This is a genomic window from Bacteroidales bacterium (genome assembly GCA_035342335.1).
GTDB lineage: Bacteria > Bacteroidota > Bacteroidia > Bacteroidales > JAGONC01 > JAGONC01.
In genome coordinates this window covers 1-57671 of record DAOQWY010000006.1, presented here as the reverse complement: position 1 = coordinate 57671, position 57671 = coordinate 1, and the positions used below count along the sequence as shown (strand labels likewise).

Genomic DNA, 57671 nt, shown 5'->3' with positions numbered 1-57671 from the left:
TGAAAAGGATGACAAAAACAGTGACATCTCCAAAAATTAACGATCCATTCGGGAACAGTAATAAAATATAAAAACTATCAGGGTTTTTAAGTTTCCACCTGATATTAACGAAGGAATTAATGAGCCGTTTGCACGATAAATTAATCTTTTTCATGTTGTTGGGTGTGGTTTTGATCAGCTTTGCCCGGCCTGTTCGTTCAGCAGGAGCATCATCCCTGAACCTTTTGCCGGATACCTTGCTGCAGGCCGACTCCCTGCCGGATACCCTGGTGTACGACCCATCCATCCTGAGAAATGATTCACTGAAATTCACCCTGACGGAAGATTCCCCGATCGTAAGGGCACTGGATAGCCTGGCCGACATCATCTACTTCAGGGATTATTATTTCACTACGGATACGGCATTTCTTAATGTTTACAGGGACCCTTTCGAAACGATCCCTGAATTTTCCGATTCGGTTTACAGGGAGCGGATTCATCAGCTTGATCGGATGACCCCGATCGATTTGGCCTACAATGAAGATGTCAGACGGTGGATACTTCTGTATGCAAACCAGAGACGGGCGCTTACCTCCCGGGTATTGGGCCTGGCGCAGATCTATTTTCCGTTGTTTGAAGAGTACCTCGACAAGTACAATCTTCCCCTGGAGCTGAAATACCTGGCCATCGTCGAATCGGCGCTGAATCCAACCGCCAACTCAAGGGCGGGGGCAAAGGGCTTATGGCAGTTTATGTACACCACCGGAAGGTCGTACGGGTTAAAAGTCACCTCTTACGTTGATGACCGGTTTGATCCGTATAAGGCTACGGATGCCGCCTGCCGGCACATGAAAGACCTGTACGGGATTTACGGTGATTGGCTGCTGGCCCTTGCAGCCTATAATTCCGGCTCCGGAAATGTGAACAAAGCCATACGCCGGGCCGGAAACATCAAAAATTTCTGGGCCATCCAGCCATTTCTGCCCAGGGAGACCCAGGGGTATGTCCCTGCGTTCATTTCGGTCTGTTATATCATGAACTATAACCAGGAACACAATCTGTATCCCACTCATCCCGGCATCCTGTACAATGGCATCGATACCGTCGTTGTGAACAATCTTCTTTCCTTTTCCCAGCTGAATGAAATGCTGGGCATTCCGATGGAAGACCTTGTTTTTCTGAACCCGGCCTACAAACTGGGTGTGCTTCCCTCCGTCCCGGGTGAACCCTATGTGCTCAGGCTTCCCAAGGAGTACATCGGACCTTTCATTGCGAATGAACAGGACCTGTATCAGTTTAAGACTCAGAAAGGCATCGAGCACGAACAAATGATGGCCGAGGTAAGCAAAGTGAAAGAGACCCGTTATCATAAGGTGCGACGGGGAGAAAACCTGGGGCTGATCGCCAGTAAGTACAACGTTAAAATTTCAGATCTGAAAAAATGGAACCACATCCGGGGTTCCACCATCTATCCGGGCCAGAAACTGATCGTTTACCAATCGAGCAGCTCGTCCCAGGTTACTGCCCCGGTGACAACGACCAACGACTCCTCTCCGCCTGCCGAAAGTTCTCCTTCGGAAAGCCAAACCACCACGCATGTTGTCAAATCCGGGGAAAATCTGGCGTCGATCGCCTCCCGGTATGGATGCACGGTTGACCAGCTCAAACACTGGAATAACCTGAGGTCAACAACGATCTATCCCAAGCAGAAACTTACGGTTTATGATCCTGTTTTTCAGGGCGATAACAGCGGCACAGGTTCGACCAATGCACCGCAACAGACAGAAACATACGCTTATCATACCGTCAAGGCAGGACAGACGTTGTGGGACATTGCCAACATGTACCCGGGTGCAACCGTTGAAAAAATCAAGACATGGAATCACATCACCAATGCCAAGACCATTCAGCCCGGACAGAAACTGAAAATCAGGGTAAAAGAATAATGCGCCGGGCAAGAAGGCCGCCCGGATCCGGGTGGCAACATCAGGCACCCATCCTGTCTCATTTCCACACCTGTTTTCTTTTTGGAATCATTTGCCTGGTTTTCTTCCTGGGTGCCTGCAAGCAAAAGTCGGCACCTCCGCGAAAAGAGGATTCCAGCGGGGCTACCCTTGAGATTCTTACCGTAACCGATAATAAAGAACAATGGGAAGGCTCCCTCGGCGATACCGTCCGGAATTTTTTCGGACAGATACAATCCACCCTGCCACAGCCTGAGCCGCTTTTCGCGCTGGCCAACCTGGAGGTGACCGGCTTCAGCAAAATGTTCCAGCATCATCACAACATTCTCATTTTATCCGTCGATCAGCGGATACAGGAATCCCTGATCGAAACACGCAAGGATTTATGGGCTGAGCCACAGCGGGTGATCAAAGTCACCGCCCCAGCCTATCAGCAACTGATTGCGGTGGTTGACAGCCATAAGGTGGTCTTCAGGGATCTCTTCCTGGAAACAGAGTATACCCGTACCACAAAAACGGACAAAATACTCCCTGAAACAAAACTGATCAGACAACTGGAGGAGGAATACAAACTATCCCTGATGATCCCGGTGGGATATCATCTGGCTGTTAAAACCAACGAATTTGCCTGGATCCGGAAAGAAACCCTGAGGGAGAGCCAGGGATTGCTGATCTATATCGAATCCTACCGGGATACAGCTCAGTTCAGCAATGACAATATCATCCGGCGCAGGAATCTGTATACCATGAACTGGATACCGGGACCCAGTCATGGCTCGTTTATGACCACCGATGTGGTCAATGTTAAGCCAACCTTCCGGCGGATCGTTCTGGATGACCGGTTTGCCGTGGAAACAAGGGGTGTGTGGGAGACCATGGGTGATTACATGGGCGGACCATTTGTCAGCTATACCATGGTGGATGAGAAACATAACCGCCTGGTAACCCTGGAAGGGTTTGTATACGCTCCCAATGCCCCAAAGACAGTCTTGCTGCATCACGTAGATGCAATTTGCCGCACGGTGAAGTTTCTGGATTAAAATGACCTGATGCATTATCAGGGTCCAACCTAAAACATAACATGATGAAAACTTATCTGTCCGTTGTCCGGTTCACCCTTGTTGTTTTATGCTGTATTATCCTGGCCAGCAATGCATGTGCAGCTTCGAAATCCAAAAAGGATGGATCAACGGAGTGGCCCTACCGGATTGAAACCGATAAAGGAAAGGTATTGATCTATCAGCCCCAGGTTGAATCCTATGACGGAGACAGGCTTGAGGCCATGGCCGCCATCTCTGTTTCCACCGAAGAGGTGAAAGAGCCGGTATATGGTGCCATGTGGTTTGATTGCAGGGTGGTTACCGATAAGGAAGTACGAACGGTCACGCTGACTGAAGTGAATGTGACCAACGCAAAGTTTCCTGATATGAAGCAGGAGAATGTCGAAAAGCTGAGGGATTTTGTCAGGGAAGAACTTAATAAAAGTCAGCTGGTGGCCTCACTCGACCGGATCCTGGCGGGAATGGAAGCAATGGAGAAGGAAGATGCCGCTGCCGAAAAATTCAATAATGCGCCTCCGGAGATCATCTATGCCAGCACGGCCTCCGTGCTGATAAGCATTGACGGGGATCCTGTGTTCAAAGACATCGAAAATTCACCCTATCAATATGTGGTGAATACACCTTTCTTCCTGGTCAGGGATGAAAAGAAATCCCTGTGTTACCTCAAGGGCGCAGACTGGTGGTACTCTGCAAAGGATCCCCTGGGTCCGTGGACGTCGGTCAGCAATCCCCCGCAGGAAATTGTCAAGCTGGCAGAGCAGGCCATGAAGACAGACGATACCGGAAGTAAAGCCGCCACGGAAACTGAAAAAGCTAAAAACCAGGTCATTCCAAGGGTTTTGGTCAGGACACACCCGGCTGAGCTCATCCAGTCGAATGGTGATGCTTCCTTTGCACCCCTGCAGGGAACTTCATTGCTGTATGTGACCAATTCAGACGAATTCATTCTGATGGATATCAAAACCCAGGACTATTATGTGCTGATATCCGGTCGCTGGTTCAGTGCGAAATCTTTACAGGATGGTAGCTGGAATTTTGTTCAGCCCGAGGATCTGCCGGCAGATTTTGCCAATATCCCTGCTGATTCCGAAATGGGGGGCCTGCGCACAAGTGTTCCCGGGACCGCGGAGTCACAGGATGCCTTGCTTGAAAATGTCGTTCCGCAGACGGCCACTGTTGACCGTAAAACGGCCACCCTGAAGATGGACTATGACGGAAGGCCTAAATTTGATGAGATTCCGGGCACTTCCATGCAGTATGCGGTGAATTGTGACAAATCCGTTTTACTCATCGACAAAAGGTATTATTGTGTCGACAATGCCATCTGGTTCATGTCCGACAGCCCGACAGGACCCTGGGAAGTCTGTGTTGTTGTTCCGGAGGGTGTTCAGGACATTCCCCCGGAGTCCCCGGTATATAACGTCAAATATGTGTATGTATATGATTATACGCCCGAGGTGGTCTATGTCGGTTACACGCCGGGCTATTGCTATTCTTATGTCTATCATGGCTGCATTGTTTATGGCACGGGATGGTATTACCGGCCGTGGTGGGGCATTTATTACTATCCTCATCCGGTGACCTATGGTTTCAATGCCTGCTGGAATCCCTATGCAGGCTGGTGTTTCTCCTATGGTGTCTGTTTTGGGAATCCCTACGCCTGGTTTGGGTGGGGATGGCACAGTCCCTATTACGGCTGGTGGGGTCCGGCCGGTTACCGCCACGGGTATTACCACGGCTATCACCAGGGTTACGCCCAGGGTTACTACAGGGGATATGCCCGGGGTTACTGGGAGGGCAGCCATGCCGGATCGTGGAACCAGGGTTACTACAATCAGCCGCGAACATCCCCTTATGCCTCCAACAATGTTTACAGGAACAGGACCGACGGGGTAAGACAGACCGGAGGGTATCAGTATGATCCCAGGACTGGTAAACAACATTCGGCCACACGGCCTTCCGCAGCAGTCAATCAAACTTCCCGGCAAAAAAGAAATGCAAACAATGTTTACACCAGTCCAAACGGGGAGGTGTACAGGCAAAAGGGCGACACCTGGCAGCAGCGTGACGAGGGTAAATGGAATAAAACGCCCGGAAGGGTATCCACTGAAACAAAACCCACGCAGAGAACAAAGGACCAGACTCAGCCTGCTCCGCAACGGCAACCCTCGCAGACCACCCCTTCTCAGCAGCGGACCGGCCAGACGGATTATAACCAGCTGAACCGGACCTATCAGGAGCGGACCACAGGAACGCAACGGACACAGCAATATCAAAACTATAAGCGCAACGTATCCGGTTCCGGCGGCAGTTCGGTTCCGGCAGGCGGTGCCCGCACCGGTGGCTTGCGCAGGTAAGCGGACACTGAATCATCGGATTCAGAAGTTTATCTCAGGGTGAATCCTGCTCTCTGATACCCTATTTGAATCTCAAATTCACCGGGTTCTGTCACCCATTTTGAATCTGCATTGACGAAAGCCAGTTCGGCCGGATGAACGCTGAAGGTTACCGTGGTGGTCTGGCCGGGGGCAAGGTCAACTTTTTCAAAACCACGCAGACGTTTGACCGGCGGCGTGATCGAAGCATACCGATCCGAAATGTAGAGCTGAACCACTTCCTTGCCCTGACGTGACCCTGTGTTGGTTACATCAACGCTGATCTTCAGGGGTGTATCCTGGCTTATTTCATTGGCCGACACGACAAGGTTGGAATAGCCGAAGGTGGTATAGCTCAGCCCAAAACCGAATTCAAACTGGGGGACGGAAATGACCTCCGGAACCAGTTCGGTGTATTTGTGGTCGTAGTTGATCAGTGCATTGGGTGAACGGGGATAGGTATAGGGCAGTTTCCCCGAGGGGTTTACATCGCCGAACAGCACATCGGCTATGGCGATACCGCCTTCATTGCCGGGCAGGTAACCTGTCAGGATCGCTTTCATCTGATCAGCAAAAGCAGAGATAAGGCGTGGTCTCCCCTGTGTCAGCACCAGGATCACGGGTTTACCGGTAGCTGCCAGACGGGATGCCAGTTCCGCCTGGGCACCGGGCAGGGAAATGTCGCCGATGCTTCCGGGCTGCTCGCAATAGGCCATTTCTCCAAGGCAAAGAATGACATAATCCACCGACCGCGCAAGCTGTACAGCCCTGCCTATATCCGACAGCGTATCGAACTGTGCACCTTCAGCCCAGGCGACGTTGGTTTCACCGATGGCGGCCTGGATGGCCTCCAGGATGGTCAGCTTATCCGAAGCATAAAGATCAGCCAGATCGCCCTGCCAGGTATGTGACCAGCCGCCGTTTAGGCAAGCCATCGTATTGGCCGCAAAACCAGTGACCAGTACCCGGGCGTATTTAGGCAGGGGAAGGACGTTATCCGTATTTTTAAGCAGTGTGATGCATTCCCTTGCTGCTTCCAGGCTGGCAAGGCGGTGTTTTTCGGATGCAAAATCGGGATAATCGGACGCCGGGTAGTACAGGTTTTCGAAAAGGCCCAGTTTGACCTTCAGGGTCAGAATGCGCCTGACGGCCTCATCAATGCGGGCCACGGGTACTTCACCGTCCCTGGCCAGTTCCAGCAGATAATCGTAGAAGGAGTAATCATAGGGTACCATGCTCATGTCCACCCCTGCCATCACCGCCATCTTCACCGCTTCTTTTGGGGTGGCTGCCACGTGGTGCTTGGTGTGCAGGCGGATGATGTCTTCCCAGTCACTGACGGCCAGTCCTACGAAATGCAGCTCATCCCTTAGGATATCGGTAAGGATGTAATGGCTGGCATGAACCGGGACGCCGTTGATCTCTCCCGAGTTGAGCATGATGGTGTGCGCACCGCAGGCCACAGCCTGTGCAAAGGGAGGCAGGAAGTATTCCCTCAGGTAGTGATCCGGGATCCAGGCGGGGGTCCGGTCTTTTCCCGACACCGGGAACCCGTACCCCATATAATGCTTCATGCAGGAGGCCACCTTGTATTTGTTTCCGATGTCGTCGCCCTCATATCCCCTGACAATGGCACAGGTCATCTTTTTGGCCAGAAAAACATCTTCTCCGAACGTTTCCCACAGGCGGGGCCAGGCTGCATGGCGTCCGATGTCAAGCACGGGAGAAAAATTCCACGGGATGGCAGCGGCCCGGGTCTCATAGGCCGTGATGGAGGCCGCCTGCTCCAGGATTGCAGGATTCCACGTGGCTGCCATCGCGATCTGCTGCGGGAACAATGTGGCCTTTTCACAGTAGTTGTTTCCGTGAATGGCATCAATGCCATACAATACCGGAACCTTGCACTGGTTCTGTTCCGACATATCCCGGATGGCCGACAAGATCTCGTACCAGTGCTCACGGGTATAGCAGTGGTTCGCCACATTCAGAATGGAGCCGACGTGATGGTCAACGATGGCATTACGCAGCTTGTCCGTGTCGATCCTGTGAGGCTCCGCAATGGCTCCGTTTTCTGTTACCGATACTACGTCGATGCAGACCTGCGTCATTTGTCCGACTTTTTCTTCAAGGGTCAGCCCCGATAAAAGCTCTGTCACTGTTACCTCTATCCCGTTTGATCCGGCATTACCCGGCGGTGTGGATTTCTGCTCACAACCCTGCAGGATCATCAGGATGGGAAATGCCCTGAATAAAAACAGGTACATCTTCGTTGTCATTTTTTTAAACGCATTGATTATTAATATATTATAATAAATATTTTAATATTTCAAGACACATCCGCTATTTTATCCAGCAAAAATACGGATCAGGTTCTTTAACCGTTCAGCAGGCAGTTCATCGTTCCATATCCTGCACAGATTGTTGCATGCTTCCAGAATGTGGAGATGAGTGTTCATGGTCTTTTTTTCATTTTTGTACGTTGTTGATCATTTGAATGATGCACTCCGCGGGCTGCAGTCCGTCGGCCGAGGCTTTCACCGTAAGGTTGCCCGGATTCATTCCGCTGCGGATCACTACCAGGCACATTCCATGAAAGGCCTTTCTTTCATGGGCCTTGAACGACTCCATGCTCACCTGGCTCCCATTGTCAACCGCCTGGATCTTTCCATCACCCTCCACCGAAAAGTAGATGCGGTTGTCGGCATACGGTACCACTACGTTGTTCCTGTCCGCCACCGTAACCGTCACATACGACAGGTCGTCTCCGTCGGCGTGGATCACATCACGGTCGGGTGAGAGAAGGATTTTGAAGGGCTCTCCGGCTGTCCGGACTTCTTTTGTCAGGATCACCCTGCCATTTTGCTTTCCAGTGGCCAAAAGTGTTCCGGGTTCAAAGGGCACCTTCCAGCTGAAATGAAGCATATCGCCTGTTTTACGCTGTGTTCCGAGCGTTTTGCCGTTGAGGCTCAGTTCAACCTCGTCACAATTGGAGTAAGCCCACACATCGATGGTCTGTCCCGGTGTCCAGTTCCAGTGGGGGAACAGGTGGAGGACAGGTTCAGTGGTCCATTCGCTTTTATAGAGATAATAGGCATCTTTCGGGAATCCGCAGATATCCATTATTCCAAAGTAGGAGCTTCGTGCCGGCCACGGATAGGGTGTGGGTTCGCCGATATAGTCGAATCCGGTCCAGATGAACAATCCCGACATGAAATCGTACTTTTTCACGACTTTCCAGGTTTCTTCGTGGGTGGAGCCCCAGGGTGCCGAGCAGTTGTCGTACGATGAACAGCTCAGGTCGGCATTGCCTTCCAGAAAGGGGACATCCCACTTTAGCGGCCAGCGGCGGATGCTGTCGGCCGGCATGTCATAGCTGCCTCGGGTGGCAAGTGCAGAGGTGGTTTCAGAAGCGATGAACTTTTTTCCGGGAAAGGTTTCCGGGAACCGGGAAAAGGTTTCCTGGTGATAGTTGTACCCGATCAGATCCAAAGCTTTGGATTGGATAAGATAATTTTCCGGTACAGGGTGATTGCATCCTGCCGTAATGGGCCGGGTATCGTCCAGTTTTTTTACGATGGAGGCAAGTTCCCGTGCGATCCTGATTCCCGATGTGTCCCATTGTTCAGGGATCTCATTGCCGATGCTCCAGATGAAAACGCTGGGATGGTTACGGTCGCGCAGCACCAGATCTTCCAGGTCGCGCTTGTGCCATTCATCGAAGTCGGCACCGTAGTCGAATGGCGTCTTATTGATTTTCCACATGTCGAACGCCTCGTCCATTACGATGAATCCCATCCTGTCGCACAGCTCCAGCAATTCCGGGGCCGGGGGATTGTGCGAGGTCCTGATGCCGTTGCAGCCCATCCCTTTCAGGATTTCCAGCTGGCGTTCAATTCCGCGGGTAGTGATGGCTGCACCCAGGCATCCAAGGTCGTGGTGATTGCAAACCCCTTTGATCTTAACTTGTTTCCCATTCAGTAGAAAACCCCTTTCGGCATTGAATTCAAACGTCCTGATCCCGAAAGGCGTAACGTATTCATCCAGGACCTGCTGACCGGAAAGGAGGGTGGTGACCACACGGTAGAGAACAGGATTTTCCACTGACCAGAGGATGGGATTGTTCACGGTAAGGGTCTGTTTGATCTCCGTACCTGACGGTTTGACCAGAATCCCGGGAGAGATCATCTCTGCAAGCAGCTGATCATCCCGACCAAAGATGCTGGATTTGACAGAAATCCTGACCGGGGTTCCGGTTGTGTTGCTGATCCTGGTCAAAATCCTGACCTCTGCGCCGGCATCTTTCACCACGGGCGTGGAGACAAAGGTTCCCCAGTGGGCTACGGCAAGGGCTCCCGTTTTGACGAGCCAGACATTCCGGTAAATCCCCGAGCCGGAGTACCAGCGTGAATTCGGCTGCAGGGAATTATCAACCCTGACACTGATCACATTCGGCGTATCGCCAAAATGCAGGTACCGGGTCAGCTCGTGCCGGAAAGAGGAGTATCCGTAGGGTCGTTTTCCGAGGTAATTGCCATTGATCCACACCTCTCCCATACGGTATATTCCGTCAAACTCGATGTAGATATTTTGTCCCCTGTCGGAGGCCGGCAGCCGGAAAGTTTTGCGATACCATCCTATACCGCCGGGCAGGGCACCCCCGCCTGGCGTAGCAGGATTTTTGACATCAAAATCCCCTTCAATGCTCCAGTCGTGGGGCAGATCCAGCTGCCGCCAGCCGGAATCGTCAAACAGGCCGGCAGAGGCTGAAGGATGGTCTCCCAGCATGAATTTCCATTCATCATTGAAATTTTCCCGGGTGCGCACGCCGGATCCGGTTGCGGGCCTGGTCTGGGGGGAAAATACGCTCCGTATGAATGCCATTTTCCGGATGTAAAAATCTTCCGGAAGACCGTGCCCGCTCGTTGGATACACGATATAGGTTTTTTCCGAACGAACCTGGTTGTATGCAGCGAAGTTGATGTGGGGCGGACAGACATCATCCACCAGGCCCACACCCATGATCATGGGTGCGGTGATCCACGGGGCCAGGTTTTTTATGTCAATATAGCTGAGGGTGTTGTATACTTCATCCCAGGTGTATTTCTTTTCCTCCTCGACCAGGCTGAAAAATTCATTTCCAGGCCATCTTGCCACTTTGAAATAATCCTCGAAATCGGATAAAAAGGGTACCTGGGGAGCACAAACCCGGATTCTGTCGTTGCACAATGCGGCGGTGGCGAAGGTCAGGGCCCCGCCCTGGCTGGCGCCTTCCACGGCAACGCGGGTGGTATCCACTTCCGGACGGGAGAACAGGAAGTCCACGCCGCGAACGCAGTCCATATAGCCCCCGCGGTAAATGTACATTTCCTTATCGTTCAGGAAATGCTGCATGAAACCCGGGAACCCGGGATTGATATGATCTGAGCTGTTGCCGTGGCCACGGATGTGAAGCCCGAATCCGATGAGATCATCGCCATAATCCACGTATTCAGGAAGTATGACGCTTTGGTATCCGTGCACCTGCATTATCGCGGGGTATTTCCCGGGGGTGGTGGGCACCGAATACCAGCCCCGGATCAGGATATTGCCCAGTGAACGCATTTCAACCAGGTAAACATTGCGCCTTTGAGTGCACAGCGAGTCAATCCTGATTAATTTGAACTGCGGATCAACAGCCTCCAGCTCCCTTTTGGCGCGGATCCAGTAGTCGTCGAAATCCGGACGTGCATCCCGTGGGCTGACGATCTTTTCAGGCTCATAGCCGAACTGGAAAGAGGTGTTTTTGGTGGCGGCATCACCGGTAAGGGTAATGGTAGCCTTGTAGAAACCGGGCTGCAATCCCGGAATGTTGAAATTGACCGTGGAGGGCCTGTTTGGTTTGAGCATCAGGATCTCCTCCTGGCGGAAGATGTCCTCCCCAAAGTCTGACACGACCCGGATTTCAATCGTACCATCGAACGTATGGTTGAACGTATTGTTCAGCGATATCGGGACGGTCACATCCGGAGCGCCTTTCAGGACGCGGTCGGTTTGTTTGAAAGCCGGCTCAATGACGATATGGTCAGCGGGTCCCTGAACACAAAACAGAATGGGTTCACCGTAAATTCCGCCGTCGCCCGTCAGATCAAAGACCCTGACGGCCAGGGTATTGGGCTGGTCCCACAGGATCCTGCCGGATGAGATGGTGTAATTGCGGATGACATCCCATTGCGTAACGTAATTGGGAGGGAGCTCGCCGGAACTTGCCAGAAGTTTGCCGTTCAGGTATGTAAAATCCACATCGTCAATTTTCCCCAGCTGGAGCCTAAACCCGCCGTATTCTTCGGCATCGTCCCTGAATTTTGAAGGAACAACGAACGTTACCCGGTACCAGGCAAAGCCGTCATACCCCTGGTGTCCCTGTCGTTCCCAGGTCTCCCCGGGCGTAATGTCGCTCCATCCCGAATCATCATAGGAGGGGGAGGCCCATTCCTGCTGGTCCCCCTTGTGAAATTTCCATTGTGCAGGCAACAGGCCCTGGGCAAGTCCCTGGAGGCCAAAGCCCACCATCAGCAACGCATACAGAAAAATTTTCATCTGATGTACTTTAATGTTATCCTTTGATATTACCGTTCAGAAAGATCAATGACCTGTTCTGTGCCATCGTACACACCGCGTACAAGGTTGACCTGGAATTCCCGGTGAAGGTTTTCCCCATTTTTACAAAGATAAGCATATACCTGTTTTCCGCTCATGTCAACGATGGTCAGTTTGTTGAGTTCCTCCGGCGCTCCGCAGATTGTGAACCGGTCGCGGGTGGCGTCGGGTGAGATCACAATCTGGTCATTGATGGGCACCGGTTGCAGAAAAATTCATCTAATTCCGGGAGAAGGTCCGTGACGGTTTTATAAACGTGCTTCAGGTTGATCCCGGATTTTTCCATTTTTAACGAAATCTTCTTGATAAAAACAGTTAAAATTTTTATTTTTTTAAAACTTCGCAACTTTATTCGATGGGGATTGTTTACTGTACCCTACCCTGCGCAGGGGAGGGGTAAATGGGTAAAATCTCCGGGGCTTGCCTTGGGGTTCATACGAGTGATTTTGTAAAAATAAAAAAATGGAAAAGATAGATAATTTGCGTCCGCTGGGGCGCACGGATCTGCGTGTAACCCCCATCGGGCTGGGGACGTGGCAGTTCAGCAAACAAAAGAACCTGGCCGGGAAATTCTGGCCCACCCTCGACGATAACCTGATTGACCGGATCGTATCCCTTTCCATTGAAGGGGGCATCAACTGGTTTGATACGGCGGAAGCCTATGGCAATGGCGCTTCGGAAGCAGCCCTGTCAAAAGCGCTGGCAGCATCGGGCAAAAAACCGGGTGAGGTCCTCATCGCCACCAAATGGTGGCCCATCCTCCGCTCTGCCGGCAACATCACCAAAAGCATCGACAGGCGTATCAGCGCCCTGACCCCCTTTCCCATTGACCTTTATCAGGTTCATCAGCCCTGGAGCTTTTCCAGTGAGAAAAAAGAGATGAAGGCCATGGCTGTGCTGTGGGAACAGAAGCTCATCAAAAACATTGGCGTGAGCAATTTCAATGCGCGGAAGATGCAGAATGCCTGGGAAACCCTGGATAAAAAAGGAATTCCGCTGGCCTCGAACCAGGTGGTCTACAGCCTGCTCAACCGCAGGATCGAGTCCAATGGAGTGATGGACCTGGCAAAAAAACTGGGCATGGCCATCATAGCCTATTCCCCTTTGGCCCAGGGACTTGTCACCGGGAAGTTTCATGATCAGCCTGAATTGCTGAAGAATGTCGGGATGCGAAAATTCACACCGCTTTTCAAGCCTTCAGGTCTTGAGAAAAGCCGGCCTGTGATCATGCTCCTGAAGGAACTTGCCCTAAAGTACAATGTCACCCCCTCACAGGTGGCCCTGAACTGGCTGATCCATTTTCACAACGGTACCGTGGTCGCCATTCCGGGTGCAACCAAAGAGATCCACGCAAAGGAGAATACCGGAACCCTGAGATTCAGGCTTTCGGATGTGGATATGGACAGGCTCGACAGGGTAAGCGCTTCATTCAAATAAGATCCTTCATTCTACGAATTTTGATACCCGGGGTGACCTGCTCATCAGAAGATCATTCCGGCAAAACCGTTCACGGATGTCACACATACAGGTGCCGCCGGATCGTACGCTTGGGTGTTTTGGTGAATTCTTCGGTCTGGATTTCAAACCGGGTGACGTGCATATACGAAGGCACGGATTCATTGATTTCTTTCAGGTAGTGTCTGAACATGGCCTGAAGGTCATCCTTAGATAGTTTGTTCTTTTCAACAACTTCGCTGTCGGGATGAATAAGCGCGACCAGCCTGTCATCACGCTGAACGACCAGCGATTCCCCAACGGCATATTTATTGTCAAGGAGTGCTTCCAGCTCTTCGGGATGGATGTTTTTACCGCTGGAGCCGGGGATCATGTTGTCGGCTCGGCCCTTAATGAAAAGATAACCGTCCCCGTCAATCAGGCCCAGGTCGCCCGAATGGAGCCAGCCTTCCGAATCGAGTATGTCAGCGGTAGCTTTTTCATTCTTGTAATAGCCCTGCATGACATTTTCGCCGCGGATCAGGATTTCTCCGATGGTTTGCAGTGGATCCGGCGAGTCAATTTTAACCTCCAGGGTATCAATGGGTTTACCACAGGATCCCACCTTGCTTTCCGTTGCGGCTATATAGCTGATCAGCGGCCCGCACTCGGTCATGCCGTAGCCGACCGTATAGGGGAATGTGATTTTTCGGAAGAACAGCTCGGCCTCCGGGTTAAACGGAGCGCCTCCGATGATCACTTCCCTGAAATTTCCGCCGAATGACCGGACCAGTTTGTTTTTGATTTTGGCGTGGATCATTTTTCTTAGGCCCGGGATCCCAAGCATTCGTTTGATATGCCTTTTACGGAGCTCCGGGAGGATCTGATTCCTGTAGATCTTTTCAATGACCAGTGGCACCGACAGGATTAAAGCTGGCTGCACTTCCTGAAATGCCCTGATGATCACCTGGGGCGAAGGAGTCCTGGTCAGAATGGTGATGTGGCATCCTATGCTGAAGGGAAACAGGAACTCAAATGCGCACCCGTAGGTATGGGCCAGCGGAAGGAATGACACGATGGCATCGCCATGTTTCAGGGGCATCATGCGCCGTGCATACCATACATTGGCCGAAAGGTTATTATGTGTCAGCATGACTCCTTTTGATACGCCTGTCGTCCCCGACGTATAGCTGATCTCCGCCAGCTGATCGTTGGTGATGTCCGGAAAGTGGTAGTTACCGGAAGCAATGCAATCGCCGGCGTATTTCTTATCAAAGTGTGTGTCTGCAGTTTTCAGGGCGTCTGCAAGGATTTCGCCGTCCATATGCAATGCCTGGAAATTGGTAAGGGATAGAACGGCTCTGATCAGAGGCATTTTCCGAAGGTCCATCTCCTGGTAGATGTTGTCGGCACAGAACAGGATGACTGCTTCAGAGTGGTTGACAATATAATGCAGATCGTCGGGCCTGAAGTCGGGCAAAACAGGTACGATGACCGCCCCATAGGTGATGGCGGAAAGGTACACCATGCACCATCGTGCTGAATTTTTCCCCAGAAGGGCAACCTTGTCGCCTTGTTTGATACCTGCCTGTTCGTAAAACAGGTGGAACTTAAGGATCTGCCTGGCAATTTCGTTGTAGGAATAAGTCTCTCCTTTATAATCGGAGAGAGCGGGCAGGTCATGATGCTTCTTCAGGCTGTTTTCGATATAGTTGATCAGACGTTCATCAAGCATAATGCACTTGCTGTTGGATACGGCAAAGTAAAGACAATAATATCAGAAATGAAAGGGAATCATCCTCCCCGGTTTTACGGCCCTCCCGTAAGGCTACCGCAGCTTCGGGGGTGGAGCCACGGATGGCATTGGATACAGTGGTATGTTCTGGACTTCAACGCAGAAACAGGACGACAACGATAGGGCTTTTCGCAGGGAGGTAATTTACTACGACGACAGGGTGATGCGGTTACACGACGCCAATAAGCAGATCGGTTTTTCTGTCCGCTGCCTGAAAGACGATTGACGGTGATCAGCTTTTCTAAGCATACTCAATTGCTATGGCTGGCATGACTGATTGTGGTAATATGCCGTCACAGATACAGCTCTTCGTTTTCAATCATGTGATCTATTAATTTCTTGAGTTCCGGAAGCAAATCGGTGACCGTTTTATAGACCTGTCTGAGGTTAATTCCAAAATACTCATGAACGATATAATTTCTGAAAGACCTGGGCAAATGCCAGGGGTAGGGATATTTATCCAATAATTCCGGATCCATATTCCGTATAGCTTCTCCAATGACTATGAACTGATATAGCACACTGCTGCTACGCATCGGATCATGTAAAAAATCGATTTCTGCTTTCCCAGCGGCAAATCTCAGAATCAAATCAATGGCCTCTGAAGCCTGCTTTAACCTTTCAATATCTGAAGAAGCACTTTTATCCATAAATCAGCACTTTATCGTGATTGACAGATTCCAGCGCAAATGATTTAACATGACCTTCTTCCACCAGATCAATGCTGCGGCTTAATAGCTTTTCCAGTTGGTATTTAATGTCTGCATAATCTAAAAGTGTTCCTGTTGCCTTTTCTGAATAGGAAACCATCAAATCAATATCACTGTCCTGACGCTCATCACCCCGGGCAAAAGATCCGAATATCCAGGCCCTGGAGATCCGGCCGTCGTTTTTAAAGAAATCACAGATCATTTTAATGATGGCGCCGCGGTCAATTTTTCCCCTTCTATGGTAAAACACCTTGTCTTCTGCAACCTGCAACGCTTTCAATGCAATTTCCTCATCCCTGACCTGGTAAACAAGCTGATCAGATAACCAGGCCACCAGCAACCGGTCTTTATCTGTATTAAAAAGTTGAGCCAACCTGATAACGATGTCCCTTGAAGCTTTCCTTTGTCCTCTTTCCATTTTACTCAGGATGGCCTGATCAATGTCAAGGTAGGCAGCAACTGTGCGCAACGGCAGTTTTTTCTCCTGTCGTAAATTCCGGATGACCTCCCCAAAATTTTCCATTTGGAATAAAAATGTTTTGACAAAAATGGTCAAAAGTTATTAGTAAGAAGAAAAGTAATTCCAATTTCTAAAGAAGAGTCCACTCCGAAAAGTAACAAATTTGGGCTGAAGTCCACTAACTGGTTGGTTATCAAGTACCCCGGCCTTAAGGCCGGGGTAAGCCAAAGCACTGGTTTATAGGGCTTTAGCCCTAAATTAAGGCTCGATGATCCCTTTTCGGAGTAGACTCAAAAATCAAAAGTACTGTTGATCTTTACTCTTTGAGTTTTGCTTTTTGATTTTATTGAAATGCGATCATTCTATGATCTTTTAGCAGTATCCGATAGCGATCAGCCTCCCTGTTTTTGTGTTGTAAAGTCTTGTGGTGAGGACATAGCTGCCTTCTGCCCGTTTGAATTCACCCGTCATGAAGTGTGAATAATGGAGGTTGGAGGCCAGCTCTTTCTGCAGCATCAGGTCATCCGTAATGCCATCCCGGTATCCCTTTTCGCTTAGCTTCTGAAGAAAGGCCAGGGCATTGGTCGTTTCCGGGAAGATGTCCTGGCTGGCATCAGACTGGATCATTGTCGGGAAGGCATACTGAAGCCAGTTCAGGGAAGTGTCGCCGCCTTTGTTCTCGAAAAAGAAAAAAAGGATCTTTTTCCGGAATTCATTTTTCAGGATGGTTCGTTCGGTTTTTTGACCATTCTCATCTTCAATCGTGACCGAAGTCGTTGCTGCCCCGAGATCTTTCCCCCTGAAAAGAAAAACAATGAGAAGAACGGCAAGAACGAGGTTGGCCGGAAATCCGATGAGTTCAGCTTTTGCCCATTTACCCGAACGTCTTTTCCCGTGATGAAAGGTGAGAATAAGGACAGAGGGGATCAGGGAAAGCAGGATCACCCAGGACAAATCGACCAGATAGGGTGATAAAAGTTTGGCCGAGACAAACGAAGACACTGCCATGCGTATCAACCAGGCTCCGATAAGGTAGATTCCTATGACTTGTGGGACACGCCTGCTCCATAACGTGCTGAAAAAATACCCCAGGCCTTTCTTTTTAGGCGTTGTGATGCCTTCAATGACGACCTCATAGATTTCCATGGCCTCCTTGATGCCTTTCAGCTCTTGCGCCCCTATAGAATCAAAAGTAGTTTTGCTCTTTACTTTTTACTCTTTGCTCTTTGATTTTCGGAATGTCGTTCTTCTCATGTCCAAAACAATAAACCGTGACATTTTATTAATTGTTATATTTATGCCCCAAAGTCACCACTCCCTTTCCCGTAAGCCCTGACCAATGAAAGAACACAGGAAGCTTGCCGCCATCATGTTCACCGATATCGTCGGCTATACGGCCCTGATGTCGAAAGATGAAAAAAATGCCCTGAAGATCCTTTCAAAGAACAGGGAACTGCAGAAGACTGCACTGCACCGGTTCAACGGGGAATTCATCAAAGAGATCGGCGACGGGATCCTGTCCATTTTTCAAAGCTCCTTTGATGCAGTTAGTTGTGCAATGGAACTGCAAAACACACTGAACCGGACAGGATATTATCAACTGCGGATAGGGATCCATACAGGCGATATCGTGGTTTCAGAAAAGGATGTCTTTGGCGATGGTGTGAACATCGCATCCCATATACAGGCCATTTGTGAACCTAGGGGGATTTTAATCTCAGAGAAAGTTTATGATGACATTAAGAACAAGATAGGGATCGCAGCAGACTGCCTTGGAGAAAAGTCCCTGAAAAACATTAAAGATCCGGTGAAGATCTATTCACTTTCCAAGGAATGTTATCATGCTATTTTAGAACAGGGAAAGGCTGGCAGCGACCAACGGCACGGAGCAGTGATGGATTGGGTGGAAACCTTGAGGGGATTTTTAAACCGCAGACCTGCCCTTGCCGTCGGGGTATCCATGCTCATCGTCATTGTTGCTTTGGGAGCATACTTTATCGTTACCCAGAAACAGGACACTTCAAAGACCTTTCAGCAGGATGAAAGATCAGCCAACCAGACCGGCAAAAAGACCTGGACAAATTCGATCGCTGTTCTTCCTTTCACAGACCTGAGTCCTGATAAGGACCAGGAATATTTCTGCGATGGCATGGCAGAGGAGTTGATCGGTGTGATGGCACACATTCCCGGATTGAAAGTGGTGGCCAGGACATCGGCATTTTCATTCAAAGGGAAGGAGATCAACGTGAGGGATATTGGCAGAGAGCTTAAGGTGAATGCCATTCTTGAGGGAAGTGTCAGAAAATCAGACAACCAGCTGCGCATCAGCGTTCAGCTTATCGATGTACAAAATGGTTATCATCTCTGGTCACAGACCTTTGACCGCGAATTAAAAGATGTTTTTCGGATCCAGGATGAGATCGCTTCAGCGATTGCCAGCGCACTTAAAACCAGGCTCCTGACAGAGGATAACCGGTATGCGGAGAAAAAACAAACGCAAAATACGCAAGCCTATGAGTTTTACCTCAAGGGGCGGTTCTTCTGTAATCAGAGAAGTGAAGAGGCCCTGGAAAAAAGTATCGCCTATTTTGAGCAGGCCATCGCTGCTGACCCGGATTATGCACTGGCATACGCCGGATTGGCTGACGCACTTCTATTACAGACCTGGTGGGGCTGGAACGAGAGGCCGGCCGGATATGAAAAAGCAAAAGAGCTGGCCCTGCTGGCTCTGGACCTGGACGGAAGCCTGGCAGAGGCCTGTGCAACACTGGGCTCGATTTTATGCTACCATGACTGGAAGTGGGAAGAATCCAGGAAAATGCTGAAACAGGCCATACAGCTGAATCCCAATTATGCCGCTGCCCATCAGTATTATGCTGAGTTACTGGATATCCTCGATGAAAACAACGCAGCAAGAGCAGAAATTAATCTGGCCATCGAACTCGACCCGGTGTTTTTTATGAACCAGAGCTTAAGCTGCATTTATTTTATCAAGGAAGGCAGGTACGATGAAGCACTGGAGGCCAACATCCGGGCGCAGGAGCTAGATCCCGACTATATTTTTACCTATTTGCAGTTTTTCACGATCTATTTCTACCAGGATAAAGACTTTCTGGCCATCGAAACCCTGCAGGAATTCTTAGCCAGGGATATGTATACATCCAAACATGCATCTACCGTTGAGGCTATCTACGACAGTGCAGGGATGGAGGGCCTGTGGAATTTATTGATCACCCTGTGGCAGACAGATCCATCCCCGACTTTTTCGGACATTGCCTGGGCCTGTGCCATCCTGAAGGATAAAGAAGGGGCACTGAACTGGATGGAAAAGGCTGTGGATGGTCATTCTGCAGCCATACCCCGGATCATGAGCTATCCCGAATACCATTTCCTCCGGGATGATCCCCGTTACCTGGCCCTGATCGAACGAATGGGCCTTACTTCGTATCATAAACAGGCCGCTGAATTCCGAAGCAGGTAGATCGGGTAAAACCCGGGTGATTGTGCAAATTATAAAGAGAAAATCATGTTGGCGCATGAACAAAAGGTAAACCGGATCGTACGGCAATTACAGGAGCGAAAAAGTCCCAAACCTGTTTCATTCAGGAAAAAAGCGGTTTCGCACGAAGTTCCCAGGCTAAGGGATAAACGACATTCGGACGAGAAAATTGACCTCAGCGACCTGAACGCGATTCTCCATACCGATCCGCAGAGGAATATCTGTATGGCTGAGCCCGGGGTCACGTTTGCCGACCTGGTAAAGGCAACGTTGAAAGATGGCCTGGTGCCGGCCATTGTCCCGGAACTGAAGACCATCACCATCGGAGGAGCCGTGGCAGGATGCTCCCTGGAGTCCATGTCGTTCAAATATGGCGGATTTCATGACACCTGCCTTGAATATGAAGTCATCACCGCAAAAGGAGAGGTACTGGTCTGTACTCCCGAAAATGAGAACAGCCTGTTGTTCCAGATGGTGCACGGCACCTTTGGCACCCTTGGCATTATCTCGAGGCTGACATTCAGGCTGATACCGGCAAAGCCCTTCGTGAAAGTGACCTATCAGAAATTTCACACCCTGGAAGAATATACGTTGGCCATATGGCAGCATTATAAGGATCAGGACGTTGATTTTATGGATGGCATCATTCACTCTCCGGAATTATATGTTCTCAGCCTGGCGAATTTTACCGGGAAAGCACCTTACACCCACCGTTACGACTGGATGAGGATCTATTACCAGAGTACAGGAAAACGAAAGGAAGATTTTCTCAAAACGCAGGATTATTTCTTCAGGTACGACAGAGGGGTTACCAATGTGACGCCCAGGTCATTTCCGGCCAGGCTCATCTTCGGCAGATTCATGAACTCCAACAGGACGCTCAAACTGGTACATACATTTCGCTGGCTGATTCCATCGGATCAAATTCCATTTACAGTGGATGTCTTCATACCTTTTTCGAAAGCCGGCTTATTTATGGACTGGTATCGGGAAGCAGTGAATCATTTTCCCCTGTGGTGCGTACCCTATAAGCTTGTCAGGAGGTATGAATGGATTGCCACCGATTTCCTTCACAGGACGAACGATGAACTTTTCCTGGACCTGGCCATCTACGGAATGAAACAAAAGGGCGACAAGAACTATTACAGGATCATTGAAGAGGAACTGATGAACATTGGAGGGATAAAAACACTCATCTCGGGTAATTATTACACGGAAGCTGAGTTCTGGGAAATCTGGAATAAGGATCATTACGACAAGGTCAAAAGTAAAACTGACCCGGATAATATTTTTCGGGATTTGTATACCAAGACCTGCAGGACGGTGATGGGAGAGGGTCCATAAATTCCAAATGATCATTTAAAACTTCATACCATGCAACGACGAACATTCTTCAAAACAGCAGCTCTGGGTGGCGGAGCCCTGGCGTTTTCAACGGTGATCTCCTGCAAATCCGTCATACGACCCGAAGAAAATGAACCAGTCTCTGTGGGACCATTTGAACTGGACGAGATGACCATTGACCAGCTACAGGAAAAGATGGCTTCCGGGGAGCTCTCCTCAGAAGAAATTACAAAAAAGTACCTTTCCCGGATCGCAGAAATTGATCAGGCAGGCCCAACGCTCAGATCCGTGCTGGAGACCAACCCGGATGCTCTGGAGATTGCCCGGGAGATGGACAGGGAAAGGAAAGCGGGAAAGACCCGCGGGCCCCTGCATGGGATCCCTGTCATGATCAAGGATAACATTGACACGGCCGACAGGATGCAGACCACGGCCGGATCGCTGGCTCTTTCAGGCTTCCGTGCCCCGAAAGATGCGTTCATTGTCAGTCGCCTCCGGGAATCCGGCGCCGTGTTGCTGGGCAAGACCAACCTGAGCGAGTGGGCAAATATCCGTTCAACGCGGTCATCTAGCGGCTGGAGCGGCCGGGGAGGACAAGTGCTGAATCCTTACATTCTCGACCGCAATCCCTGCGGCTCCAGTTCCGGATCTGCCGTGGCGGTCACCGCAAACCTGTGTACAATTGCCATCGGTACGGAAACGGATGGCTCCATTGTTTGTCCTTCCGGAACCAATGGTATCGTTGGCATAAAGCCAACACTTGGGCTTTGGTCACGGTTCGGGATCGTTCCCATTGCCCACAGCCAGGATACCGCCGGTCCCATGGCCCGTACGGTTCGGGATGCCGCGTACCTGCTTGGTGCACTTTGCGGAATGGATCATGCTGACACTGCAACGGAAAATAGCAAGGGCAATTGCCATCCGGATTATACGGTTTTTCTCGATACCAAAGGTATGGTAGGGGCAAGGATCGGGTTCATTACGGATTTTATGGGATTTCACCCCGGAGTGGATGAGGTGATGAAATCGGCGTTTGGCGTGATGAAAGACCTTGGTGCGGAGCTGGTGGAGGTAGAATGCGCGAAAGAGCGCAGCAATTGGAACGAAGCAGAATGGCAGGTGCTGTTGTATGAACTGAAACATGATCTCAATAACTACCTTGCGGAACGGCCGGGTGCGCCCATGAGATCCCTTGCAGAGATCATTGCATTTAATGAGGCTCATCCGGCGGAAGAGATGCCCTGGTTCGGACAGGAGATCTTTCTGGAAGCGGAAGCAAAAGGTGGATTGGATGCAAAGGAGTATCAGGACGCCCTTGCCCTGTCCCAAAAACTGACCAGGGAGATCATCAGCACCCGGATGGCGGAGCATCACCTGGATTGCCTGGTGGCTCCGACAAATGCTCCAGCCTGGACGACCGACTGGGTCAATGGTGACCACTATGTCGGCGGAAGCTCCGATCTGGCAGCGATTTCAGGCTATCCCGCCATTACGGTCCCGGCAGGATGGGTGCATGATCTCCCTGTAGGAATCAGCCTCATCGGCAAAGCCTGGACTGAGCCGGTCCTGCTAAAGATAGCGTATGCCTTTGAGCAGGCAAGCAACAACAGGCGGAAGCCCTCATTAAGGGAATCGTTGAAGTAGGGATTTACGAACAGAGGAACCGGTGATCTTTGATTTTTGAATTAAATCGTTAATGGTAGGCCGTTTTCCCGGTTACAATTCCGTATTATATTCCTGTTAAGCAGAAAAGACTACTTATCGACCGGGGATCCGCTCATACAGATCCATTCGGAGCCGTTGTACCAGCAGGGCGATTGCAGGGTTGTATTGTACAGGATCAATCCTTCTGCAGGATCCGTAATCGATTCCATCTCGACGGTGGTCATGCGTGGTGGAAGAAAGCCCTGCCCGGAACTGTTTATTTCCAGCTTGGCAGAAGGATGAGGATCTGTGGTCCCGATACCGACTTTACCATCCGACCGGATGACCATCCGGGTATGAAACTGATCATTGTACCGCAGGTTAAATTGGAGCTGGGTATTGCTGCCCACAATATCCTCGGTAAACCATACCAGATTCCCGCATATCATATTATCCAGAAAGATATCCACGGCGGTGCCAAAACCCTGTGTCATTCCGCCTGTGCTGTTCCTTCGCAACGCAAGTATCGTTCGGATGTCATCCGTCCCATCATCATAGTCGACAAAATGGACAAGAAAGTCACTTGGAGAGGGTATCTGTCCCCGTACCACCAGTTTGGAGGATGGATTATAGGATCCAATGCCCACATTGCCGCCGGTTTTAATGTAGAGTGAGTTGGCTGCGCTGTTCGGCTCAATCGTTAACACATCCAGGGAATTGGCCTGGTCGCGAATCTTGAAGCCACCATACGTGGTCGCCTTGAACTTCCAGTTCGCACCGCTGAGATCATCCACCATTGAGTAGGTTGCGCCCCCTCCTCCCCCGAGGTTGCGGATGGCGATGGTGGGTTCGCCCATGTTCTTTGCAACATATAGAAGCGTTCCCGGCGTGTTGTTCCCTACGCCGACATAACCGGCATTGTCATTGTAAATGTCATTGCCGTTGTACGACCATTGTCCAAATGACTCACTGGAGGACGCAAACATGATCAGAAGGCCAATGACGGGTAAAAAGTTTGTTGTTTTCATCTTTTGGGATTTTTGAGTTCATTCAAAAATAACCTTTTGCAGAACTACGGGGAAATATGATCTTTTCATTGGGATCTGAGTTCAGTGAAAGAGCGGAAAAATGATCCCGAAAGATAAGGAATTTTTCAGGGAAGTGCAACAGGAAAACTTAGGTACGCCGAGCTTGTCGCACCCCTGCCAGGGGCCTCTTCAAGGTGCCCGGCATATCCCTTTCCAGGTGTGGTATTGACTTTCAGGAATCATTGTCGTATCTTTCAGGACAATTTCATCTTCTTCCACCTAAATCTCATCGCCATGAACAAACACGCAACCTGGATCATAGCCCTTATCGGCTTAATGAGCTGTTCAATGAATTTTACCGTACTGTCCCAGGCACCCCCATCCTTTAAGTACCAGGCTGTAGCAAGGGATAAAACGGGACAGGTACTTGCCAGCCAGGACATCAGCCTTCAAGTCAGTATCCTGCAATCCACCACGGATGGTCCGGAAGTCTACCGGGAAGTCCACTCAGTCACTACCAGTGAACAGGGCCTTATCAATGTGGCAGTTGGCAGGGGCAAGGGCATTGCAGGCAGCATGGCTGCCATTGACTGGGGCGGGGGCAGCCACTTTCTGCGCATTGAAATGGATCCGTCAGGGGGAACAAATTATGAACTGATGGGTGTTTCCGAGCTGCTATCCGTTCCGTATGCCTTTTATGCTGCAAAGAGTGGCAGCGGGGAGCGTGGCGATGATTTCGACTGGGAGATCACGGGCGGCCATGTGATCACCGGTCATGGAGGGAGCTATCCTGCGGGTAATGTCGGTATCGGGAACAACGCGCCCGGAACCTTGCTCTATGTGGCCAAGAACATGGGCGAACCCACCATCACCATTCGTAACCTTGGCGGCGGCGGCGGGGCGACCTACGCGATGGTGGATGATCTGAGCGGGGCCGACTGGAAGTTCAAGGCGACAACGTACGGAGGTTTTAAGATCCGCGATCATGCCAACCTGATGGATGTGGCTGTTTTTGAGCCCAATAGTGCTGCCAATTCGATTTACATTAAATCCGGAGGGAATGTGGGGGTGGGAAAAAATAACCCAGGGACAAAGTTGGATGTGAATGGCGTTATAACTTCAAATGGAGGAAATTCAGATCAATGGAATGCAGCCTATGGTTGGGGAGATCATACTACCGCTGGTTATCTGACCTCGGAGGTGGATAGTAGTACGAGCAATGAGCTTCAGACCTTATCGGTGACCGGTGACCAGCTGACCATCAGTTCGGGCAATACAGTGACCGTTCCGGGTGATGACTGGGGCGACCAGGTGGTGAGCACAAATGCCACCCTGGCGGGCGACGGTACGGCAAGCAATGTGCTCAAGATTGCCCAGCAGGGAGCCACCACCGGCCAGGCGCTCACTTGGAACGGCACCACCTGGGTGCCGTGCTCAGCCACGACGACCGGATGGGAGCTTACCGGCAACGCAGGCACAAATCCGGCGGTGAACTTTGTGGGCACAACAGATAACCAACCACTACGGTTTAAAGTAAACAGTCAATATGCAGGTGAGGTCAATCCTATCAATAACAATACATTTCTGGGCACAAAGGCCGGCGCCAACTCAACTGGTTCCTTCAATGTTGCAGTGGGTGCGGGTTCTTTATATAACGACACAGACCGCAGCCATTTGGTGGCCGTGGGTGATAGCGCATTGTACAACAATAGCGTGGGAGCGTCTCAATCGTGGCAGGCAATCTGCAATACTGCTGTCGGTTCCAGGGCCCTTCGATTTAACACAACAGGCCACCAAAATACTGCTACGGGTTTCCAGGCTCTTTATTCCAACACTTCCGGAGATTGCAATACGACCATTGGATATAAGGCACTTTACACCAACACGACAGGCAACACGAATACTGCTGGCGGAATGGAGGCACTTTATTCCAACACGACTGGAAATAGCAATACAGCTTATGGCTATGTAGCACTTGGTTTGAACACGAGTGGCCATGCTAATACGGCCATCGGCAGCCGGGCATTAGAGTATAATGAAACCGGCAACTTTAATACTGCCACAGGACACGAGTCACTCTGGTCCAACGAGACTGGTGAAAATAATACAGCCATTGGGTACGGGGCACTACGTGAAAACTATACCGGTTACTCGAATACCGCCTGCGGTGATAATGCACTTATTTCCAACTATTACGGTTATACCCTTACAGCGTTGGGAGCCTCAACCGATGTAGGTTCGAGCAGTTTAAGCAATGCAATGGTCCTCGGGTATGGTGCCATAGTGAATACCAGTAACAAGATTCGCGTCGGAAATGCAGCTGTGACGGTGATCGAAGGACAGGTGGACTGGAGCTGGCCCTCTGATGCCAGGTTCAAGCAGAATATAACTGAAAGTGTTCAGGGTCTGGCGTTCATCCTGCAGTTAAGGCCTGTGGTCTACAACTTTGATACACGAAAGTTCACCGAGTTCCTGATGAAGGATATGCCGGACAGCCTGCGCAATGAGCGTCTGAATGAACAGGATTTCACTTCATCAAAAGCTATCCGTCACAGTGGCTTTGTCGCCCAGGAAGTCGTTCAGGCAGCAGCAGCCTGTGGTTACGACTTTGATGGCGTCCACGTTCCTGCTGATGATAATGATAATTATAGCATTGCATACAGCCAGTTCGTGGTTCCCCTTGTCAAGGCCATCCAGGAGCAGCAGGCGATGATCGAACAGCTGCGGCAGAAAGTGGAGGCATTGGAAACGCAGCGGGGTAAGTGATATCAGATTAACCGATTAACCGATATCTGATAGTTGATTTAAATCGAAAATCCAATCGAAAATCCAATCGAAAATCCAATCGAAAATCAGATATCGGTTAATCGTTTATCGGATATCTAAGAGATCTTTTCATAGCGTTTTCCTGAACCAATGCAACAAGGGTATTGACTTTTAAATACCTTTTTGTATTTTTAACGCAGAATAGAAAACGGGAGACGTCATGCCTGTCAACATTCTTCAACAGTGCATATCATTTTCTTATAACAACTAATCCCAAAACAGATGAAAACACTACGACTTTTATTGATTACAGGGATCCTGGTCTCTGTCTACGGTCTGAACCTGGCTTTTGGCCAGTGGTCGTACAGCGGCGTTGACATTTACAACACCAACGCGGGCAATGTCGGCATCGGGAACAATGCACCCGGAACCTTGCTCTATGTGGCCAAGAACATGGGCGAACCCACCATCACCATCCGTAACCTCGGCGGCGGTGGTGGAGCGACCTATTCGATGGTGGATGATCTGAGCGGGGCGGACTGGAAGTTCAAGGCCACTACCTTTGGAGGCTTCAAGATCCGCGATCACGCTAACTCACTGGATGTGATCGTCATCGAGCCCGGAAGCGCGGCCAATATGATTTATATCAAGGCAGGAGGCAATATGGGTATTGGGATGAATGTACCGGAGTTCAAGCTGGATGTTTCGGCCGATGCCCGCATCAACGGGGTACGTATTGGCAGGGGAGGCGGAAATAATGTCAACAACACAACCGTTGGCTATCAGGCATTTTCGTCCAATTCATCCGGTATCTATAATACGGCTGTGGGAAACCATGCACTCTTTGATAATACAACTGGCTACCGGAACACGGCCGTTGGGCACGATGCGCTTAGAAACACCACCACGGGCAGTTACAATACAGCCTGCGGCACCTGGGCGCTGAATTCGAATGTGGCCAACAGCCGCAGTACGGCTATCGGTTACCAGGCCATGTATTATGCAGATAACCAACCCGGCGGAAGAAGTACATACAATACGGCAGTAGGATATGAGGCCCTTAAAGGCAGCAGTCCCGCCGGGAACAACACGGGCCGGTTCAATACGGCCCTGGGAGATGAGGCGCTTTGGTCCAACACAGAAGGCGAGAGTAATACCGCCTCCGGTCGCGGAGCACTCCGTTCCAACACAGAAGGCGACTATAATTCAGCATACGGGGTCCATGCATTGTATTCAAACACCACGGGCAATAAAAACACGGCCATGGGCAGGGCTGCACTTTACAACAATGTTGCCAACAGCCGCAGTACGGCCATTGGTTACCAGGCAATGTTTTATGCTGATGACCAGCCCGGGGGAAGAGAGACATACAACACTGCTGTGGGATCTGAGGCCCTCAAAGGGAGCGCTACCGCAGGGAACAACACGGGCCAGTATAACACGGCCGTTGGTGATCAGGCACTCTTTGGCAACACCAGTGGCTACTATAATACAGCATGCGGATATTATGCACTTTATTCCAATATGACAGGTATCTTTAACTCTGCCGGTGGGGAAGCGGCGCTTAGATACAATACAGGCGGAAACCATAACACGGCCTTCGGGATCGCTTCGCTCTATTACAATACAAGCGGTAGTTACAATACCGGACTTGGACGCAGGGCAGGGGTTACTAACGTAACAGGTAACTATCTTACATGTGTCGGCAATGAGTCGGATGTACAGGGTACCCTGACAAACGCCATGGCTTTGGGTAACGGTGCGATCGTGAATACATCCAATAAGGTGGTTATAGGGAATACAGGAGTAACCAGCATCGGAGGGTATGAACCGTGGACCGACTTTTCGGATGGCCGGTACAAGAAGAATATCCGTGAGGATGTCCCCGGCCTGGATTTTATCCGGCAATTGCGGCCCGTTACCTATACCCTCGACATTACGTCGCTTGACGCAAACCTGCATAAAAACAGGCCAGCCATCCTGCCTGAGGACAAACAATCCTGGATGGAATCTCCGGAGTACAGGGAAAGCGTCATGGCCAAGGAACAGATCGTGTACACAGGTTTCGTGGCCCAGGAAGTTGAACAGGTGGCGAAGGGTATCGGGTATGATTTCAGGGGTGTGGACGCTCCGCAACAAACCGACGGATTCTATGGGCTGCGGTATGCCGAGTTTGTCGCACCCCTGGTGAAGGCCATCCAGGAACAACAGGCGATGATCGAAGAGCTGCAGCGGAAAGTGGAGGAGTTGGAAGCGGAGCGGGGGAGGGGGGAATGATATCAGATTAACCGATTAACAGATATCTGATTTGAGATTTGATTTTCGATTTAAATCAAATATCCGTTAATCGTTAATCAGATATCAAACACACCCTCCGGTCATTTACAGGATGACCAGGATATTTGGAGGGGATAAGTGACAGGGGTTGTTTTGGATTATGCAGAACCTGTAGTTCGTCCATTAAATAGGTCGCTTGATACAATAACCCGGATACCTGGTACAATAACCCGGCACCTTTGTTGGATAAGGCCGAAGCGTATTATTGGTCCACCACCACCTATGTACATCCGATCGATGGTGGAAACTTGGCATGGACTTTTAGACATCAGTATAGTTATCCCATTCAATCACACTTTTATATGGACAGGGATAAAATGAGTCTTCCTTTTCTTTTTATAACAACCTTACAGTCGAACCAGTCGTACCAGTGATTGGTTTCACAACACTATCCCAACCATAACACACTTGATTTTTAACAATTCATTCCATATAGTTACACCTTCAAACCATCACGGATTTCTATTCAAGCCTTTCTTAAATGAAAGAAACACGCAAGCTCGCCGCCATCATGTTCACCGACATTGTCGGCTACTCGGCATTGATGTCGAAAGATGAGAAAGTGGCCCTTCAAATCCTCAACAAAAACAGAGAGTTACAGAAAGCAGCTCTCCGCCGGTTCCATGGTGAATTCATCAAAGAGATCGGTGACGGGGTGAATATCGCATCCCGCATACAGGCTTTATGTTTGTCCGGAGCCGGCTGAAGATATACCATGCATACAATAATAAACCCAACAGCCAAATTAAACCGTCATGAAAGTAAAAAAGGAAACGAGACTGTCCGTCCTGTTCATCCTTAGGGGTTTCTGTTTATATGTCAGTTGAATGGAAAACCAGCACTTCTCCAGTCCAGGCATTATACCCTGGAAAAGCTGGATGATGGCATTTATGCTGCCATTCAAAACGATGAGGGAGGATATGCTATTTGCAATGCCGGGATCATTGACCTGGGAGACAAAACCGTTGTGATCGATCCTTTTATCAGCCCGGACGGGGGAGGGGTATTAGTTTGATTATCCAGTGCTTGCATCGGAAGACGAGTCCAGTCATGATAACTATAAAGATGCCCCGTGATCAAAGGGGGTCCTGTAAGAAAAGAAATCCGCCGTGGTATAGTTCTCTACTTCATGGAAACAGATTCAATGACGTCCTTGATATCTTTCCCCACCCTCCCCATAACGTCAGCAATGGTGCCGCCGAACATTTTGCCCAGCAGCCCGACATTAAGCTGGGAGATCAATACATGACCTTTCTTGGTCTCATAAACTCCAAGACCTAAGGGCATGAAAGCGCTAACCCCACGATCGTTCTCATCGGCAAGGATCGTTGATGCATAACGCGGATTGCAGATGTTTATACTGCCGACCCGTTCCAGGGATCCGAAAGCTGCTGTACTCTTCTGGTAGTCATTGACAGTCAGCACCTTCCAGTCTTGTTTCTTTTGAAGGGTTTCACCGAGGGTGGAAACGGTGGCCTCATAGCCCAATTTGCTTTTATGCCTGATCAGCATCAGGGAAGGCAGGGAGAACCATACTATGATTCCCATTAGCGCCATACCGACCAATACCCATACAATTGCCAGTACTGTATTCATATTGTACCTCCTGTGTTTATTGGAAAAATAGTATTGAATAATTAATCAAATGCCTGAAATAGAGCACCCCCGATTTTCAGGCTGAAATAATATAAAGTCGGTAAATATATGGAATTCGTCGATGGAAAGCAAGTTGTTTCCTGCATCGACCATCCCCGGAAGCATTTCAATGGAGTTCAGAAAAACGATCAGGATTATATAGAAGCAGGGAAGTACGAACAAGGAATGCTGACCTCTGAATTCTGAAATAAAATCAGAAATCAGATATCCGTTAATCGTTCATCAGATATCAACCGGCCCGGCGAGCAGGGCCGGTTGCCTGACGGGAACAGAGAGCTATCAGTTTGGCCGGTCATCCCTACTTCAAAGGAACCAAGCTAAAGGTAGTGAAGTAGGCTTTTCCGCAGGGGATGGGTTAACGTGGAAAGGTTTTGCTTAATCCAGAAGAATCTTCCCGGTATAAAGTTCTTTCCCGCCGATCAATCTGACAAGATACACTCCCCTGGGAAGTAAGTGAAGATCAATCCGGATTTGCTGAATGCCCTCACCCTTATTTCCCAAAGAATCTTGGTAAACAACCTGTCCTTTGACATCAATTACAAAGAGTTGAACCGGACCTGTATCACTTTTATACTCAATAGTCACAATATCGTGTGCAGGATTCGGGAAAATCAAGGCCGATATTGCCTTTAAGGGCGTTTTAATTCCCACGCAGGATCCAAACTGATAGATGAGGGTCAATGTATCGGAATAAACACATCCGGTTTGAGGGTCAGTGACTTCAACCCAGATTTTTTGAGTATCGTTACCCACACCCGTTGTAAATGATTTTGCTTCCTGGTCTGATGAACCATTGCTCCATTTATAAAGTAATTCAAGCGGTCCAGCGTAACCAGAAACGATGGAGACATCATGTTAAAAAAACCACTGCCCGGTCCCTGAAACCACTGCCAGTAAACCTTTCTTCAGCATGTCCTGGGGCCCGATGCATCCCAGGGAGTGAGAACGGATGTCATTAGTTACAATTTCTTGAAACATAGATACCAGTCCAGACAATTGATGGTTCCCTTTATCTCTGATTTTTTCTGTTTTTCCAGTTCATTTCGTGACTGAGGGCTACTTATAATAATCTCATTTCCAGGTTGCCATTCAGCAGGCGTTTCGACTTTGTGTCGATCCGATGTCTGCAGGGCGATCAACAATCTTTTAATCTCCTCCACACTGCGTCCGGTTTGCACGGGATAGTAAAGGATGGCATTTACCTTGTCTTCCGGATCAATAATGAGGACAGCCCTTACGGTCCGGGCTGACATAGCATTGGGATGTACCATTCCCAGCTTCTGAGCAACCTCCATATGCTGGTCAGCTATAATGGGGAAATTTATCTTTATACCGGTCCTGTCTTTATACGTGATGCTTTCCAGGGACTGGATCCATTGAATGTGACTGGAATAACTATCCACCGACAGTCCGATCAATTCACAGTTCAAGGCTTGAAATTCATCCTGCATAAGGGCAAAAGACAAAATTTCCGTCGCACAGACAGGCGTAAAGTCTGCAGGGTGGCTGAAAATGATCTTCCATTTTCCATAAAAATCATCCGGGAACGTAATGAATCCCTGCGATGTTTGGGCTTCAAACGACGGGACTGCATCGCCAAGCAGCAAAGCAGTTACTTTACCTTCCTGGGAGTAAGATATCATGCTGCCAGGGACCATGAACAGGATGAGTGCAATCAGTATTTTGGTCTTTGTTCTCATATGAATGGGTTACTATTATTTATACACAAGTAGCAAAATAAGTAATATTATTGACAAAACACTGTTAAATTATTGTTATATTATCGACGACTCATTGTTAAATTATTGTTAAATAATTGTTTACGTAAATGTATCGTAAAGTATTTCGGTAATTGACGTCCATGATTTCCTGTTTTAATTTAACGAAGGCCACGTTGTACCATTCTCCTGTCAAAGTAAGGGATTGATATCTCAGCCGGGCATGTTTGTATTTACTGATTAAATCTTTATATTTACGGCTGAAAGCCAACACAAACACGTGTTTAATCCTTCCGTAAGTGAAAGAACAACGTAAACTCGCCGCCATCATGTTCACCGACATTGTCGGCTACTCGGCATTGATGACAAAGGATGAGAAAGTTGCCCTGCAGATCCTTGGCAAGAACAGAGAGTTGCAGAAGGTATCACTGCGCAAGTATCATGGTGAGTTTATCAAAGAGATCGGTGACGGGACATTGTCCATTTTCCAGAGTTCCTGGGATGCGATACGGTGTGCCATTGAACTTCAGAATACCCTGAATGAGGAAGCCTACTTTCAACTTCGCATTGGGATTCATATTGGGGATATTGTTATTTCAGAAAAGGATGTCTTTGGCGATGGGGTGAATGTGGCATCCCGCATACAGGCGTTATGTGAACCCGGTGGCATATTGATATCAGAAAAAGTGTACGACGATATCAGAAACAAACCGGGGATCAAAGTGGACTGCCTGGGCGAAAAGATGCTGAAAAACATTGATGAACCTGTAAAGATCTATGCGATCTCTGCCGAATGTTTTAAAAGGGTTTCTGAACAGCATTCAGCCAAAGATATTCAGCCCAAGCAGGGTAAAGGATGGCTGAGAACAGGGCTCGGAGTATTAACACCAAACCGTACCATCGGCATTGCCGCTGTTATCATTCTGGCAATCATCATTACTGGTGGATACTTTATTTTCTGCAAAAAGCAGGGAACATCCCCATTCGATAAAGAGGGATCAGCCCTGAAAGACAACAGGCAGGTCTGGACAAATTCAATCGCTGTGCTTCCGTTTACTAATCTTAGTCCTGAAAAGGATCAGGAATATTTCTGCGACGGGATGGTCGAGGAGCTGATCAACGTATTGTCACATATTCCTGAGCTGAAAGTGGTAGCCAGAACATCTGCATTTTCATTTAAAGGGAAAGAGGTGGATATCAGGGATATTGGGGAGAAGCTGAATGTGAGGAATATTCTTGAAGGAAGTGTTCGGAAATCAGGCAACCAGCTCCGCATCAGTGCTCAACTGATTGATGTCAGTGATGGTTACCATCTCTGGTCGAATACCTATGATCGTGAGTTGAAAGATGTATTTGTCATCCAGGATGAGATCTCACTGGCGATTGTTGATGCGCTAAAGACAAAGCTATTGCCTGGAGATAAAATTGAGAAGCAACAGACCGAAAACACAGAAGCATACCAATTATATCTTAAAGGACGATTCTTTTGGAATAAACGAACGGCAACTGATCTGCAAAAGGCTATTGGTTATTTCAGCCAGGCAATTGAAAAAGATCCAGAATATGCAATGGCATATACCGGACTGGCTTCAACCTATGTATTGCTCCCTGAATATGCAGCACTATCCTCCAGTGAAAGTTATCGAAAGGCTGATAGTGCGGCAAAAAAAGCACTGGAACTTGATCCGGCACTCGCAGAACCACATTCTGTTTTGGGAATTATTAAGCAAGATTATGAATGGGACTGGACAGGTGCAGAAATTGAATATAAGAAGGCAATTGAGATTAATCCAAACTATCCAACAGCGCATCACTGGTATACCATATACTTATATCTTCTGGGAAGGTCAGATGAAGCTTTGTCAGAAATTAACCGGGCTTTGGAACTTGATCCTCTTTCGCCAATCATAAATGTCAATCTGGGTGATGTTTTGTTTTTTATGCGTCAATATGATAAAGCCATCGATCAATATCATAAAACACTTGAACTTGATCCGGACTTTGCTCCTGCCCACTTACCCTTAGGTTATATTTATACGCTTCATGGAAAGTTTGATGAAGCGATTACTGAATTTAAGAAGATGCGAACCATCGTTGGTAATAATCCTTACGGACTGTCACTGCTTGGATTCGCTTACGCACGATCCGGAGATAAGGATAATGCATTAAAGGCACTCCATGACCTGTTTGATTTCATGGAGCAGGGATATACGGTAGCATTTGATATAGCTATCATTTATTATGGACTTGGCTACAGGGATCATATGTTTGAGTGGTTTGAGAAATCATATCAGGAACGGGATTTCCGTCTGACAAGGATGAAGATAGAGCCCATCTATGATGATCTCCGGTCGGATTCGAGAACTATTGCTTTGCTAAGGAAAATGGGACTGGGAAAATGACCATGGCTTCTGTGCCCGGCTCAGGTAAAAGAAATTCAGTATATTCCAGGTAACCAAATCCCCAATTTGCCCCTCTCGCTGTCGTGGGCTATACCCAGCTCATTTTGACTTGTAAGTGTAGGATTGATATTCCTGTATATGATACGTGTCTGTGGATCGCTGAGGCGTCTGATGTAACGCTGCGCGTTCGAAGTATTGAAGTACGAACAAGGAATGCTGATCTTTGAATTATGAGTTGAAATCAGAAATCAGATATCCGTTAATCGTTCATCAGATATCAAAAAGCCCTGCTCACAGGGCTTTTTGTCGTGGTACCACCCGGAATCGAACCAGGGACTCACGGATTTTCAGTCCGTTGCTCTACCTGCTGAGCTATGGTACCGGCTTAAGCGGCGCAAAGATAGGAAAGAAAAGATCAAAGATCAAAATTCAAAATTCAAAAATTAAAAAAACCGTATATTCGCTCTTCATTAACACGACACCGATTTTTCCATCATGAACCTTGTCATCGATTACGGAAATACCCTCAAGAAGATAGCCCTGTTCGACCGGCACACACTGGTCTACTTCAAACCCTTCAGGGAACTCAGCCGGCAGATCCTGAAAGACCACCTGCCCGCAAAGGAACAGATCCGCGCCGCCATCCTCGCCTCCACCGGCAACTGCCCGCCGGAATTGATCTCCTGGCTCAACCACACCTACCGGTTCATCGAACTGACTGAACAGGTCCCCGTACCAATCACCAATACGTACGAGACCCCGATAACCCTGGGAAAAGACCGCCTGGCAGCCGTGGTCGCCGCCCAGGAACGGATCCCCCGTCAGGATATCCTGGCCATCTCCGCCGGAACCTGCATCACCTATGACATGATCAACGCCAACAAGGAATACCTGGGCGGAAGCATCTCGCCCGGCATCCATATGCGCTTTAAAGCCCTGCATAATTTTACCGCCCACCTTCCGTTAATTGAAATGGATTCTCCTCCCCCATTGATCGGTGAAAATACCCGGGAATCCATACTGGCCGGCGTACTTAACGGTGTCCTGGCCGAAATGAAGGGAATCATCAAACAATATCAGCTGGAATACCCTGATATTAAGATAATTTTGTCGGGAGGTGATGCAGATTTTTTTGAGAAAAGACTAAAAATTAACATCTTTGCAATTCCAAACATTGTTTTGGAAGGGCTAAATCTAATTTTATCCTATAACCTTGGTGAAAAACATTCGACGCACACTGCTACTGGTGGTTCTGATTAATGGCTTATGGGCAACGGCACAGGATATCAACTCCCCCTATTCCAATTTCGGCGTCGGGAACCTCTATCCCGGAAAGACCAGCATCAATGCGGCGATGGGCGGGATCGGGATCGGATGGCAGGGAAACTCGTTCATCAACATCCTGAACCCCGCATCCTATGGTTTTTTTGACTCTACCTCCTTTCTGCTGCAGGGAGGGATCCTGGCGGATGTCGTGCAAACCCATTCGGAAGACCTCTCCATCACCTCACGGAATGTGCAGCTGGGCTATATGCTCTTCGGATTCCCCATTACCCGCTGGATGAAGGCAAGTATCGGCCTGATGCCCTACAGCCGCGTGGGATACCTGATCTACAATGACTATTTCCAGGATAGCATTGGCCGGATCACCAACGAATATGAAGCCTCCGGCGGACTGAACCGCGCCCACTTCGGGCTGGCCGTCCGGCCCCTCAAAAACTTATCCGTGGGCGTCAACGCCAACTTCCTTTTCGGAGACCTCGACTACCAGCAGATCGTCGACTTTCCCGACTCGGCTTTCATCTATAGCTTTCGGGTCATCGCCAACCGGTTCGTGCAGGACTTCATGTTCGAAATCGGCGCCCAGTATGCGGCCAGCCTTTCTCCCTCCCTCCGGCTGACCACCGGCCTGGTCTACGAACTCCCTGCCTCCCTGAATACGAAACGCTACCTGCTGGCCGAAACATTCGTTCCGGCCCTGAACAACATTGACAATATTTACGATACGATCGCCTATCAGCCCGATCAGAAAGGTACCATTGAACTTCCCCGTGCTGTCGGGGGCGGATTCACCCTGGAGAACCCTAACCGCTGGACCGCCGGCGTGGACTTCTACTGGCAGGAATGGGCAGCCTTCCGCTCATTCTCCATGAACGATTCACTGGATAATTCCTTACGGATTGCAGCCGGAGGCCAGTTCAGACCCTCTGTCGCCGCCACGGCAAACTATGCCCAGAAGATCCAGTACAGGCTTGGGGCTCACTACAATAAAACCTCCCTGAAACTGCGTGGGACACAGATCAATGAGTTTGGCCTGACTTTTGGAGCAGGACTGCCACTAAAAAGCACTCAATCCATGATAAACCTTGCAGTGGAAATAGGACAACGCGGAACGACCAGCAATGGACTGCTGAAAGAAAACTATGTCCGGCTGAGCATAGGATTATCCCTTTACGAACGATGGTTCATCAGAAGCAAATTCTACTAACAATGAAAACGACAGGACTCTTTCTCTTACCCCTGATCATCTCACTCATGATGATCACCGGAACAGGAAACATCGCGCTTGCCCAGGTCAAGGACAGAGGCCCCCGGTATGGGCAGGACAGTGTGAAATGCGTTATGGAGATTTCACTTTACCGCGAGTTCTTCAAACAATGGAAAAACAGTGATTATACAAGCGTCGCCGTTGACGATGCGATCAGACACTGGCGCTGGGTTTTCAACAACTGCCCGATGGGAACTGAAAACACCTACCTGGATGGCATAAAAATGTTCAGCTATTTCATCAAGGAAGAACCGGATAACGCACGAAAAGAGCTTCTCATCGATACCCTGATGATGATCTATGATCAGCGTATGGAATATTTCCCGAACCATTACAAGACAGGCCTTTCCCAAATGGGTAATATCCTGGGGCGCAAAGCCGTCGACCTGTACCAGTGGCGCCCACAGGCGACCGAAGAGGTCTATCATATACTGGAACGCTCCGTTGAACTGGATGGGAACAACTCACAGACCGCCGTCATCGTCTATTACTTCCGTACAGCCATCGAGCTGGTGAATGCCAGCAAACTGGGAAAAGACGTCCTGATCGAATTATTTGACAAACTGATGGGGATTGTTGAATATAATATAAAGAACAACCCGGCTGACCAGGAGGATTTTGAAAGCGTAAAGGCCAACCTGGAGCTTTCTGTCGAGCCTTATGCCACCTGCCAGGATCTGATCCCGATCTACCGCGCGAAATTTGACGCAGAAGGAGGCAGCAATCCTGAATTGCTCAAGAAGATCATCAACATGCTCGACAAAAAGAACTGCACGGCCGATCCGCTATACTTCGACGCAACGGTCAAATTATACGAACTGGAGCCCGACCCCGAATCTGCATTTTTGATCGGAAGGATGCTGTACAGGAGGAATGAACTGAGCAAATCATCCACATATTTACTGCAGGCAACGGATATGGCTGATACCAACGCAAGAGCTGATTGTTACCTGCTGCTGGCCGATGAATACCGTACGATGCGGGATTATTCCCGGGCCCGGACGTATGCCTATAAGTCTGCGGAGCTCAGGCCCAATGATGGAAATCCATATATCCTGATCGGTGATCTTTACGCTGCCAGTGCTGACATGTGCGGCGATGACGAAATAGGTAAGAAAGCTGCCTACTGGGCTGCGGTGGATAAATATTATAAGGCAAAGAACATTGACCCGTCACTTGAACAAGCGGCCAATGAAAGAATCTATTCCTATTCAAGAGCCTTCCCGGCCGTCGAACGTCTCTTTTTCCATGATCTGAAAGAAGGAGAAAGCTACACGGTGGGCTGCTGGATCAACGAGACAACCACCGTGAGGGCAGCCAAATAATTTAACATTAGATTGAATATGACTATGAACCGAAAAGCTTTCGTAACAGGGCTGCTGATCCTGTTCGCCATTCCTGTTCTGTACGGACAGAAATATGGGACCGACAGCCTGAAATGTGTCGAGAATCTGTCGCTTTACAAGATCAATTTCCGGATGTGGAAAGATTATAATTTTTCCCAGGAGGTCATTGATCAGGTCCCTGTTTATCAGCCCTGGAAATGGGTTTTTGATAATTGCCCGCTGTCAAGCCAGAATATCTACCTGGATGGAGTGGTCCTGATGAAATATTTCTATGATAAGGAAACCGATTCGGCCCGAAAGGCCCAGCTGGTGGATTCGATCATGCTGATCTACGACAAACGCATTGAATATTTCGGGAATGTTTCCAGCAGCCGGGAGGGACTTGTCCTGGGGCGGAAAGGGATCGATCTGCTGACCCTCCGCCCTGACCGCTACCACGAAGTGTACCAGATCCTGGATAAATCCGTTACCCTGGAAGGAAATAAAAGCACCGGTCCCGTCCTTGTTTATTTATTCCATTCCACCATCAACAGTGCCCGGGCGGGCCTTATCGATTCGGCGATGATCATTGAGAATTTTGAGCGGATCATGAACATAGTTGACTTCAATGAAAAGCACAGCCAGGAAAATGAGCAGGAGCGTACCGAATGGCAGGGGATCCGCCTGAACATTGAGAGCCTGTTCGAACCGTTTGCAACCTGTGACGACCTGATCGCCATTTATCGAAAGAAGTTTGAGCAAAATCCGGAGGATACCAAATTGCTGAAAGAGATCATCCAGATGCTGGATAAACGAAACTGCACGGCTGATCCCCTTTATTTTGACGCAACGGTCAAGCTTTATGACCTGGAACCAAATCCCGAATCTGCTTTCCTCATCGGGCGGATGCTTTACAGGAAAAATGAATACAGCAAGGCGATGGAGTATCTGTTGCAGGCAACGGACATGGCCGATGTCAAAAGCCGGGCCGATTGTTTTCTTCTCCTGGCAGATGCCTATCGCAATCTGAGGGATTATCCCAGGTCCAGATCCTATGCATATAAAGCCGCTGAGCTGCGCCCCGGTGACGGGAATGCCTACATCATGATCGGCGACCTCTACGCTTCCAGCGCCAGTGACTGCGGTAACGACGAGATCAGCAGCAAGGCTGCCTACTGGGCCGCAGTGGATAAATACTACAAGGCAAAGAGTGTGGATCCGTCCGTTGAACAGGCGGCCAATGACCGAATCTATTCTTATTCAAGGGCCTTCCCGGCAATGGAACGTCTCTTTTTCCACGATATGAAAGAAGGTGACAGCTACACCGTTGGCTGCTGGATCAATGAAACCACTACCGTCAGGGCTTCCCGTTAAACATCCCCTGGTCAGGTTCCTGGCCATCCCCGGAATGCTTTTCCTGGGATCGTGCGAGAATGATCTTCAACAGATCAACATGACCATGCCTGCTGATACGCTGGCTGTTGAAACCATTTACAACATTGAAATCGAACAGAGCGAGAACGGTAAGCTTTCACTGATCCTGACCGGACCATTGATGGAAAGTTATGGAGGGGATGACCCGTACATAGAATTTCCCGAGGGTGTTCACGTGGTCTTTTATGATACCCTGAAACGGGTGAAGTCGGAGCTGCGTGCCAACTACGGCATCAGCTTCGAGAAACGCAACATCATGGAAGCCAGGGGTAACGTGGAGGTCATCAACCACCTCAAAAATGAACGGCTGAATACGGAACATCTGATCTGGGACAGGAACAAAAAGCTCATCCAGAGCGAAGTGTTTGTCAAGATCATCACTCCCGGCAAAACGATTTACGGGGAAAACGGAATGACCTCGGATGAACAGTTTGAATCATGGAAACTCAAAAAGGTCAGGGGGGACATCCGGGTCAGCAAAGAGAAGTTCTGAAACGTACCCCATCCCCTGCCAGCAGGGGAGGGGCGCTTATGAATTACATGTATTGCAGCATCGCCTTCACGATGGCATCAGCTCCCTCCCAGATATGAACGATGCTGGCATCCAGCATATAGCAGGGCGTGGTGAACAGTTTCCTTTTTTTGTCGATCACCACTTCGCCGTGACCGGTGGTGATGTGCCGCGCTCCCATCTTCTCCACTGCGGTCGCCGTACCCTTGTCTTGACCGATTGTGATCTCAATATCACCGAACACCCTGGCCAGCAAGACCGGGGCGATGCACAACGCACCGATGGGTTTCCCTTTTTCGGCCATCGCCTTCATGGCCCTTTCCACCTCCGGATTCACGGTGCAGTTCTCCCCCTGGAACGCAAAGTTGCACAGGTTTTTAGCCACACCAAAGCCTCCCGGAAGGATCAGCGCATCAAAATCGTCGGCCCGGAATTTACTGAGTGCCTTGATGTTCCCCCTGGCAATACGCGCTGCTTCGACAAGGACGTTGCGGGTTTCCCGCATTTCCTGGTTGGTGATGTGATTGATCACATGATGCTGCGGGATATCCGGTGCAAAAATTTCATATTCAGCACCATTTTTCTGGATGGCAAGCATCGTCATGGTGGCTTCGTGGATCTCCGATCCGTCCCTGGATCCACAACCTGCGAGGATAATGGCAAATCGTTTCATGGTGTTCTGTTTTCGCAAAGATAGAAATAAATGGGTAAATTTGGTTGGTGATTAGCCTGTATCGTTCCGTTTGTACTCCTAATGACGAACATTTGAAACCATCAAGTCCCATTTTTGCGCTGGCTGACTGCAACAACTTTTACGCCTCGTGCGAAAAGCTTTTTGAGCCGGGTCTGGAAGGCAAACCGCTAGTGGTTCTATCCAACAATGATGGCTGCATCATCGCCCGTTCGGCCGAGGCGAAACAGCTGGGGATCAAAATGGGGGTGCCTGCCTTTCAGATCGCGAATCTGCTGGAAAAAAACAAAGTGGCGGTATTTTCGACCAATTATGCTTTGTACGGGGATATGTCGCAACGCGTGATGTCGGTTCTTCAGCAGTTCACGCCCACGCTGGAAGTCTATTCCATCGACGAGGCTTTTCTCGATCTGACGGGAATCGCTGGTCTCGACCCGGTCGCCTACGGGCAACAGATCGTCAGGACCGTAATGAAATGGACGGGGATACCGGTGAGCATTGGGATCGCATCCACAAAAACCCTTTCCAAGCTTGCCAACGATCTCGCAAAGGAACTTCCGGAGACCGGGGGTGTGCTGGCGCTGATGGATGAAGATACGATCAATGGCCATCTGAGGTCCCTTTCCGTGAACAAGGTCTGGGGTATTGGCCCCCGGCACGCGCGGCTGTTGGAGGAACACGGCATTCTGACCGCCTATGATCTGAAATGCGCCAACGAGAAATGGATCCGGCAGCATATGGGAGTCATGGGTGAGCGGACCGTTGTTGAGCTGAGGGGAATTTCGTGCTACCCCGTTGACGATCATCCGCAGGCAAAGAAAGGGATATGTAGCTCCCGCTCTTTCGGCAAGCCCGTTGAAGATTACGATGACCTTGAAGAAGCCACCACCACGTTTGTCGCCTCTGTTGCACTAAAGCTCAGAAGGCAGCAGTCGGTGGCGCAGTCGTTGACCGTCTTTGTGATGACGAACCGGTTTGCACGGGGGCCGCACTATGTGAATGGCACAACCGTGGAGCTTCCTGTGGCGACCAACCATACATCGGAACTGATCCACCATGCAAGGCTCATCCTGAAAAAATTGTACAGAAAAGGCTATCTTTACAAGAAATCAGGCGTCATCGTCAACGATATCATTCCTCAGAAGACATTGCAGTGCACCCTCTGGGACGACCGTAACCGGGAGAAACAGGAAAAGATCACGGCTGCGGTCGACCGGATCAATCAGCGAATGGGCAGGGGAAAAATCCGGTACGCGGTACAGGGCACCGGAAGGAAATGGAAGATGCGACAGGAAAAGCTGTCGCCGAACTACACCACGGACTGGGAGGAGTTGCTGGTGATCGAGGTAGGGGAAAGGGTCATTCCTGGTCACTAGTTTGGCGCTTCGCGCCTCGCGTCATTCCTGGTCCTCAGTAACCATAAATGACAACAAATGACAATTGAATGACAATTGAATAACAATGAATAACTACAAATAGAACACCTTCCGATGTGCGGACGCTTTTCATTCAGCCCCAACGAGATCCTCATCGAGGAACGCTTTGACCTGGAAGTGGAGGAGGGTCTTTACACTCCACGCTATAACTGTGCGCCTGCGCAGAACCTGGCCGTCATCTCAAACCAGGAGCCCGGCAGGCTGAGCTTTTTCCGGTGGGGGCTGATACCCTTCTGGGCAAAAGATCCTGCCATCGGCAACAGGATGATCAATGCACGGGCCGAGGGCATCCTGGAAAAGCCATCCTTCAGGAATCCTTTTCGGCAGAGGCGTTGTCTGGTGCTCAGTGATGGGTTTTTTGAGTGGAAACGGGTGGGGGATTCTCAGGTCTACAGGTCTGCGGGTTCTCAGGTCTACGGGTCGGCGGGAGGAGGGAGGAGGGAGGAAGAGAGAAAGGTGCCGTACAGGATCGTTATGAAGAACGGGGATCTGTTTGCGATGGCGGGGATATGGGATAGCTGGAGGGATCCGGAAGAAAGGGTGGTTCATTCGTTTGCCATTATCACGACAACGCCCAATGAACTGATGCAGCCGATCCACGACCGGATGCCGGTGATCCTGCCGCGGAGGTTCGAAAAAGAATGGCTCACCAGTGATCGCACGGAGGATCTTTTAGCAATGCTGCAGCCTTATCCGGCAGAGGAGATGGAGGCCTATGCGGTGTCGCGTCTGGTGAACAGTCCCGCCAATGACCGGCCCGAGGTGATTGCACGCATTTAAACGAGCAGGTTGCAGCCACGGATGTCGCTCTCGTCGAACCTGCCCAGCACTTCAAAGGAACCGTCAGGGTATGCTTTCCCGAGATCCTGAGTGGCCAGGAATGAGCAGGAATGGATATTGGCCAGATCGATGACATTGATCCCACCTGTTTGCTGATACCCGACCCAGGTGAGCGGATCATTGACGTCGCGCATCAGAACCTTCATCCAGGGTGGGGTACGATAGAGGCCCAGCCCACGGGAGTATGCCTGCGAAAGGAGTTCAGTCATACCGTATTCCGAATGAACGACCGGAACACCGAATCCACGGGATAACCTGTCGTGCAGCTCCTCCCGGATCATCTCCTTTCTCCGCCCTTTCATTCCACCTGTTTCCATTACGATCAGATCCGGAAAATCAACGGGATGCGACTCGGCAAAGTCCAGCAGCGCATAGGACACCCCGAACAGGATGGTTGGCTGGTGTGCGCTCTTTAGCTTTTCAAGTCTGTCGGGCAGGATCTGGGTGGCGTCGAGATAAAATCCGCTCTCCGGGTGCTTGCTCTCCGAAATCAGTCTGTTCACCATATACACCAGGGAAGAGTCCTGCCGGGATAAATAGGAAGGGAGGAGGGCAAGGATGCAATAGCGGGATATTTTACCGTAAAACCGTTCAAAGCAGTTCAGGAAGCTTGCCTCGTACAAAGAGGTCTCTGCCACTGCGTGCCGGCTGGGCTGCATACCGGTGGTGCCGCTGCTGAGGAAGGTTAGCCCGGGGGTAAAATGACCGGTTATGATCCGGTGGGTCTTGAAAAAGGAAACCGGCAGGAATGGAATTGCCTCTACCCGGGCGACAGCTTCAGATTTGATCCCCAGCTGGAGGATGAATTGCCGGTAGACCGGATTATTTTCACACTGGTAATGAAATATATTCAGGGCCAGTACGTTAAATTCATCAGGTGACTGAATGCGGAAGATATTTTTCTTGATTTCCGGCAGAGGCATCATCCTGGAGCACAATTGAGTGTAACTTTGTCAAACAATTCCTGTAGGATCCTTTTATGAAACTGACATCAAAGATACTTTCAATCCTGGTCATTCCAACGATGTTTGTTTTCCAGTCATGCCTGGAGCAGGTTGAGTTCCCGGTTGAACCGTACATTGAGTTCAGGGAGTTTGCTAAGATCATTGAAGACACCTCGGGTATTGATAACAGGGGTGTTCTGGAGATCTATTACCAGGATGGCGATGGAGACATCGGATTAACAGAACTGGATACATTGCCCGGCCGGGAATACAACCTGTTCATCCGATATTTTGAAAAGATTGACGGGAAGTTTGAAGAGGTTTTTATCACGTATTATGACAACGATTCGATGAAGCTGGATACGATCTCCATGAACGGACGCATCCCTTTACTAACCCCTGCCGGGAAGAACAAGGCCATCAAGGGCATCATTCAGGACACCTTGTACATCAACAATTATTCATCTCCTTACGATACCATCCGCTTCGAAGTATACATCAAAGACAGGGCTTTCCATGAAAGCAACCGTGTTACCACTCCTGAGATCTGGATCAGGAAACAGTAGTTCAGAACAGATAGCTTTTCTTCATCGTTAATTTTCGCAGGAGCCTGTCGATCAGGAACAGCACGGTCACCCCGATCCCGATGATCAGCGGCAGGGATGAGCGTGTAAGGAATGCAAAGGATTTGGACATGCTTTGCACGAAGGACTGGAAAATCGGGACGATTTTCTCGTATTTTTTGAAATCGATGTTTTCGGGATCCAGGTCAATGGGCGACCATTGGAGCAGGAAGACCACGAAAGCGACGACGGCAGCCGTGGCGATGACGATCCACCAAACGTTATTTCCGGAAAAAAGACCACGCGTAAGGGAGGCTTCAGGAACAGGATCATTCTGAACGCGTTCCATCACTTTACGGGTAAAATCTTCCGGTGCCCGTGATGTTCCGGATTTTTTGATCAGTTCCCTGAGTTTATGGTCGTTAAAGAAAGGTTCTTTCATGATATCTTTTTATTATTGAACAGTAACGTTCATTTGCAGCCTGTTCAGTATCTGGTAAAGTTTTTTTCTTGTCCTGTGCAGCCTGACTTTTATGTTTGACTGGCTCAGGCCCGTTATTTCGTTGATTTCGCTGACCGACAGGTCTTCCATGTAAAACAGCGTGATCAGCATATGATCCTCCGGCGGAAGTTCTTTCAATGCCCTGGAGATCAGTTTCTGTTGCTGAAGTTCGTCCAGTTCCGAAACGCACTGCTGGATCTCTTCGGTTGGGTAGTCGCTGGCCAGGCTATCATCCAGGGGTGCTGTTTCCGGTTGTTTTTTGCGCAGTGCCGAGATGGATTCGTTATGGACGATCCGGTAGAGCCAGGTGGTGAACTTTGAATCGTTGCGAAAATTCCCCAGGGAGCGGTATACTTTCACAAAGGCATCCATGGCGATTTCCTCCGCATCCTCGCGGTTGCCCGTAATTCTAAGCGCAAGCGCAAAGGCGTTATCCTTATGCCTGTCGACGAGGGCTGCAAAGGCGGCCGTATCTCCTTCCAGCACCTTTTCGATGTAATAGCGGTCATCTTTAGGGAGCATGCTGGTGTTTTGACGAGATTGAGGGGGTGTTGGTTACAAATATACTACAAAATAAGTTCAGGGGTTAGGGTGAAGAAGCCGGGTTTGTCAGGTGGTTATGTGTAATGTGGACTGAGGTGACCTAACCCTAACCCCTGAACCAAACCGGCCTCCTTACCTTAACCCCTGAACTTATTTTGTAACCGGAAGGGAATCTTAGCGTCAAAAAGGTGCAGTTGAAAAATTCACCTTAAAAATATCACATTATGGAAGACATTTTTGTTCCGATCAGTGTTTTTGGGACGATCCTCGGGATCGTATACCTCATCATCAGAAAACGCGAGCGTCTGGCCCTTATTGACAAAGGAGTTGATGCATCCATTTTCATGACGAAAAAGCAGACCGATGCGACTTTGAAGTGGGGTCTGTTTCTGATAGGCCTGGGCGTAGGTCTTCTTATAGCCGAGATCCTGGTCAAGACCACCACGATGTCGGATGAGGCTGCCTATTTCTCCATGATCTTTTTGTTTGGCGGCATTGCGCTGCTCGTCAGTTTTTTTCTGGACAAAAAGAATGCTTCGAAATGAGAAATGAGAGAGGAGGGAGGAGAAAGGAGATATAATTGTATTATTATTTCTCCTTTCTCATCTCTCATCTCTCCTCTCTCATCTCAGAACAAAGTTCTCAATGATCTTATACACCGGTCCTTCGGAGCGGAGGATGCTTTCGAAAAGATACAGTTCCCGCACCGTTTCTCTCTGGATAAGTCCTTCTTTATACTGCTGGATCACTTCCTGGAAAAATCGTTTATTGCGGATGGACTTGACCCTTCCGATGGTCAGATGGGGAACGAAATTCTGTGAGTCGGGCACATAGCCCGGTTTCCCGAGTTCTTCCCACAGGTTTTCATACAGGGATTGGAGGCCGGGGCAGGGTTCGATGCCGAGCCAGATCACACGGGGGTCGTATCTGCTTCCGAAGATCCCGGTACCTTTAAGTTCCAGATCGAAGCCGGGGGATCTGCCGGCCGCCGCGTTCATCGCCTTGCGGATTGCCGGGATCATGGTTTCTTCCGTATCTCCGAAAAATTTCAGTGTCAGGTGGAGGTTATGTTCCTCGACCCATTTGATCTTATCCTCGCGAAGATTTTCCTTCAGGGAGCGGAACACCTCCAGAAGCGTATCCGAGGGGTGGAACTTTATTGCGATGAATAAGCGTTTCATGAGGCTGCAAGCTGCAAGTTATAGAGAAATTGATAAATTAGAATTAGGTTTTAGAAATTTGTTTAATTTTGTGCCCGCTTTCAAATCTCTAATCTCCACACTCACACCCACACTGACACTCACACCCACCTCGGGGCATTAGCTCAGTTGGCTAGAGCGTTTGACTGGCAGTCAAGAGGTCAGGGGTTCGACTCCCCTATGCTCCACAAAAAACCGCTGCGTAATAGCAGCGGTTTTTTGATATCAGATGAAACGATTAACCGATATTTGATTTCTGATTCGATTTGGGTTTATTTCAGAAATCAAAGATCTTTGTTCCTTGTTCGTACTTCAGAACTTCCGGTATTGCGCCCAACTCATCAGCCAGGCGAGCTATTCATACTTTAAAGGGAACCAAATTAAAGGCGGTGAAGTAGTCCTCGAAACTTTATGTCGTCAAACCAAAGTGCACTGTTTAGGGTCCTAAATTAAAGGTATTCCTTCTTTGTCCAGTTTTAGTAGATAACTACATTTTGAACAGGTTTCCGAAAACCAGCCCCGCATATACGATTCGCGGGGTCGCTGGTCCGTACACATAGCCGGGGTCACGGTCGATGCCGGTATCAAAGTCATCCTGATAGGAATTGATCAGATTCTTCAAACCCGCAAAGATTTGCAGTGAAGCACCATTTAACCGGATACGGTATTGTATTTTCATCCCCATGTCGAAAAAAGCCGGAGACGTCCTGAGCTCACCGTCAGTCGGATCCGTGAGGTCGGGGCCGAAATAGGGCACCAACATTTTACCGGTATAGGTACCCGATAGAGAGATTGCCACGGGATCAACCGGCTGCCAGTTGAGGGTTATATAGCCGTATTCATCGGGGGTGCGGAAAAACCGCCGCTCATCAAATTCCTGTGGGTCCTCGTACTGGCTCGATTGGATAGTAAATCCGCCTTTCACTGTGAGGGATCTGACCGGTACCAGGTTCATCTCCAGATTGATTCCCATGACCTCAGCCCCATTTTTGGTATTGACGCGGGTGTAGACGACCGTTCCGTTCTCGTCGGGCTCGCCGTATTCGTTAACAAAAGCGTTATTCAGGCGGGTATAGAAGCCTTCGGATAGCAAACTGAAGAAGACCTTTCCCATTTTCTTATGAAAATCCAGTGAGGCCATGGCGCTGTGGCTCTTTTCCTGCTGCAGGTCAGGTGCGTTTTGATGAATGACCTGCCGTGCACCGGAGGTTTCGATATGAAGATCTTCATCGAAGATCTGTGGCGCCCGATATCCTTGCGAATAGCTGATGCGTACCTGCAAGGATTCCAGGATATCGTATTTGGCGCTGAACCGCGGGCTCAGCACGTTACCTGTTTTATCGTCATATCCTTCCTGTGCACTGTTGTGAATGGAATAGTGATCATACCGGACACCTGCCGAAAGTTTGAACACACCCAGCTCGACCTCAGTCTGGGCAAAGATGCCGGTGGTATTCATTGTTTGGTCTGAAATGGTCCGGGTTTCAACGACTGGCACCAGCAGGGTCGAATCATCCGGATTAAGGCTGGCATTGTCCAGATCAGGGTATCCCAGCTTCTTATCGAAAAGTGCGGACCCCACAGTTTCAATTCCAGTTACCAGGCGGACGATCCCCAACGGCGCATTGTATTGTACGCCAGCCGTATATGACAGGTCACGGGTATTCCCATAGTCGTTCAGTGACTGGTTGGCCCCGTAGTAGGAGTCACGGTTCACCCGTTGTCCTGAGATATAAACCGACAATAGGCCATGATCCCTGAAGAACATCTCGTAGGTCAGAGCCCCGTTGGTAAGCTGGTGTTCCACAGCCTCGGCGATCCCGGCCATATGCGGGACCTCGTCGTGCTTGTCGCCCCCACGTCTTTTCTCCGAGATGGCGAAAAAGTCGGCCGAGAGCTTTGCACGTGTCCCGAACCGATGGTAGATGCGGCTGCCCAGGGTGGTATTTCTTAGGGAGGAGAGCTCCGAAAATCCGTCCCCGTTGGCGTCGAAAGGTTCCCGGTTCCGGTAGAAGCCATACAGCGACATGCCTGATTTATTATCGGCCGCTACCAGGGAGGTGTTGAGATGAACCGTATAGTCGGAGGCAGGATCGCCTGAATTTTCAATACCTACACCGCTGGAAGCCGCACTCAGGCTTAGTTCATAGGCATTCACAACCGGATCCTTCAGGATCAGGTTGATGGTTCCGGCGATGGCGTTGCTGCCGTAAAGGGCAGATCCCCCACCGCGTATAACCTCCACCCGTTCGATCATGTTGGCGGGTATCAGCTCCAGGCCGTATACACTGGCCAATCCGCTGAAAATGGGACGGCTGTTGATCAAAATCTGCGCATAAGGTCCTTCCATCCCGTTCATTCGCACCTGTGAGAATCCGCAATTCTGGCAGTTGTTCTCCATGCGCAAACCCGGGCAGAAGTTGAGGCCTTCACCCAGAATTACCGACTGTGTTGAGGTAAACAGTCTGGGAGTGATGGTGTTGACAATGGTCGTTGACTCTGTCCTCTTGGTTTCATTCCGGTTGCCGGTGATGACCACCTCTTCGAGTCGTAGCAGGTCTTCTTCCAGAACAAAATTGATCTCCTGGGTTTCTCCAGTCCGTGTGGAAACCTCTTTTTCACTGGATTTATAACCAAGGTACTGTGCTTTCACGATCCAGGTTTCCTCAGGGAGGTTGATCAACCGGTAATGGCCCGTGATATCAGTGGAGGTCCCAATGGCAGTGCCAACAATGCTTATCGATGCAAAAGGGATGTGGATTCCGTTCAGGTCGACCACATGCCCAAAGATGTTGGCATCCGTCCTGGGCTTCTGTGCTACCGCCACAGAGCCAATGAGCAGTAAAAAATGGATACTATATTGTTTTAAATAGTTCATATACAGATGTTTTAGTATTGATTGCTATATCTTCTCCCTGCAGTGACCCGGAGTTAAAAGAATTACCGTAATGATAACTCGATCAATCCGATTAGTTGGTGGTACAGTGAAGAAGAAAAAGGGAAATAGGGGTGGGACCTACTCAGTGTAAGGGTGGTGCTCTGCCTTGATAAATGAAGATACAGGCAGATGAATATTGGGTTGGAATTACAGCCGGCAACCTTGATGAGATGGGGGAAAGGCAAACTGCAAGAAGGACGAGAAAGATGGGATAAAGGATCTTGAAGCTATCCAGAAAGACAAGCTCGGTCTGGGTGTGGTGGTGCGATTTGTGGGGGTTTGTGTCGTTTGATCTATCGAAGGGATGGGCATGTGCGATAAGGGTGCCGTTGGCCAGTTGGTGGGTGTGCAGGAATACGGCTTTGTTGGCGACTATCAGGGCCATGATGCCGATCACCAGGAATGTGGCGGCCTTTATTGTTATTTTATTGACAATCACGCGGCAAAGGTAAGATTTCCCTCCCAGATTTGGGTCTTGCGAATTCATTTTTCAATCATTCTAATCCCACGGCTTCCCGTTTTTCCCTCTCTTCTGACACTATCTCTTTTTTATTTATGATTTAGTATTCAGTATTTGGGATTTCTCATTTATTTCAGAAGTCAAAAATCTTTGTTCCTCTGTTCGTAAATCACTACTTCTGTTATAGCCACTTCCGGGATTCCCGCATTATTGCCGGCCGGCTCACTGACATTCATGGATTCCGGAATGAAATTGAATAAAGGGTTTTAGTACATTTACACGGACATAAGGCCATTATAAATTCAAGAGGGCCCGTACCATGAAAACAGGGATCACTGAACCAACCCTGACCAGTGAGGCAGTGAGATTAGATAACGATTGATCTTATAAAAAAAGGAACATGTATAAATACCTGTTTGGTCCCGTACCGTCAAGACGGTTGGGAATGTCATTGGGAGTCGATCTGGTGCCACGAAAGGTATGCTCGCTGGACTGTGTTTATTGTGAGGTTGGGAAAACAACCAAACTGACGGTCGGCCGAAAGGAATACATCCGGTTGGATAAGGTTAAAGAAGAGTTGCTGCATTATTTCACAAATAATCCTGATCCGGATTACATTACTTTTTCAGGGTCCGGAGAACCCACCCTGAATACCCGGATTGGTGAATTATTACAATTCATCAAGCAGATCAAACCAGGAGTTCCTGTGGCGGTGCTGACGAACGGGACCCTTTTCTACGACAAAGATGTGAGGGACGCACTTAAAGGAGCGGACGTGGTCCTTCCTTCACTTGATGCCGGCACGGAAGAGACATTCCAATTGATCAACCGGCCAGCCGGCGAACTGACGATCGATACATATATCCAGGGCCTGATCCGTTTCAGGGAGGAATTCAAGGGAAAGATATGGCTGGAGGTGTTCATTCTTCCCGGTTACAATGATCATTTGGATGAACTATTGGAACTAAAAAAGGCCATTGTCAGGATCAATCCTGATGTAGTTCAGCTGAATACACTGGACAGGCCCGGAACAGTGCCGGATTTACGAAGTGCGACAAGTGAAGAGCTCCGCAAGATAGCCGACTTATGGGAACTGGATCATGTCGAAATTGTGGCAGCATCCTCCGAAAGGAAAAAGATGCAGTCGTACCGAAAAGATATAGAAACAAGCATTCTGGAGACCATCAAAAGAAGGCCCTGCACGTCAGAGGACCTGTGCAAAATGCTTGGACTCCACATCAATGAACTGAATAAATACCTTGACGTGCTGACGGCAGAAAATAAAATCAAGGCAAACCGGCAGGAAAGGGGGATCTTTTATCAGCTTCCATCCTGGTAGCGTACCTGATTCCCGGATATCTGCCTGATTCCAAACGCAGTTTATCCATCACATCGCAGCTCATCAGAGCGGAATCGGCCGATTTTAATATTCTTCTTCTTTTTTGCAGGTTTCTTTATTAAACATATTTTAGTTTTTTAAGACAGGAATATTATTGTAATTATCTGTTTAGTTTATTTTTAAGATTCAGCGCGGTTTCGGTTATCGCCAATCCTCCTTTTCCCGTACATTTAACGCAATCAGGCATTGTTTTGCTTACCCTCGAAACCGTTTGGATTACCTCATTCAGTGGGATGACCGCATCAAATCCTGAGACGGCCATGATAGCAGATGCATATCCATTAACCGCAGCATTTATATTTTTCCCAAGGCATGGTACTTCAACACGGTCGGCAACGGGGTCGCAGACCATACCAATCATATTTTGAAGAGCCATCGATGCAGCATCCAAAGCCTGTTTTGCTGTACCGCCCATTAATTGAGCTATTCCTGCGGCTGCCATGCTTGAAGCAGCACCACATTCCACCTGACATCCATGTTCTTCGGCCGAGAAACCAGGCCCCCGGGCAAAGTAAGTGCCAATAATTCCGGCTGCAAAATATGCTTTTGTTAATTTATCCATGGAGTAACCATTATTCCCGGAAATGGCCCGCAATGATCCTCCTACTGTTCCACAGGAGCCTGCGGTTGGCACGGCAACAATCACCTCCATGGCACTTTTTGATTCCATGAGGGCCGAAACATTCTCAATAATCCGGTTAACAACAGAATCCCTTATTTTGCCTTCCTTTTCTGCTTTTTCAATCAGGTGTGACTGCTGTTGTAATATCCGGTCGGCATATTGGGTTCCTTTTAATCCGGCCTCAATGCTTTTATGAATGATTTGGATAATTTCATTCATTTTGACAGTTAATTCCTCTTCTGAAATTCCACTTATACATTTTTCGTAAATCAGACCCAAATCGCCTAAATCCAATCCATTTTCTTCGGCATAACCGATCATCGACTGAATTGTGGTAAAAGGTATTTCAGTCTGCCTGCCCGAAATTACGGGCATTATCGGGTTAATGACCGCTACTTTATCAATTACCGGAAGGTTTTGTAATTGATTTATCAATTCAGATGAAAATGGAAATGACGATTTAAACTCGTACTTGAATACATCTCCCTTTTGTTCCGATAAAAATTCCTCTCCTGAAGGAATTATTGCCTTAATCTCCTCACTGATGTCCGGCTTATTGTTGGTGAATATCATTATTCCAAACAAGTCGCCACACAACTGTACCGGAAACCCGTCAACAGATCTAATCTCAAAAGATCCTCCTCCCAGAGAAACAGCAGTTATCTGAATCTTTTTTTGCGAAATCCCTGTCAGGGAAAGTCGCACGGTATTGGCATGGTTTGTTGGGAATGAACTAATCTGATATTGAATAGTAATTCCCTTTTCGCGGGCGTAACTTTCCGTATCTTTCATTCTTTCATCGGTAATGTCCAACCCTAAAAGCCCGCCATCAATTCCCATTGTGGTTCCCTGTTCACGGTAATTCGGGGCCCATGCTCCTTTGCTGTCAAACTCTATAAGCGCTTTTTCCAGCGGTTCATTTAAAATATCCAGTCCGATTCTGGCTATTCGCCAGGAAGCTGCGGTATGCGAACTGGATGGCCCCCGCATCACAGGTCCAATAACATCATTAAAAATGCCAGGTAATTTCATAATATCTACTTATTCAAAAAGATCAATTTCCTGCCGAAATCCATTGTTGTAAATCGTCAGCATAAAGCAGCGGATTCCCCAGCAACAATATTTCCCTGATGGCCAGGATCTTATATTTAAAATAATCTCACCACCATCACTTTACCGCCTGTACCCGCGAAAGTGGGGATCACCGTCAGCCGGTAATAATACATCCCTGCGGGCACCCCCTCCGCATCCCATTGCACCTGATGTTTGCCACAAGCTTGTTCCTCCTTTACCAGCACTGCAACTTGTTGCCCCAGATGGTTGAAGATCGTTAAACTGACCTCACCAGGCTCCGGCAACTTGTATTCAAATAGTGTGTAATCACTGCACGGATTCGGGAAACTGCTGACTGCTGATCCTTCGGGCTTCGCCCTCAGGACATGCTGCCGACTGCCAACTTCAGGAATGCCTACCCCGGCACACGCATCCTCCACCTCCTGCTGACTGTTGCAACCGGGGGCATTGTCATGAATATTTGAACTAGCATATGAGCTTGTTAAATAATCGCAGATGCTCTGCATCTCATAATCTGATAAGTAAGTATTATACGCTATTTGCAGGTTCACGATGGATCCAGCCTTAATATTTTCAATTCCCATCAGGCTGATCAGGTTATGATTGCCATCGTCTCCGCCCCAAAACTTAGGCCACCCGATCCTAAGACTACCCCCTATGGAAGTTAAATTATCCAGTCCCGTCAGGCAGTTCAGAAGGAATTGATAGATATCTCAAGAGATCCTTGGATGGAATTTAAATTTACTAATTTTTGAGGAATAATATTTAACCCACTAAGATACGAAATCATAAAGCGAAAAGCAGGTTTTTTAAAACGGGACATTTGCATTCAATTGCAAAGATTCTCAGGATTAATACCCCCAAAGGTTACAAACAAAATTATACTAAAAAAATGAATTTAAATTTCATTATTTTAGTTTTATTTATATCTTTGTCGTTATGATTCCAAGAATAGCCGAAGAAAAAGCAAGACATCTGCTTGGAGGATTTCCATGTGTTGCGATTATCGGGCCCCGGCAGGTCGGTAAAACAACCCTTGCAAAAAGCATTCTTCATCTTTATGATGATCCGGTGTACCTGGACCTGGAGCTGAAGAAAGACTTCATAAAACTTGAAGATCCCGAGACGTTTCTGGGACAGTATGGTGAAAAGCTGGTTGTCATTGACGAAGTACAACGCAAAAAGGATCTTTTTCCGGTATTTCGGGCATTGATCGATCAAAACAGGATCCCTGCCCGTTTCCTATTGCTGGGTTCAGCCTCACCGGAACTGCTCAGGAACTCATCGGAAACCCTGGCCGGAAGAATTGCATACCTGGAATTAACTCCTTTTCTTGTACCGGAAGTGATACCGGCGTATGAGATGAACTTGTTGTGGCTAAGAGGTGGATACCCATTTCCTTTCCTTAATGAAAGTTATTGGCTTGACTGGATGAACAGCTTTGTTAAAACCTATGTTGAGCGAGATCTTCCCAACCTTGGCTTCACTGCGGACAGCATTATGGGTGAACGACTCTGGACTATGCTTGCCCATTTGCACGGCAACCTGGTAAATTATGCTGAGCTGGGTAAAAGTCTGGATATCAGCATTCATACAGTGAAAAAATACATGAGCTTCCTGGAAAGTGCATTCCTGATACGAACCATTCTTCCGTATCATTCGAATATCCGTAAGCGCCTTGTCAAGTCCTCCAAAGTTTATATCCGGGACTCAGGGCTGATGCATTTTTTACTGGGAATTGAAAGCATGGATCAGCTGTTGGGAAATCCCAAACTGGGTTCATCATGGGAGGGATTTGTCATAGAGCAGATCATCCCCATGCTGCCGTCAAATTGCCATCATTATTTCTATCGCACCCATGATGGTGCAGAACTTGATCTGGTGCTTGTCAAAAGCAATCAACCTGTGGCCGGCATTGAGATAAAATTTGGATCCGATCCTCGTCCATCAAGGGGAAATACAGAAGCGGTCCTAACGCTGAAAACAAAGAACAACTTCATTCTTATTAACAGAGAGGATGATTACACGCTGTCTTCCGGTTTCACAGTCTGTGGCCTGATCACTTTTCTGAATAAATATCTGCCGTTGATTTTTTCATCACACGAATAACGTTCAAAAATTAATCTGTATCTAAATGTTAATTAATTATATAAAGCTTTTTATCCTTTTCCTGAATATCATTCTTTTTCATTTCCCACTGTCCTCCCAGATCTATCTTGACAGCACCGCCTCGGTGGAGGCCCGCACGGAGGATCTGCTGGGCCGGATGAGCAACAGCCAGAAAATGCAGTATGTTGGCGGGTATAACTCCATGTATATACGGCAGTTTACCAGTCCGGCCAGTCCGCTGATCAAGATGTCGGACGGGCCGGTGGGCGCTCGCCCTGGATGTCGCCCGCGCCGGCATCGTCCTGCTGAAAAATACTGACAACACTCTTCCGCTCCATAAAGAAGAGATTGACCGGATCGCTGTCATCGGACCTAACGGGAACAGGTACCTGGCCGGTGGCGGTAGCTCCTGGACCGAACCGTTTCATTATGTGAGTGTCCTCAATGCCATTCAGTCAATGGCCGGAACCGGTATCACCGTAACTTATGATCCCGGATTTACGGATGACGTACACATTTTTCAGACTTCCCAGTTTTACACTGCCAGCGGATCATCCCAGTCGGGCCTTCATTGCGAGTATTTTAACAATCAGACCCTGTACGGCACACCCGTATATACAGGTATAGACACACGGATCAATTTTAGCTGGGGTTCCGGCGGCCCAGCCATTTCCGGATTTCCGGCGGATCACTTCTCCGTGCGATGGACCGGGGTGATCCGTCCACAGGAAACAGGAAGTCATGAATTCATCATCCGCTCGGATGATGGTTGCCGGTTGTACCTCGACAACCAGCTGATCATTGATGGGTGGAAGGACCAGGGGGCCACCACCTACCGAAAGACGCGGACCCTCGAGAGCGGGACTGAGCACACCATCAAAGTTGAATTCTATGAGAACGAAGGAGAGGCCGTGATCCAGATGGGGTGGCACCTGCCCGATCCGACGAATTCTCTTGCCATACAGCATGCGTCAGAAGCCGATGCTGCCATTCTGTGCGTGGGATTTGACAGTCCACTGGAAGGTGAGGGGTTCGACCGGACCTTCGCACTCCCGGACGATCAGGACAGCCTGATCAACGCGGTTGCATAGGTGAATCCGAAGACCATCGTTGTTCTTAATTCCGGGGGGAATGTGGCTACCTCCCACTGGATATCCGGCGTGGAAGGATTGATCCAGGCTTGGTATCCCGGCCAGGAAGGCGGAACCGCCATTGCGGAGATCATCTTTGGATTGATCAATCCCTCGGGCAAGCTTCCGGTATCGTTCGAGAAGCACTGGGAGGACAATCCGGCGTACAACAATTATTACGATCCTAACCTGGATAAGCATGTTTTTTATACCGAAGGCCTGCTGCTGGGATACCGGTATTATGACACACAGAATGCCGAGCCCCTGTTCCCTTTTGGTTTTGGTCTTTCCTATACTACTTTCGAATACAGCAACCTTTCCATTACTCCTTTCATCACCAGTGATCCTAATGAGGTCATGGTCAGTTTCGATATCACCAATAAAGGGACGATGGGTGGAGCCGAGGTCGCCCAGCTTTACATCCGCCAGCCGGAATCCAGGCTGATGCGTCCCTACAAAGAATTGAAGGGATTTGCGAAAGTATTTTTATCGCCGGGAGAGACCCGACAGGTGGCAATTTCCCTGGGCAGCAGTTCATTTTGTAATCGGTAAATAACAATGGACAATTTTCGGTAAATAAGAATGGTCAACTTTC

Annotated in this window: 47 protein-coding genes, 2 tRNA genes and 2 pseudogenes (1 of these 51 running past the window's edge); 30 read left to right on the top strand and 21 right to left on the bottom strand. The window is 49.0% G+C overall.

Going from position 1 to position 57671, the window contains the following annotated elements:
- The 4 genes from tatA to PKI34_04635 all read left to right on the top strand — a co-directional run.
- Positions 1-40, top strand: partial view of a twin-arginine translocase TatA/TatE family subunit gene (gene tatA, locus PKI34_04650; protein ID HNS17094.1) — the 3' end only. The gene continues 164 nt to the left of window position 1, outside the view; 40 of the gene's 204 nt are visible here — the last part of the coding sequence; the start codon falls outside the window, past its left edge; its stop codon occupies positions 38-40.
- 79 nt (positions 41-119) lie between these two features.
- Positions 120-1925, top strand: coding sequence for a LysM peptidoglycan-binding domain-containing protein (locus PKI34_04645; GenBank protein HNS17093.1), 1806 nt, complete (start codon positions 120-122; stop codon positions 1923-1925).
- A complete protein-coding gene (locus PKI34_04640) occupies positions 1925-2983 on the top strand; it encodes a DUF4837 family protein (GenBank protein HNS17092.1) in 1059 nt (352 codons plus the stop codon). The genes PKI34_04645 and PKI34_04640 overlap by 1 nt, the downstream gene beginning before the upstream one ends.
- A 44-nt stretch (positions 2984-3027) precedes the next feature.
- On the top strand, positions 3028-5361 hold the full coding sequence (locus tag PKI34_04635; protein ID HNS17091.1) for a hypothetical protein: 2334 nt from the start codon (positions 3028-3030) through the stop codon (positions 5359-5361).
- A 29-nt stretch (positions 5362-5390) separates the two neighbouring features.
- Here PKI34_04635 and PKI34_04630 read toward each other — a convergent pair whose 3' ends face one another.
- The 4 genes and pseudogenes from PKI34_04630 to PKI34_04615 form a co-directional block, all read right to left on the bottom strand.
- Positions 5391-7655 (bottom strand): glycoside hydrolase family 3 N-terminal domain-containing protein, encoded by a 2265-nt coding sequence (locus PKI34_04630; GenBank protein ID HNS17090.1) that lies wholly within the window; start codon positions 7653-7655, stop codon positions 5391-5393.
- A 78-nt stretch (positions 7656-7733) separates the two neighbouring features.
- Positions 7734-7850 (bottom strand): annotated as a pseudogene (locus tag PKI34_04625) (N-acyl-D-glucosamine 2-epimerase).
- The gene (gene galB / locus PKI34_04620) at positions 7846-11265 is read right to left on the bottom strand and encodes a beta-galactosidase GalB (protein HNS17089.1); all 3420 of its coding nucleotides are present in this window, start codon (positions 11263-11265) and stop codon (positions 7846-7848) included. Before galB ends, PKI34_04625 begins: the two are co-directional and overlap by 5 nt.
- A 719-nt stretch (positions 11266-11984) precedes the next feature.
- The gene (locus PKI34_04615; protein HNS17088.1) at positions 11985-12194 is read right to left on the bottom strand and encodes a hypothetical protein; all 210 of its coding nucleotides are present in this window, start codon (positions 12192-12194) and stop codon (positions 11985-11987) included.
- Between the two features lie 283 nt (positions 12195-12477).
- Between PKI34_04615 and PKI34_04610 the strand changes: the two genes are divergently transcribed.
- On the top strand, positions 12478-13452 hold the full coding sequence (locus PKI34_04610; GenBank protein HNS17087.1) for an aldo/keto reductase: 975 nt from the start codon (positions 12478-12480) through the stop codon (positions 13450-13452).
- A 79-nt stretch (positions 13453-13531) separates the two neighbouring features.
- Here PKI34_04610 and PKI34_04605 read toward each other — a convergent pair whose 3' ends face one another.
- Positions 13532-15184, bottom strand: a complete 1653-nt coding sequence (locus PKI34_04605; GenBank protein ID HNS17086.1) for an AMP-binding protein — start codon at positions 15182-15184, stop codon at positions 13532-13534.
- A gap of 142 nt (positions 15185-15326) precedes the next feature.
- Between PKI34_04605 and PKI34_04600 the strand changes: the two genes are divergently transcribed.
- Positions 15327-15470 (top strand): hypothetical protein, encoded by a 144-nt coding sequence (locus PKI34_04600; GenBank protein HNS17085.1) that lies wholly within the window; start codon positions 15327-15329, stop codon positions 15468-15470.
- 67 nt (positions 15471-15537) lie between these two features.
- Here the strand turns inward: PKI34_04600 and PKI34_04595 are convergent, their stop codons facing one another.
- The 3 genes from PKI34_04595 to PKI34_04585 all read right to left on the bottom strand — a co-directional run bounded on the left by PKI34_04595 (position 15538) and on the right by PKI34_04585 (position 17560).
- A complete protein-coding gene (locus PKI34_04595; GenBank protein ID HNS17084.1) occupies positions 15538-15894 on the bottom strand; it encodes a DUF86 domain-containing protein in 357 nt (118 codons plus the stop codon).
- Positions 15887-16477 (bottom strand): nucleotidyltransferase domain-containing protein, encoded by a 591-nt coding sequence (locus PKI34_04590; protein HNS17083.1) that lies wholly within the window; start codon positions 16475-16477, stop codon positions 15887-15889. Before PKI34_04590 ends, PKI34_04595 begins: the two co-directional genes overlap by 8 nt.
- A gap of 309 nt (positions 16478-16786) precedes the next feature.
- Positions 16787-17560 carry a hypothetical protein gene (locus tag PKI34_04585; protein ID HNS17082.1) on the bottom strand — a complete coding sequence of 258 codons (774 nt, stop codon included), beginning with the start codon at positions 17558-17560 and terminating at the stop codon, positions 16787-16789.
- 193 nt (positions 17561-17753) lie between these two features.
- Between PKI34_04585 and PKI34_04580 the strand changes: the two genes are divergently transcribed.
- Genes PKI34_04580 through PKI34_04570 form a run of 3 tightly spaced genes read left to right on the top strand, consistent with a single transcriptional unit; the run spans position 17754 to position 22901 of the window.
- Positions 17754-19895, top strand: coding sequence for an adenylate/guanylate cyclase domain-containing protein (locus tag PKI34_04580; protein HNS17081.1), 2142 nt, complete (start codon positions 17754-17756; stop codon positions 19893-19895).
- A gap of 45 nt (positions 19896-19940) precedes the next feature.
- Complete coding sequence (locus PKI34_04575; GenBank protein HNS17080.1) at positions 19941-21257, top strand: FAD-binding oxidoreductase; 1317 nt, start codon at positions 19941-19943, stop codon at positions 21255-21257.
- 30 nt (positions 21258-21287) lie between these two features.
- On the top strand, positions 21288-22901 hold the full coding sequence (locus tag PKI34_04570; protein ID HNS17079.1) for an amidase: 1614 nt from the start codon (positions 21288-21290) through the stop codon (positions 22899-22901).
- 110 nt (positions 22902-23011) lie between these two features.
- Here PKI34_04570 and PKI34_04565 read toward each other — a convergent pair whose 3' ends face one another.
- Positions 23012-23929 (bottom strand): hypothetical protein, encoded by a 918-nt coding sequence (locus tag PKI34_04565; protein ID HNS17078.1) that lies wholly within the window; start codon positions 23927-23929, stop codon positions 23012-23014.
- 294 nt (positions 23930-24223) lie between these two features.
- Here PKI34_04565 and PKI34_04560 point away from each other — a divergent pair, with 294 nt between their 5' ends.
- From PKI34_04560 to PKI34_04545, 4 genes are all read left to right on the top strand, one after another.
- The gene (locus PKI34_04560) at positions 24224-26695 is read left to right on the top strand and encodes a tail fiber domain-containing protein (GenBank protein HNS17077.1); all 2472 of its coding nucleotides are present in this window, start codon (positions 24224-24226) and stop codon (positions 26693-26695) included.
- A gap of 282 nt (positions 26696-26977) precedes the next feature.
- Positions 26978-28972 carry a tail fiber domain-containing protein gene (locus tag PKI34_04555; GenBank protein ID HNS17076.1) on the top strand — a complete coding sequence of 665 codons (1995 nt, stop codon included), beginning with the start codon at positions 26978-26980 and terminating at the stop codon, positions 28970-28972.
- 541 nt (positions 28973-29513) lie between these two features.
- Complete coding sequence (locus tag PKI34_04550) at positions 29514-29738, top strand: adenylate/guanylate cyclase domain-containing protein (protein ID HNS17075.1); 225 nt, start codon at positions 29514-29516, stop codon at positions 29736-29738.
- Positions 29739-29855: 117 nt separating this feature from the next.
- A complete protein-coding gene (locus PKI34_04545; protein HNS17074.1) occupies positions 29856-30047 on the top strand; it encodes a hypothetical protein in 192 nt (63 codons plus the stop codon).
- Positions 30048-30154: 107 nt separating this feature from the next.
- Here PKI34_04545 and PKI34_04540 read toward each other — a convergent pair whose 3' ends face one another.
- Positions 30155-30628 (bottom strand): DUF302 domain-containing protein, encoded by a 474-nt coding sequence (locus tag PKI34_04540; GenBank protein ID HNS17073.1) that lies wholly within the window; start codon positions 30626-30628, stop codon positions 30155-30157.
- Between the two features lie 108 nt (positions 30629-30736).
- On the opposite strand from PKI34_04540, the gene PKI34_04535 reads away from it, so the two are divergent.
- Positions 30737-30874 (top strand): hypothetical protein, encoded by a 138-nt coding sequence (locus tag PKI34_04535; protein ID HNS17072.1) that lies wholly within the window; start codon positions 30737-30739, stop codon positions 30872-30874.
- 773 nt (positions 30875-31647) lie between these two features.
- On the opposite strand, the gene PKI34_04530 is transcribed toward PKI34_04535, so the two are convergent.
- Positions 31648-32388, bottom strand: a complete 741-nt coding sequence (locus PKI34_04530; GenBank protein HNS17071.1) for a peroxiredoxin — start codon at positions 32386-32388, stop codon at positions 31648-31650.
- A gap of 317 nt (positions 32389-32705) precedes the next feature.
- Between PKI34_04530 and PKI34_04525 the strand changes: the two genes are divergently transcribed.
- Positions 32706-34808, top strand: a complete 2103-nt coding sequence (locus tag PKI34_04525) for an adenylate/guanylate cyclase domain-containing protein (protein ID HNS17070.1) — start codon at positions 32706-32708, stop codon at positions 34806-34808.
- Positions 34809-35117: 309 nt separating this feature from the next.
- Here PKI34_04525 and PKI34_04520 read toward each other — a convergent pair.
- Positions 35118-35190: transfer RNA gene (locus PKI34_04520), tRNA-Phe, on the bottom strand.
- 113 nt (positions 35191-35303) lie between these two features.
- Here PKI34_04520 and PKI34_04515 point away from each other — a divergent pair.
- Genes PKI34_04515 through lptC form a run of 5 tightly spaced genes read left to right on the top strand, consistent with a single transcriptional unit; the run spans position 35304 to position 40608 of the window.
- Positions 35304-36068 carry a type III pantothenate kinase gene (locus PKI34_04515; GenBank protein HNS17069.1) on the top strand — a complete coding sequence of 255 codons (765 nt, stop codon included), beginning with the start codon at positions 35304-35306 and terminating at the stop codon, positions 36066-36068.
- The gene (locus tag PKI34_04510; GenBank protein ID HNS17068.1) at positions 36025-37296 is read left to right on the top strand and encodes a hypothetical protein; all 1272 of its coding nucleotides are present in this window, start codon (positions 36025-36027) and stop codon (positions 37294-37296) included. The genes PKI34_04515 and PKI34_04510 overlap by 44 nt, the downstream gene beginning before the upstream one ends.
- A 2-nt stretch (positions 37297-37298) precedes the next feature.
- Positions 37299-38681, top strand: coding sequence for a hypothetical protein (locus PKI34_04505; GenBank protein ID HNS17067.1), 1383 nt, complete (start codon positions 37299-37301; stop codon positions 38679-38681).
- Positions 38682-38705: 24 nt separating this feature from the next.
- A complete protein-coding gene (locus tag PKI34_04500) occupies positions 38706-40055 on the top strand; it encodes a hypothetical protein (GenBank protein HNS17066.1) in 1350 nt (449 codons plus the stop codon).
- Positions 40024-40608, top strand: coding sequence for an LPS export ABC transporter periplasmic protein LptC (lptC, locus tag PKI34_04495; protein HNS17065.1), 585 nt, complete (start codon positions 40024-40026; stop codon positions 40606-40608). Before PKI34_04500 ends, lptC begins: the two co-directional genes overlap by 32 nt.
- A 43-nt stretch (positions 40609-40651) precedes the next feature.
- On the opposite strand, the gene elbB is transcribed toward lptC, so the two are convergent.
- Positions 40652-41299, bottom strand: coding sequence for an isoprenoid biosynthesis glyoxalase ElbB (gene elbB / locus PKI34_04490; protein ID HNS17064.1), 648 nt, complete (start codon positions 41297-41299; stop codon positions 40652-40654).
- Positions 41300-41391: 92 nt separating this feature from the next.
- Between elbB and PKI34_04485 the strand changes: the two genes are divergently transcribed.
- Both PKI34_04485 and PKI34_04480 read left to right on the top strand, forming a co-directional pair.
- Positions 41392-42693, top strand: a complete 1302-nt coding sequence (locus tag PKI34_04485; GenBank protein ID HNS17063.1) for a Y-family DNA polymerase — start codon at positions 41392-41394, stop codon at positions 42691-42693.
- Positions 42694-42807: 114 nt separating this feature from the next.
- Positions 42808-43533: an SOS response-associated peptidase gene (locus tag PKI34_04480; GenBank protein HNS17062.1), complete on the top strand. Its 726-nt coding sequence runs from the start codon at positions 42808-42810 to the stop codon at positions 43531-43533.
- On the opposite strand, the gene PKI34_04475 is transcribed toward PKI34_04480, so the two are convergent.
- Positions 43530-44519, bottom strand: coding sequence for an acyltransferase (locus tag PKI34_04475; protein ID HNS17061.1), 990 nt, complete (start codon positions 44517-44519; stop codon positions 43530-43532). The genes PKI34_04480 and PKI34_04475 overlap by 4 nt on opposite strands.
- 53 nt (positions 44520-44572) lie before the next feature.
- On the opposite strand from PKI34_04475, the gene PKI34_04470 reads away from it, so the two are divergent.
- Positions 44573-45103, top strand: a complete 531-nt coding sequence (locus tag PKI34_04470; GenBank protein ID HNS17060.1) for a hypothetical protein — start codon at positions 44573-44575, stop codon at positions 45101-45103.
- A 1-nt stretch (position 45104) separates the two neighbouring features.
- Here the strand turns inward: PKI34_04470 and PKI34_04465 are convergent, their stop codons facing one another.
- Together PKI34_04465 and PKI34_04460 are read right to left on the bottom strand one after the other, a co-directional pair.
- Entirely contained in the window at positions 45105-45542 is a 438-nt protein-coding gene (locus PKI34_04465) for a hypothetical protein (GenBank protein ID HNS17059.1), read from the bottom strand.
- A 12-nt stretch (positions 45543-45554) separates the two neighbouring features.
- Entirely contained in the window at positions 45555-46124 is a 570-nt protein-coding gene (locus PKI34_04460; protein HNS17058.1) for a sigma-70 family RNA polymerase sigma factor, read from the bottom strand.
- A gap of 245 nt (positions 46125-46369) precedes the next feature.
- Here PKI34_04460 and PKI34_04455 point away from each other — a divergent pair, with 245 nt between their 5' ends.
- Positions 46370-46690 carry a hypothetical protein gene (locus PKI34_04455; protein HNS17057.1) on the top strand — a complete coding sequence of 107 codons (321 nt, stop codon included), beginning with the start codon at positions 46370-46372 and terminating at the stop codon, positions 46688-46690.
- Between the two features lie 78 nt (positions 46691-46768).
- Here the strand turns inward: PKI34_04455 and thpR are convergent, their stop codons facing one another.
- Positions 46769-47326, bottom strand: coding sequence for an RNA 2',3'-cyclic phosphodiesterase (gene thpR / locus PKI34_04450; protein ID HNS17056.1), 558 nt, complete (start codon positions 47324-47326; stop codon positions 46769-46771).
- Between the two features lie 132 nt (positions 47327-47458).
- Between thpR and PKI34_04445 the strand changes: the two genes are divergently transcribed.
- A tRNA-Ala gene (locus PKI34_04445) sits at positions 47459-47532 on the top strand.
- Positions 47533-47831: 299 nt separating this feature from the next.
- Here PKI34_04445 and PKI34_04440 read toward each other — a convergent pair.
- Positions 47832-50222: a TonB-dependent receptor gene (locus PKI34_04440; protein ID HNS17055.1), complete on the bottom strand. Its 2391-nt coding sequence runs from the start codon at positions 50220-50222 to the stop codon at positions 47832-47834.
- A 142-nt stretch (positions 50223-50364) separates the two neighbouring features.
- Entirely contained in the window at positions 50365-50769 is a 405-nt protein-coding gene (locus PKI34_04435; GenBank protein ID HNS17054.1) for a hypothetical protein, read from the bottom strand.
- 373 nt (positions 50770-51142) lie between these two features.
- Between PKI34_04435 and PKI34_04430 the strand changes: the two genes are divergently transcribed.
- Entirely contained in the window at positions 51143-52081 is a 939-nt protein-coding gene (locus tag PKI34_04430; protein ID HNS17053.1) for a radical SAM protein, read from the top strand.
- 160 nt (positions 52082-52241) lie between these two features.
- On the opposite strand, the gene PKI34_04425 is transcribed toward PKI34_04430, so the two are convergent.
- Both PKI34_04425 and PKI34_04420 read right to left on the bottom strand, forming a co-directional pair.
- The gene (locus tag PKI34_04425) at positions 52242-53795 is read right to left on the bottom strand and encodes an L-serine ammonia-lyase, iron-sulfur-dependent, subunit alpha (GenBank protein ID HNS17052.1); all 1554 of its coding nucleotides are present in this window, start codon (positions 53793-53795) and stop codon (positions 52242-52244) included.
- Positions 53796-53911: 116 nt separating this feature from the next.
- Complete coding sequence (locus PKI34_04420; GenBank protein HNS17051.1) at positions 53912-54421, bottom strand: T9SS type A sorting domain-containing protein; 510 nt, start codon at positions 54419-54421, stop codon at positions 53912-53914.
- Between the two features lie 355 nt (positions 54422-54776).
- Between PKI34_04420 and PKI34_04415 the strand changes: the two genes are divergently transcribed.
- The 4 genes and pseudogenes from PKI34_04415 to PKI34_04400 all read left to right on the top strand — a co-directional run bounded on the left by PKI34_04415 (position 54777) and on the right by PKI34_04400 (position 57628).
- On the top strand, positions 54777-55946 hold the full coding sequence (locus PKI34_04415) for an ATP-binding protein (protein HNS17050.1): 1170 nt from the start codon (positions 54777-54779) through the stop codon (positions 55944-55946).
- A gap of 25 nt (positions 55947-55971) precedes the next feature.
- A complete protein-coding gene (locus PKI34_04410) occupies positions 55972-56265 on the top strand; it encodes a hypothetical protein (GenBank protein ID HNS17049.1) in 294 nt (97 codons plus the stop codon).
- 37 nt (positions 56266-56302) lie between these two features.
- A pseudogene (locus PKI34_04405) lies at positions 56303-57310 on the top strand (glycoside hydrolase family 3 C-terminal domain-containing protein).
- 156 nt (positions 57311-57466) lie between these two features.
- Positions 57467-57628, top strand: a complete 162-nt coding sequence (locus PKI34_04400; GenBank protein ID HNS17048.1) for a fibronectin type III-like domain-contianing protein — start codon at positions 57467-57469, stop codon at positions 57626-57628.
- The last annotated feature ends 43 nt before the right edge of the window (positions 57629-57671 follow it).

What these genes read in the sequence shown, in the direction of transcription:
- PKI34_04645 (HNS17093.1), top strand. Translation starts at nt 120, where the DNA reads ATGAGCCGTTTGCACGATAAATTAATCTTTTTCATGTTGTTGGGTGTG.
- PKI34_04640 (HNS17092.1), top strand. Translation starts at nt 1,925, where the DNA reads ATGCGCCGGGCAAGAAGGCCGCCCGGATCCGGGTGGCAACATCAGGCA.
- PKI34_04635 (HNS17091.1), top strand. Translation starts at nt 3,028, where the DNA reads ATGAAAACTTATCTGTCCGTTGTCCGGTTCACCCTTGTTGTTTTATGC.
- PKI34_04630 (HNS17090.1), bottom strand. Translation starts at nt 7,655, where the DNA reads ATGACAACGAAGATGTACCTGTTTTTATTCAGGGCATTTCCCATCCTG.
- galB (HNS17089.1), bottom strand. Translation starts at nt 11,265, where the DNA reads ATGCTCAAACCAAACAGGCCCTCCACGGTCAATTTCAACATTCCGGGA.
- PKI34_04610 (HNS17087.1), top strand. Translation starts at nt 12,478, where the DNA reads ATGGAAAAGATAGATAATTTGCGTCCGCTGGGGCGCACGGATCTGCGT.
- PKI34_04605 (HNS17086.1), bottom strand. Translation starts at nt 15,184, where the DNA reads ATGCTTGATGAACGTCTGATCAACTATATCGAAAACAGCCTGAAGAAG.
- PKI34_04600 (HNS17085.1), top strand. Translation starts at nt 15,327, where the DNA reads ATGTTCTGGACTTCAACGCAGAAACAGGACGACAACGATAGGGCTTTT.
- PKI34_04595 (HNS17084.1), bottom strand. Translation starts at nt 15,894, where the DNA reads ATGGATAAAAGTGCTTCTTCAGATATTGAAAGGTTAAAGCAGGCTTCA.
- PKI34_04590 (HNS17083.1), bottom strand. Translation starts at nt 16,477, where the DNA reads ATGGAAAATTTTGGGGAGGTCATCCGGAATTTACGACAGGAGAAAAAA.
- PKI34_04585 (HNS17082.1), bottom strand. Translation starts at nt 17,560, where the DNA reads ATGGAAATCTATGAGGTCGTCATTGAAGGCATCACAACGCCTAAAAAG.
- PKI34_04580 (HNS17081.1), top strand. Translation starts at nt 17,754, where the DNA reads ATGAAAGAACACAGGAAGCTTGCCGCCATCATGTTCACCGATATCGTC.
- PKI34_04575 (HNS17080.1), top strand. Translation starts at nt 19,941, where the DNA reads ATGTTGGCGCATGAACAAAAGGTAAACCGGATCGTACGGCAATTACAG.
- PKI34_04570 (HNS17079.1), top strand. Translation starts at nt 21,288, where the DNA reads ATGCAACGACGAACATTCTTCAAAACAGCAGCTCTGGGTGGCGGAGCC.
- PKI34_04565 (HNS17078.1), bottom strand. Translation starts at nt 23,929, where the DNA reads ATGAAAACAACAAACTTTTTACCCGTCATTGGCCTTCTGATCATGTTT.
- PKI34_04560 (HNS17077.1), top strand. Translation starts at nt 24,224, where the DNA reads ATGAACAAACACGCAACCTGGATCATAGCCCTTATCGGCTTAATGAGC.
- PKI34_04555 (HNS17076.1), top strand. Translation starts at nt 26,978, where the DNA reads ATGAAAACACTACGACTTTTATTGATTACAGGGATCCTGGTCTCTGTC.
- PKI34_04550 (HNS17075.1), top strand. Translation starts at nt 29,514, where the DNA reads ATGAAAGAAACACGCAAGCTCGCCGCCATCATGTTCACCGACATTGTC.
- PKI34_04540 (HNS17073.1), bottom strand. Translation starts at nt 30,628, where the DNA reads ATGAATACAGTACTGGCAATTGTATGGGTATTGGTCGGTATGGCGCTA.
- PKI34_04535 (HNS17072.1), top strand. Translation starts at nt 30,737, where the DNA reads ATGGAATTCGTCGATGGAAAGCAAGTTGTTTCCTGCATCGACCATCCC.
- PKI34_04530 (HNS17071.1), bottom strand. Translation starts at nt 32,388, where the DNA reads ATGAGAACAAAGACCAAAATACTGATTGCACTCATCCTGTTCATGGTC.
- PKI34_04515 (HNS17069.1), top strand. Translation starts at nt 35,304, where the DNA reads ATGAACCTTGTCATCGATTACGGAAATACCCTCAAGAAGATAGCCCTG.
- PKI34_04505 (HNS17067.1), top strand. Translation starts at nt 37,299, where the DNA reads ATGAAAACGACAGGACTCTTTCTCTTACCCCTGATCATCTCACTCATG.
- PKI34_04500 (HNS17066.1), top strand. Translation starts at nt 38,706, where the DNA reads ATGAACCGAAAAGCTTTCGTAACAGGGCTGCTGATCCTGTTCGCCATT.
- lptC (HNS17065.1), top strand. Translation starts at nt 40,024, where the DNA reads ATGAAACCACTACCGTCAGGGCTTCCCGTTAAACATCCCCTGGTCAGG.
- elbB (HNS17064.1), bottom strand. Translation starts at nt 41,299, where the DNA reads ATGAAACGATTTGCCATTATCCTCGCAGGTTGTGGATCCAGGGACGGA.
- PKI34_04480 (HNS17062.1), top strand. Translation starts at nt 42,808, where the DNA reads ATGTGCGGACGCTTTTCATTCAGCCCCAACGAGATCCTCATCGAGGAA.
- PKI34_04475 (HNS17061.1), bottom strand. Translation starts at nt 44,519, where the DNA reads ATGATGCCTCTGCCGGAAATCAAGAAAAATATCTTCCGCATTCAGTCA.
- PKI34_04470 (HNS17060.1), top strand. Translation starts at nt 44,573, where the DNA reads ATGAAACTGACATCAAAGATACTTTCAATCCTGGTCATTCCAACGATG.
- PKI34_04465 (HNS17059.1), bottom strand. Translation starts at nt 45,542, where the DNA reads ATGAAAGAACCTTTCTTTAACGACCATAAACTCAGGGAACTGATCAAA.
- PKI34_04460 (HNS17058.1), bottom strand. Translation starts at nt 46,124, where the DNA reads ATGCTCCCTAAAGATGACCGCTATTACATCGAAAAGGTGCTGGAAGGA.
- PKI34_04455 (HNS17057.1), top strand. Translation starts at nt 46,370, where the DNA reads ATGGAAGACATTTTTGTTCCGATCAGTGTTTTTGGGACGATCCTCGGG.
- thpR (HNS17056.1), bottom strand. Translation starts at nt 47,326, where the DNA reads ATGAAACGCTTATTCATCGCAATAAAGTTCCACCCCTCGGATACGCTT.
- PKI34_04440 (HNS17055.1), bottom strand. Translation starts at nt 50,222, where the DNA reads ATGAACTATTTAAAACAATATAGTATCCATTTTTTACTGCTCATTGGC.
- PKI34_04435 (HNS17054.1), bottom strand. Translation starts at nt 50,769, where the DNA reads ATGAATTCGCAAGACCCAAATCTGGGAGGGAAATCTTACCTTTGCCGC.
- PKI34_04430 (HNS17053.1), top strand. Translation starts at nt 51,143, where the DNA reads ATGTATAAATACCTGTTTGGTCCCGTACCGTCAAGACGGTTGGGAATG.
- PKI34_04425 (HNS17052.1), bottom strand. Translation starts at nt 53,795, where the DNA reads ATGAAATTACCTGGCATTTTTAATGATGTTATTGGACCTGTGATGCGG.
- PKI34_04420 (HNS17051.1), bottom strand. Translation starts at nt 54,421, where the DNA reads ATGGGAATTGAAAATATTAAGGCTGGATCCATCGTGAACCTGCAAATA.
- PKI34_04415 (HNS17050.1), top strand. Translation starts at nt 54,777, where the DNA reads ATGATTCCAAGAATAGCCGAAGAAAAAGCAAGACATCTGCTTGGAGGA.
- PKI34_04410 (HNS17049.1), top strand. Translation starts at nt 55,972, where the DNA reads ATGTTAATTAATTATATAAAGCTTTTTATCCTTTTCCTGAATATCATT.
- PKI34_04400 (HNS17048.1), top strand. Translation starts at nt 57,467, where the DNA reads ATGGGTGGAGCCGAGGTCGCCCAGCTTTACATCCGCCAGCCGGAATCC.